Genomic DNA, 54,382 nt, shown 5'->3' on the forward strand with positions numbered 1-54,382 from the left:
ACATCCTCGCCGGTCAGGTTGATCGCCTCCAGGCTGAAGGACCAGTGGTCATCCAGCGCGTAGTTGACGCTGAGATCCCACTGCTCGTACGGCTCCACGTAGTACGGATTGCGGCTGGAACCCTGGTTGGCCAGGATCAGGTACTGGTCGCGCCAGTTCCATGCCAGGCGCACCGACCACCCGTACTTCTCGTACATCAGCATGGCGTTGGCAGTGTCGCTCAGGCCGGTGAGCGAGAACTGGTCGATACCCGGATCGCCGCCATTGTTGTAGCCGACATCACCTTTGACGACGGTGTAGTTGGCCAGCACGCCGAAGCCGGTGTCACCGAAGAAGTACTGGCCGCCCAGTTCCCAGCCATGCAGCTTGGACTTGTTCTGGTTGATCGGGCGATTGACGTTGAACTGGTAAAGCGGGTCGTTGGCCTGCCCATACAGATCGTAGGCCGCTTCGGTGGCCAGTACCTGCGCATCGGTGCCGTTGTAGGCGCCCAGGCCAGCTGGATTGTTGCGCAGCAGCGCCAGTGCGGTGAACAGCGAGGTGTCGTTGGCTGAGCAGGCGGCCGCATTGGCCGGCCCGACCTGGGCCACGCAGGCGCCGCTGGTCAGGAAGTCCAACGCCGCCCGCGCATCCGGCCCGGAGGTCGGGTCGGTGAGGCCGTACAGGCTTTCCTGGACGACCGTGTTGCCGATGAAGTTGCTGACCGACTTGTTCCAGTAGGTCAATGACACATAGCTGGCGTCGGCGAAGTACCACTCCAGCCCCAGGTCGAGGTTGTCCGATTCCAGCGGCTTCAAGCTCGGGTTCTGCGAATTGCCGCTGGCGCGCGACGAGGGATCGATCAGCACCGAGCCGAACGGCTGCTGGGCACCGGGCCCTGCATACAGATTGCCGTACGGCGCGCGGGCGATGCTCTTGCCGAACGAAACGCGGCCCTTCAGTTCCTCGGTGAGGTCAATGCTGAAATCAAGGTTGGGCAGGATGTAGCTGTACCTTGCCTTCTCGGTGAAGGGCTGCTGCTCATCGGACAGCACGATGCGGAAATCGTTGTTGGCCTGCCACTCGATGGACTCGGGAACGGCAATGACCGAGGTCGACACCACGTCGGTGGTTTCATAGCGCACGCCCAGGCGGGTATTGGTGCGCATGCCGCCCAGCTCCCCGTCCAGCTCCACCTGGAAGTACGCCGCCTTGGTCTTCTCTTCCACGAAGTTGTCGGCCGCGCGTTGCGGATCCACGCCCAGGCCGACGCCGTACTCGCGCGACGCCCATTGCGCGAGCTGCCCGGCATTGCCGCGCCAGGCCGGCCAGCTGTTGGCACTGTAGTCATCGAACAGGCCGACGATGCTGACCGGCTGCAGCAGGTCCATCAGGCCGGCGGCAGTATCCCGGTCCACGTTGGCCACGCCCCAGTCGCCCAGTGTCGAATAGGCCTCGGCGGCCTGGATGCGGTGGGTGGTGGACTTGTTCGTATCCACGCCGAACTGGAAGCGGCCGTGGTCGAAGTTCCATTCGCCGTCGACACGCGCCTGCTTGATCTTGCTGATCTGGGTCTGCGCGTTGACGCGCAGCACCTGGGTGCCGATCTCGCCTTCCTGGAAGCCCGGATTGACCACGCCATTGGTCCCGGCGATCGCATCGGCAGTACTGGGATACCAGACCTGGGTGCCGACCGGCAGGCCATTGTTGAAGTTCAACTCCTGTACCCAGGAGCCACCGCAATGCGGGCCACGGGTGCAGTTGTTGGTGCCGGCAATGCTCATGAAGATGGAGCCGCCGCCGGTCAGTGGGTCATTGGGGCGGCTTTCATTCTTCGAATTGTGCGCATCGAAGCTGAGCTTGAAACGGTCGCTGACATTCCACACCGCGTTGAAGCCCAGCGAGCCCAGCTTGTACTCCTGCATGCTGCGCTGCTGTTCCAGCCCGAAGTCCTTGGTGCCGGCGATCTCGCGGATGTAGACCGGGGTGGCGACCGCACCGGAGGTGTCGAACTGGACATTGGTGTAGTTGCTGTTCTGCAGCCACATGCCCTGCTCGCCACGATTCTCGGTGATCTCGTTGGTCGAGTAGGTGTAATCCATGGTCAGGGTCAGGCTGTCCGTCGGTGCGAACTGCAGCACTGCCTGGCCATTGACTCGCTCGCGCTCGAATTCGGAGAACGCGTAGCGCAGGTCGTTGGGCCGCGCATAGAGCTGGCCGACGGCCGGGGCGTTCACCACGGTCGGGTTGCCCGGCATCGACCCCGTCCAGGGCTGCACGTTCCAGTAGTTCTCCGTGGCCTGCACCGAGCCGCCCTTGCGCTTCTGCTGGCTCGCGCTGAGGCTGACGCCAAAGGTCTTTTCCGGATTGCTGTAACTGAAGATGCCCGACAGCTCCGGCGTCAGGTCGTTGTCGAACGGCTGGCTCTGGTCGGAGACCAGCTTTGCCCCGGCATTGGCCACGATGCCGGCGTGGTCGAGCGGGCGCGAGGTCAGGATGTTGATCGTCGCGCCGATGCCACCGCTGGGCACCTGTGCCTGGCTGGTCTTGTAGACCTCGATGCCATTGATGGCCTCGGCGGCCAGCTGCGCGAAATTGAAGGCGCGAGTGCCGCCGTCGACACCGCCGATGGCCACCTGCCCGGAGGCACCGAATGCATCGGCGCCGGGCATCTGGCGACCATTGAGCGTGACCATGTTGAACTGCGGACCAAAGCCACGCGCGGTCACCTGCGCGCCCTCGCCGTCACGGCGCTCGATGGAGATGCCGGTGATGCGCTGCAACGACTCGGCAAGATTGGTATCGGGGAACTTGCCGATGTCCTCGGCGCTGATCGCGTCGACCACGCCCGCCGAGTCGCGCTTGATGTCCATGGCCTGGCTCAGGCTGTTGCGTATGCCCGTGACCTGCACTGCATCGAGCTGGGTGGGCTGCGACTGGCTCTGCGGCTGCTGCCCGGTTGCCGTTGCTGCGTCCTGCGCAAACGCAGGATTGATGACCAGGGCGCCACCCACGAAGGTGAACATGGCCCGGGACCGGAACTTCGCCAACGCGCGGCTCATGAACCGGACCTCGGGCCCGGGATGCCACGGAAACTGCAAGTGCTCATGAAAGTCCCCTCTGACATACGATCGAATGGATGTACCGCCCCCTCCCAGGGGCACGCACGGGCGTGGCCCGCATTCCAAACCGAACAGCACGGCTGCTGGAGCACGCCGCGACTTACACTTGTTTTTCAAGCCTGCCAGGACAAACACGCGGCAAAGAAGGCAGCCCCTGGACCCTGGATCCCCGTCCGACTGGTAGCGCTACCATCGCGTTGCAGCGGAGAGTAATCACCCGGGTTCGCGCTTGTCACCATGCAGCGCAGCAAATCGGCAGCGCGCGTAGCGGCGCTGGAATCACCCAGCTACTGATGACCGGGCTGCTGCTGCATCCGGTCACCGCTCACCCGCCGCAGGAAAGATGCCCGCGCCTGCAGGTCATCCAGAAAGGAACGCACCGTGAACGCTCTCCAGCGCATCGCCGCCGCAGTCGGCTCGCCGTACTCGTTCCGTCCGGCTCCGCCGTTTTCGCGGCCAACGCCGTGATCGTGGACGGAGCAGATGAGCCGCTCACCGTGGTGCTACGCAGGGGCTACCACTCCGGTCCCAGCAGCTTCATCACTTCGACCTCCAGTTTCTGCGCGGCCTCGTCCTGGGAGGCGACCTTGATGCACAGCCCCGACTGCGCCGGCCCGGGCATCAGCTGGTATCGGTTGATGGTGCCGCCCCCGTCGCCGTCCAGCGCCACGCGCGCCACCACCGTGCGCCCATTGGCGTGGAAGGTCCAGTCCTGGTAATCAAACATGCTTCAGTATCCCGGCGGCCAAGGGGTCATCCCACCTTAGGCGGCACGACAGTGAAGAAGGCTCCAGGAAGTTGTTCAGAGCGCGTGGACATGATGATGGCAGCACCTACTGCAGTGCCCGCGCCAATTGCAGGACATCGGCGAAGAAGGACGCGTAGTCGTCCTGTGGGGCGTGGTGGCTCTCGCGCCGATGGATCAGGCGCACTGCGACGACGCGTTGTTCCGGAACGATCATCAGGTATTGGCCCAGGTAGCCGTTGGCGGCAAAGCCGACGACCGGTCCCCGTGTGATGTCGTAGAGATCGGCGAGCTTCAGGCCGCGCGCGGCGATCTGGCTGGCGTAACGCTGCGGCCCGTCCGCACCCAACCGTTCGGTGAGGAATGCGATCAACTGCCCCCGGCTGTCGAACGTGCGCCCCGCGCTGGCCTGCACGGCGCGGCGCACGTCATCGTCAACGCCGTGCCCGGCCAGCAGGTCATCCAGCCGGGGTTTGAGCTGATAGCGTTCCCACGCTGGTATCCGCCACCACAACAGGCCCACGTCAGGCGAACGGGCACTTTCAGCAGTGATCAATGCCACTGACCGTTCACTCAACAGTCGTTTGCCATCCGGCGCCACGCCTCCATCCAGCAACAGTTGCCCGATGGCGGCAAGATCGGCGGCACGCAGGGACAGGCCCGCCATTCCCAGCGGAGTGCCTGCCTCATCCTTCATCCAGGTGTGGTGGGCAATGCCCAGCGGCTTGAACAGGCGCGCATCCAGGTAGGCATCCAGCGGCTCGCCCGCCAGGCGCTCGACAATGCCGGGCAGCAGGTTGGTGGCCTTGTTGTTGTAGGAAAACACGGCGCCCGGGTCGTCACTCAGCTCGGCTGCCAGTGCCAGTTTGACCAGGTCCGGGGCCCCTTCCAGTTCGGCGCCCGCGTTGGCCACGTTCTGCAGGCCGGAGGTGTGGTCCAGCAGCATGCGCACGGTGATGCGGCTCTTCCTGCCCTGTTTCCATTCCGGATAGATCTGGCTGACCGGTACGTCGATCGAAGCCAGCTTTCCTTCGTCCAGCAGCAACGCAATGCCCAGCGCGACGACGGACTTGGTTGCCGACATCAGGTGCACGGATTCCTGCGCTGGGGCGGGCTTCAGCTCAAGCAGCGTGTCCCGGTCGTGCATCACGAGCACCGCATCGGTATGCGAAGCACGCGCGTTGCGCTCGATCGTGGCGAGGGCGTCGGCACGCGGCGTCGCATGGGTGGGCCCCGCGATGCCGATCACGAGGGCCAGGGCGCAGGACAACCAGCAGGACGTTGGCATTGCGTTCTCTTCCAGTGAGTGTGCCCGCAGTCTGACTACACATGTAGTCAAACTGCAGTGCCTGAAGTCATACCGCGCTTGATTGCCCATCCGCACTGGACGCCGGGTTCGTCACTAACCCGCCCGGCCCCCAGCAGTCGCCATGCCAGTGCGCACGGTATGATGCGGCGATCCCGGAACCTGCGATGATTGCAGCGGCCGCCCATCCGCTGATCGCGTGCGCCAGGAGCACCTGCGCCGGGGTCGCTGCCGGTGCCGCTGAAGCCCCCACTCCATGCTCGCCCCCCATTCCCCCCTCGTGATCTGGGCAGCGGTCGCCGTTGCCACCATCGGCCTGCTGTTCCGTCCCTTCCGCATCCCCGAGTATGTGTGGGCGCTGGGTGCTGCCGCCCTGTTGCCGCTGCTGGGCGCGGTATCGCTGCAGACCGCATGGGGCGCGGTAGCCGAAGGCCGCGACGTCTACCTGTTCCTGGTCGGCATGATGGTGCTGGCCGAACTGGCGCGGCGCGAAGGCCTGTTCGATTGGCTGGCGTTGTACGCGGTGCGGCATGCGGGCGGATCGGGGCGACGCCTGTTCGACCTGGTGTTCCTGGTCGGCACGCTGGTGACGGTGTTCCTGTCCAACGATGCAACGGCCGTGGTGCTGACACCGGCGGTCTACGCGGCCTGCAAGGCGGCGCGCGCCAATCCCCTGCCCTACCTGTTCGTCTGCGCCTTCATTGCCAATGCGGCCAGCTTCGTGCTGCCCATCTCCAACCCGGCCAACCTGGTGGTGTACGGCCAGCACATGCCACCACTGCTGCAGTGGCTGGCGCAGTTCGCGCTGCCGTCGGCGGCGGCGATCGGTGCCACCTACCTGGTGCTGCGCTGGGTACACCGGCGCGAAATCGCGCAGCCGCTGGTCGCCGCACCGGAACATCGCCCGCTGACCGAGGGTGGCCGACTGAGTGCATTGGGCGTGCTGTTCACCGGCAGCGTACTGCTGGTGACGTCCGCGCTGAACGGACCGCTGGGCCTGGCCACGTTCTGCGCCGGCGCGCTGAGCGTGGCGGTCGTGGTGATACGCCAGCGCCATAGCCCGCTGCCGCTGCTGCGGCATGTCGCCTGGGGCGTGCTGCCGCTGGTGGCCGGTCTGTTCGTGCTGGTGGAGGCGGTGGCGCAGACCGGCGTCATCCAGACTGCGGCAAGCGCGCTGCAGGCCATGGCGCAGGCTTCTCCCCACCAGGCCAGCTGGCTGGCCGGTGGCGCCGCTGCACTGCTGAGCAACGTAGCCAACAATCTGCCGGTCGGCCTGGCCGCCGGTTCGCTGGGCCAGATGGCTGAACTGCCCGCACAGACCCGTGCCGCACTGCTGGTCGGCGTGGACCTGGGCCCGAACCTGTCAGTGACCGGCTCGCTGGCCACGATGCTGTGGCTGGTGGCGCTGCGCCGCGAGGGCGAGCATGTCAGCGCGCTCGACTTCCTGCGCGTCGGCGCGCTGGTGATGCCGCCTGCACTCATCGCTGCGTTGTTGCTGCTGTGACCAGAATGCAGGCGGCGGCCCGGCCCTAGAAGACCAGCTGCAGACGGGTATTGAAGGTGGTGCCTTCATCCCTGCCCGCAGCACTGCCGCTGCGGTGGCGGGTCTGCCAACGCACCGCTTCGAACATCACCCGGCTGAAATCGTTGAGGTACCAGTTCGCGCCCAGTGTCCACGCGTGACCGGTACCACCACTGGGCAGTTCGGCATAGTCCACGTCCTCATAGCGGCCCTTCAGCTCCCACGCGCCACTGCCGCCGCGCGTCACCGGATCGGCCACCTTTACCTTGCCCCACGTGCCGGCCTTGCCCGAGTAGGACGGCAGCGCGCCCGCCAGGAACCAGCCGGCCGAGATCGCCCACGCTTCGTGGTCGCGATCATAGCGCCCGCTGGCATCGGCCCCGCGCAGGCTTCGCGTACCCCACTCGCCGGTTGCCCACGCCGGGCCGAAGAAGCCGGCCAGTTCCGCGCCGTAGGCGGTGCTGCGCTCGGCGCCCACCAGCGTGCCCGGTGTGATCCTGACCAGATCGTTGAAATGCCCCGCGATGGCCGAACTGCGCACCACGCCGCTGGCCCCGGCGGGAATCTTCTCGTGGAAGGCCCATGCGCCCAGATGCACCGTGGCGTCGGCGGTGTCCAGCGGATTCCAGTGGACGCGGGTGGCCCAGGTCTGGCTGTCGTTGTCGGTGCCGGCGTTGTTGAGGTCGTTGCCGGCCACCGACAGGCTGGCATGCCAGCCCCTTCCATACACCCGCTCGGTGAGCCCGACACCAAACAGGCCGCGCTGCGGCAGCAGCAGCGTGCCGACCACGTTGCGTTCCTGGAACGGCGTGTTGGACGTGCTGCTTGAGCCATCGATACCGCGATCGTTCAAGCGGTTGCCGATCGTGAGATCGGCCGGCAGGCCGAACAGCGTGTGGTCCAGCGTGGCGTAGACCGACTTCCACGCCACCGCGTTGTCGGCGAAGTCGCCCTCCACGACCCAGCCCAGGGTGCCGTAGCGCCCCTCGGCCCCCAGGCGCACCGAACGGATCTCGGTACCCGAAACGTTGCGGTCGGCGACCGCCGAACCGTCGGTGCTCGAGGCATCGACGAACAGGCGGCCACGGGGGCGGAACACCGTCGTGCCGTCGGCACTGCTGAACTCCGGTGCACCCTTGGCCCAGGAGACCTTCGGCAGCCTGGACTGGCTGGTTTCCAGTGCGGCCACCCGCGTTTCCAGCGCAGGCGCGGGCGGCGTTGACGGTGCCCTCGCACTGCCCTGCCCGCCCTCGACGGCGCGGAGGCGTGCTTCCAGTTGCTGGATCTGCAGTGCCTGCTGCTGCACCAGGCGTGACAGCTCGGCCTGGCTCAGCGGCGCGGGCAGCGACGACGTGGACTGTGCGTCGGCATGGCCACTGGCCAACAGCAGGCCGAGCGCGACCGACAGCGCTGCCCGCGGCAGCACGTTGGAATGGTTCATGGGCTCTCTCCGGCCAGCCGGCCCCCTGGCCTGGCGCTGGCCCGTTGCGGTGGTGCGGGGGAAGATCGGGGAAGGAAGCGCGCGCCGCCGGATCGGCCCGGCGGCGCGGCAGGCGGGCTCAGCCCGTCCGGGTCAGCTGGTGGCCTGTGCCTGGGCGTTGGGACGCCAGGTGATCAGCTTGTTCTCGACCACGTCCAGCAGCGCGTCGATGACCAGCACGAAGGCGGCCAGGATGATGATGCCGGCGAACACACCCACAGCGTTGAAGTTGCCTTCTGCCTGCGCGATCAGGTAGCCCAGGCCCGCCGAGGCGCCGAGGTATTCGCCGATGATCGCACCGACCACGGCAAAACCGACCGAAGTACGCAGCGAAGACAGGATCCAGCTCGCCGCTGCGGGGAAGTAGACATGGCGCAGCAGGTCACTGCGGCTCGCCCCCAGGATGCGCGCATTGGCAAGCACCACCGGATTCACCTCGCGCACGCCCTGCATGGCATTGAAGAACGTGGTGAAGAACACCAGCGTGACCGCCAGCGCCACCTTCGACCACAGCCCCAGGCCCAGCCACAGCACGAAAATCGGCGCCAGCACCACGCGCGGAATCGCGTTGAAGCCCTTGATGAAGGGATCGAGGATGCGTGCCGAGCGGCGGCTCAGGCCGAGCCAGACGCCGCCGGCCACACCCAGGCCGGTGCCGATGATGTAGCCCAGCGCGGTTTCGGTCAGCGTGATGTAGACATGCTGATAGAACGACGTATCGGACAGCCAGGTCCAGGCCTGCTGCACGATGGCGGTTGGCGATGGGAAGAAGAACGGATCGATCACGCCCAGCGCGATGCCGCCTTCCCAGCCACCGAACACGGCGACCACCAGCGCGAGCTGGATGAACTTGTCAGTCTTGGCGTGCATAGCTCTTCTCCACTTCGCCGCGCAGGCAGGCCCAGATGTCGCGGTACAGGTCGGTGAAACGGTCATCCAGCTTGATTTCGGCCACGTTCCTCGGCCGTTCCAGATCCACATCGAAACTGCGCACCACGCGGCTGGCCGGGCCGGAGGACAGCACCACCACGCGGTCGCCCAGGGCGATCGCTTCTTCCAGATCGTGGGTGATCAGGATCACCGAGCGCCGGTCTTCCTGCCACAACCTCAGCAGCTCGTTCTGCATGAGGTGGCGGGTATGGATGTCCAGCGCCGAGAACGGCTCATCCATCAGGATCACCTTCGGCTCGACGATCAACGCCTGGGCCATCTGCACGCGCTTGCGCTGGCCACCGGACAGCTGGTGCGGGTAGCGATGCTCGAAGCCGGCCAGGCCGACCTTGGCCAGCCACGCGTTGGCCTTGGCCTTGCGTTCGGCCTCGGGCACACCACGGAAGCGCAGGCCGAGTTCAACATTCTGGTACGCGGTCTTCCACGGCAGCAGCGCGTCCTGCTGGAACAGGTAGCCGACCGACTCCTGCACGCCGCTGACGGCACGGCCATCGATGCTGACCTGGCCCGACGACGGCTTCAGCAGGCCCGCCACGGAATTGAGGATGGTGCTCTTGCCGCAGCCGGTGGGTCCGACGATGGCAAGGAACTCGCCGTCACCCACCTGGATGTCGACATCGCGTACGGCGGTGAATTCGCCGAAGGACATGGTCACCTTGTTGATGGCGACCATGGTCTGTGCAGGCTCCAGCTGCGGCGCGCCATTGAACTGGCGCACGGTGGCATTGAGGGCCATGGTTTACCTCCGCTTACGGTTGGGCAGCCGGCGCCGCAGCGTTGGCACGCTCGACGAAGGCATTGGTATAGGTCCGGGACAGATCGATATCGGCCTTGGCGACATCCGTGTTGAACTCACGCAGCACCTTCAGCGGTGTTTCCAGATCGGCAGGCGTGAAGTGACCGTCCCGGGTGAAGATCGCGCGCGCGTTCTCCACCGCGCGGGCATAGGTGGCGCGGTCACCGGAGACGTAGCTGTCCGGCAGCGCGGCCACGATGTCTTCAGCACTGTTGTCGGCGATGAACTTCAAGGCCATCTGCTCGGCGCGGGCGATCTTCTCGGCCGCTTCGGGTCGCGTGTCCAGGAAGCTCTGGTTGGCGTACATCACCGAGGTCGGGTACAGGCCGCCATAGACCTGGCGGGCGCCGTCGTCGCTGCGCGCGTCGAGGATGATCCTGCCGACCTTGCGCTCGGTGATCAGGGTGGCGGCAGGATCATAGTTGACCAGCAGGTCGATCTTGCCCTGCTCGAGCGCGGCCACCGCTGCGGCGCCCGAGCCGACGCCGATCAACGAGATGCTGTCGGCCGGAATATCGTGCTGGGCGAGGAAGTGACGGACGAAGAAGTCGGACGAGGAGCCCGGCGCGGTGATCCCGACCTTCTGGCCCTTGATGGTCTCCGGGCGCGCCGGATCGAAGGTGGCATCCTCGCGGCCGGCCATCACCAGGCCGGAGTTGCGCGAGAGCAGTACGAAGGCCACCACGTCCTTGCCCTTGGCCTGCATCTGGATGGTGTGGTCGTAGAAGCCGACGGCCACGTCGGTGGAATTGGCCACCAGCGCCTGCAATACCTTGGAGCCGCCCTGGGCGAAGTTCTCGGTCTTCACCTGCAGGCCGACGTCCTTGAAGTACCCCTTGGCGTCGGCGATGAAGAACGGCAGGTTGTTGAGGTTGTAGGAGCCGACGCTGATGCGTACCGGTGCATTGTCGCCACCGCCGGCGGATGCGCCTTCGCTGCGCCCGCTGTTGCTGCATCCGGCCGCGGCCAGACCGGCCGCGCACAGCGCGGCCAAGAAGAACTGCTTGTACATCATCCCTCCCAGGAGTGAAGCATCTACGTTGTAATGGCGGGCATGCGCGTCTACGCAGGCCCGTCCGGGTTCAGATCATGCCGCTGACGTCCATTGGCGGGCTTGGGTGGCACTGGCCGTGGCGGGCGCGGGCGAAGTCGCGTACACGCGCCCCTCGAACAAGCGGCGTGCGGTGCGGACCACGCTGGCAATCACCGGCGAATCGCCCGAGCTGCGACTGAGGCCCACCTCCAGGGCCCCACTCGGATGTTCGAGGGTAATGCTGCCGGGAACGGACCGGCATCCGACCAAAGTGTGGGCCAGCGTGCCCGGCGTGACGGCGGCGGTGGCCAGGCCGACCGCACCGGTGATGGCCAGTGCGGTGTGGCATTGGTGCGGCATGAAATAGCGCACCTGTAGATCGCCGCCCTGTTGCGGCGCCGACAGCAGCACCGGCTTGGGAATGACCTTGTTGCCGGCGTCGGCGATGCCCATGCGGGCGCCCGCCTCGATGCGCAGCGCTTCCAGCCGGCGCATGAACGCCGCGTCCGCGTTCAGTTCGGCGGGCGAGGCATCACCGCGCACGCCCAGGTCTTCGGCACGCACCAGCATCATCGGCATGGCGCAGTCCACCAGGCTGGCCGGCACGCCATTGATGGTTTCCTGCGCATGCCCGCTGGGCAGCAGCTTGCCGGTGCGGGCGCCTGCCGCATCAAGGAAGGAGAGCCTGACCGGCGCGGCTGAGCCCGGCGCGCCGGCAATGCGCGTATCACCGCGGTAGGCCACAGTGCCGCCCGGCGTTTCCACCGTGGCGATGATCAGCTTGCCGGTGTTGACGTTGTGGATGCGCACCTCGGTCTGCGGATCCTGCGCCTGCACCAGCCCACGCTCGATGGCATATGGGCCGACGGCCGCCAGCATGTTGCCGCAGTTGGGCGAGGTATCCACCACCTGCTGCTCCACCCGGACCTGGGCGAACAGGTATTCCACGTCAGCGTCCGCCCGGCTCGAGCGGTCGATGATCGCCACCTTGCTGGTCAGTGCGTTGCCACCGCCGATGCCGTCGATCTGCAACGGATGGCCCGAGCCCATCACTTCCAGCAGCAGGCGATCCCGTTCGGCGGTGTCCGCCGGCAGGTCGCTGGCCAGGAAGAACGGGCCCTTGGAGGTGCCGCCGCGCATGAGCACGCAGGGAATGCTGAGCAGATCGTTGGACATACGTGTGCTAGATTGATGCGCATAGGGGATGAATGACCCCTCTGTGATTCGATACTGGCATGACCCTAATTGATCTGTGAATTGCTGATTTTTGGATGATTGATACCCAATGAGCATCAATTGCGAAATCCTGGATCTACGCGCGTTCCTGCTGGTATCGGAGACACGCAGCTTCCATCGCGCCGCTGAAATCCTGCACGTCTCCCAGCCGGCGCTCAGCCGACGGATACAGAAGCTGGAGCAGGCCGTGGGTTCGCCGCTGCTGGAGCGCACCACGCGCAGCGTCAGTACCACCGCTGTCGGCGAGAACCTGCTGCCACTGGTGCGCCGCATGCTGGAGGAATTCGATGGCTCGCTGTTCTCGCTGCGCGGCCGGGAGGACACCCGCGGCGCCACCGTGACCATCGCGTGCCTGCCGACGGCGGCGTTCTACTTCCTGCCCAGCGTGATGGCGCGTTTCCACGAAGCACACCCGAACGTGCGCTTCCGCATTCTGGATATCCCGGCCACGGAGGGTCTGCAGGCAGTGGAACGTGGTGAAGTCGAGTTCGGCATCAACTTCATGGGCGCCAACGATCCGAATCTCGACTTCGACGTGCTGGCCGAGGACCCCTTCGTCCTCGCCTGCCGGCGCGATCATCCGCTGGCCCGCAAGCGCAAAGTGGAATGGGCTGATCTGGCCGAGCACCAGCTGATCACCGTGCATCGCACCAGCGGTAACCGCACGCTGCTGGACGGCGCGCTGGCGCGCGAGAACCTCAAGTTGAGCTGGCACTACGAGGTGACGCACCTGTCGACGTCACTGGGCATGGTCGAGGCCGGCATCGGCGTGTCGGTGCTACCGAAGATGGCCACGCCGGACGGGGATCACCCCACCCTGGTGACGCGCGCGATCGGCAACCCGGTGGTGTCGCGCACGATCGGCATCGTCCGCCGACGGGGTGCCCTGCTCTCGCCCACCGCAGAGCGATTCCTTCAGATGCTGATGAGCCAGTGGCGTGGGGAGGCGTGAGCAACCGCACGGTTCACGCGCTTGTGCTGTCCTGACTCCAGGCGAATGTGCTGCTGCCACCCATCAATCGGGCCGTCTGCATCGACCATTCCTGCAGAAGCTGCCGCGCGCCTGATTCGCCACCTCGCCCGATTGCCTCCAGCATCCTGTCCAGTCTTCCGCGGATCGCGCTGGACACCGGCAGTGCGAGCAGATTCTTCAGTGCAGCGTCTGCGGCCGGGAAATCGCCCAGGCGAATGGTGGACAGGTACTTCACCCATTGGCAGTAATCGCCCTCGAAACCGGCCTCTTCAACATACATCAGAAGGTCCGCAGCTGTTCTCACCCCTTCGAGCATTGCGAGGTGAGCCTCGTGCGTGCCGCGGAAAAAGTCCTTTGGATCTTCCGGGCAAGCGACCCTCTGGCCGAGAGACATATGCAGGTGTGGCAGGCCGTCATAGACCGGAAGTGCGAAGGTCCATACATAGATGGAGGACGGCGCTGGGTCCATGGCAAACCCGGAGATCACATCGCGCGTGTACGAAACAATCAGAAAGTTGCCAACCACCCGCAACCCAGCCTTCCTGGCGTTCCGTTTCATTGTCCACAGATCAATGGATCTCATGCGTGCGCCCGACGGTTGGCGACGGCACAGGACTTTCAATGTTCAACTGGATGCCCTGCACCATCCGCCTTCCGTCGCGCAGGACAACAAGGGCTCGATCCAGATCGCGCCTTGCAATGGAAATCGATCTCAGACCAAGCGATTGAGCGACCTCGCACTGCGAAAAGAAGATGTCATAGGTCTCCATCAACTCGGCATGAAACAGCTGATTGGGGGCGTTGTCGATCACCCTGGAGAGGTCCGTCATGAAATTCCATGCATCCACGACCTCCCCGGGGTCGACCTCCCGCCCTGAATCTACAGACGAGATCAGCGAGTCGAGGTCAATGACGGACTCTCCTTCCCAGTCCAGGACTCGGCCGCGCGCGGCAACCTGACCCTCCAGCCCTTCCTTGCTGCTATCGCAGACAGGCCTTCCATTGCTGGACATCACCCGATCATGGTCACCTGATACCCAGGCAAACCAGATGATCCGCATTCCCCCTGCAACGCCGACCGGATATATCGCTTCCACTATCGATTCCTGCTCAGATGGTTCCATCCATCCCGGGCTCTCACGGGAGGTGCAGCCGCTCCGATGGTAACGCCAAACTCGATTGCCGATGACCTGCGGAGCCTCCAGCGACCGGCACTACCAGGTCAATCAACCTGCGGTTTCCAGTCCCTTCCCCGCCGCATCCATCCGCAGCGAGGCCAGGTAGCGACAGTACTTGCCCACGAAGACGCCAGTGAACCCGCCGGTCAGCAGCAGATAGGCGGCGCTGAAGCCGGCACTGGCGGTCAGCGTCGGCGACACCGCAAATGCGACCTCGAAGCCGTACTTCACCAGGAAGGTGACCAGCAGCAGCGGCAGCAGGCTGAGGTCCGCGCTGCGCCAGAGCTTGCCGGTGCTGCGGTCCAGCGTCAGCTTCAATCGACTCAACAGCAGCCAGGCAAGCGCGGCCCCCGTGGCGATGCCGGCCAGCCACTCGCTCCAGGCGATCAGCGACGCGCCGAAACGATGGCTGATCGACCACGCGCCCCAGACGGCAAACAGGCCGGGCACGATCGCCAGCTTCTGCAGCGAGGTCTGGGCCGGCTTCATGGCGGCAATGCCACGGGTGACCAGGAAGGCCAGGAGCAGCCAGACCCAGATCGGCGTCTGCGAGGCGAGTTGCTGGAGCATGTTCATGAGCGGTCCCCCTGGTGAGTGGTGGCTGAGTGGTGGCGAGGTGTCCTCGCCTTGGCGCTCACTATTCGCTTCCGCCCGGGTTGCAGCCAGTGACAGCTGTCAGCCATCGCCGGTTACGCCGTGGCGAGCACGCCCTGGCCTGACCCGGCCGGGGCGGGCCGGGCCGGGCACATGCTGTTGACGGCCCGGCCCTATGCTGGGGCACTCATTGGAGACCTGCCAGGTAAAAACCATGACGAAGCTGCACACCCTGATACTGACCGGCGCCCTGCTTGCGCTGAGCCCCCTGGCCTCGGCCGAGACCGTGAATCTGACCAACAGTGCCGAGGGTGCCAACCGCGATGTCGGCATCACTGCGGTCAAGAAGAAGCTGCAGGACGCGTGTACCGAGCGCAAGGGCTCGCCCGACACCGCCTCGTTCGAGGTGGTCTTCGAGAAGACCAACCCGAACCCGAGCGTGCCCAAGCCCTACTACGTGGACGGAAAGATGAAGTGCGACCTGCCGGGCTGAGGCGATTCAACCATCGGTGCCGGAAATGCGCCGCCGGTACTGCGCCACCCACTCCAGCGACGGCGCAATACCGCCGAACGGGAAGAAATGCGGGCTGACCTGGCCATGGGCGCGGGTCAGCCCCTTCACCAGGCAATCGACGAACACCTCCGGCCCTGCCGTGCCGAGCACCCGGCCGATCGAGATGCCATACCGGGCCAGCATCGATGCACTGGCGCCCACGCCGCACATCGCGGCGTAGCGCAGCAGGCGAGAGACGCTGGCCGGGCCCGGCACGCCGACCAGCACCGGGACGCTGATGCCACGCGCGCGCAGTGCCTCCAGCCAGGCCAGCACGGCATCGGCATCGAAGGCGAACTGGGTGACGATCAAGGCGGCCATGCCGCGCGCTTCGATGCTCTGGCATTTACGCTCAAGCGCCTGCCAGCGTTCGTCACTGCTCATTACCGGATGCCCTTCCGGGTGTCCGCCGATACCAACGACCTTGATCCCGGAGTGCTCCAGAAGACCGGTCTGGATGATCGAAGCACTGTCGGCAAACGGCCCAGCGGGCGTGGCCAGGTCGCCCGCGATCAGCAGGCAACGCGCGCCCCCGGCGTCGCCGGCCGCACGCTCCAGGAAGCGCGCAAGCGATGCGGCTGACCGGATGCGGCGGGCAGAGAGATGCGGCATCGGCTCGAATCCGAGCGCGCGCACGGTGCGCACGGCGGCCAGGCGGGCGTCGTCATCCTCGCTGGCCAGCCAGGGAATGGAGATGACCGTACCGCGCGGGATCCGATCCGCCTCGGCGCGCAGCGCAGGCATGGCCTTCGCGCTGACTTCCAGTGAAAAGGCGTTGATGAAGGCTTCCGCCCGCAGTGACAGGCCTGCCGACATCAACGCGCTCCGCCCACATTGCCGGCAAGCGGCGAGCTGTTGCGGGCCAGTTCGATGAAGGCCTGCAGGTAGTCGATACCGGTATCGGCCTCGCGCGCACCCAGGTAGATCTGCTTGGGGATGCCCTTGGCGCCCAGCCGTACGGGCACCACGTCCATGCGCGTGGCGTACTCCTCCACCAGCCAGCGCGGCATGGCAGCCACGCCGCGGCCGCTGGCCACCATCTGCATCATGATGTCGGTGGTTTCGATGGCCTTGTGGCGCCGCGGGGTGATGCCGGCCGGCAGCAGGAACTGGTTGTAGATGTCCAGGCGCTCGAACGGCACCGGGTAGCTGATCAGCACTTCCTGGCCGAGCTGGCGCGGCTTTACGTGGTCCACCTTGGCCAGGGCGTGGTTGCTGGCCACCACCAGCACCTGCTCGTAATCGAACACGGGGATGAACTTCAGGCCCGGCTTCAGCAGTGGATCGGGCGTGACCAGCAGGTCGATCTCGTAACCGAACAATGCGCCGATGCCACCGAACTGGAACTTCTGCTTGACGTCCACATCCACGTCCGGCCACGCCGCCAGGTAGGGAGAGACGATCTTCAGCAGCCACTGGTAGCACGGATGGCATTCCATGCCGATGCGCAGCGCGCCGCGCTCGCCCTGCGCGAACTGGCCCAACCGCTCCTCGGCCAGGTCCAGCTGCGGCAGTACCCGGTTGGCGACCGCCAGCAGGTACTGCCCGGCCTGGGTCAGGCGCAGGCTGCGGCCTTCGCGCAGCCAGACATCGGTGCCCAGCTGCTGCTCCAGCTTTTTCATGCTGTGGCTGAGCGCCGACTGGGTCAGGTTGAGCACGCCGGCGGCCGCGGTGAGCGAGCCCTGCTGTTCGACCTGCTGCACGATGCTGAGGTGGATCCGTTCCAGCATGACGATGAATCTCATTCATGGATTGGTGAAGTAATACCATTTTACGTCATGGAAGGGCATGGCTAGGATCGGGTCATGCCTTCGGTTGCCTGCCAGCCTGCTGACCCAGCCGGCCTGCGGGGCTGCGCACCTGCAGATGCCCGAAGGCGCTCCCCTCCCCCGCTGATAGCGAACAGATGACCCGCCCCCTCCGTATCGTCGCCGTTTCCGGCGGACTGCAACGCCCCTCCAGGGCCGCCGCCCTGGCCGAGCATCTGCTGGACCTGATCGGCGAGGACATCCACAGCGAACAGCAGCTGATCGAACTCGGTGAGCTGGCACCGCAGCTGGCCGGTGCGCTGTGGCGCTCGCAGCTGCCCGAGGCCGTGGAGCGGCAGCTGGTTGCGGTTGAACAGGCCGACGTCCTGGTGGTGGCCACGCCGGTCTACCGCGGCTCCTACACCGGCCTGTTCAAGCACTTCTTCGACTTCATCGACCAGGATGCGCTGGTCGACACCCCGATCCTGCTGGCCGCCACCGGCGGCAGCGAGCGCCATGCCCTTGTGATCGACCACCAGCTGCGCCCGCTCTTCAGCTTCTTCCAGGCCCGCACCCTGCCCCTGGGCGTCTACGCCACCGACCGCGATTTCGCCGAGGGCCGCGTGAACAACGACGCACTGATCCAGCGTGCGCGACTGGCCGTGCAGCGGGCGATGCCCCTGCTGGCGCTGTCCCATCGCGCCGCGCCTCCCGCTACCGCAGAGGCCACCGCAACGCTTTGAATGCCAGACGCCGCCGACCTGCATCTGGATGTCACCCCGCAACCCGGAACGCCGCCATGACGACCGATACCTTCACCTTCAGCATCACGCACATCCCCTTCAACGAGGATTACCAGCCGGCCGAGGGCACGCGCATCACCACCAACTTCGCCAACCTGGCCCGTGGCGCGTCGCGGCGGGAGAACCTGCGCAACACGATCAGCATGATCAACAACCGCTTCAACGACCTGGCACATTGGGACAACCCGAATGCGGACCGCTATGCGGTCGAGCTGGACATCATCTCCGTGGAGATGCACATCGACGGCGCCGACGGCAGCGATCCGTTCCCGTTGATCGAAGTGCTGCGGCCGACCATCGTCGATACGCAGACCGGCGTGCGTAGCGAGGGCATCGTTGGCAACAACTTCTCGTCCTACGTGCGCGACTACGACTTCAGCGTCGTGCTGCCGGCCAGCAACGAGGGCAAGGACACCTTCGGCATTCCGGAGGGCTTTGGCGACCTGCACGGCAAGCTGTTCCAGCACTTCCTGCGCTCGGACGCCTACCGCGCCAACTTCAGCAAGGGGCCGGTGATCTGCATCAGTGTTTCCAGCAGCAGGACCTACCACCGCACCGAGAACCATCACCCGATCCTGGGCGTGGAATACCGCCAGGGTGAGTTCTCCCCCACCGACCAGTACTTCGACAAGATGGGCCTGCAGGTGCGCTATTTCATGCCACCGGGCAGCGTCGCGCCGCTGGCGTTCTACTTCCAGGGCGACCTGCTGGGCGATTACTCGAACCTGGAACTGATCGGCACCATCAGCACCATGGAAGCCTTCCAGAAGATCTACCGCCCGGAGATCTACAACGCCAATTCCGTGGCCGGCAAGGTCTACCAGCCCAGCCTGAAGCACCAGGACTACTCCTCCACCCGCATCGTCTACGACCGCGAAGAGCGCAGCCAGCTGGCGGTCAAGCAGGGCAGGTTCACCGAAGAGCACTTCATCAAGCCGTACCGCGCCGTGCTTGAGCAGTGGGCCGCCCGCTGATCCATCGATTTACCAACCGCCCCAGGACACACGACACAATGCCGACGAAGACGCTGCTCCCCACCTCCACCGCAGGCAGCCTGCCCAAACCCTCCTGGCTGGCAGAGCCCGAAACACTCTGGTCACCCTGGAAGCTGCAGGACGAAGCGCTGCTTGAAGGCAAGCAGGACGCCCTTCGCCTGTCCCTGCAGGAACAGCAGCACGCCGGCATTGATATCGTCAGCGACGGCGAGCAGACCCGGCAGCATTTCGTCACCACCTTCATCGAGCATCTCAGCGGCGTCGACTTCGAGAAGCGCGAAACCGTGCGCATCCGCAACCGCTACGACGCCAGCGTGCCGACCGTGGTTGGCGCGGTGAGCCGCCCGAAGCCGGTGTTCGTGGAGGATGCGAAGTTCCTGCGCCGCCAGACCACGCAGCCGATCAAGTGGGCGCTGCCGGGCCCGATGACGATGATCGACACGCTGTACGACGCGCACTACAGGAGCCGCGAGAAGCTGGCCTGGGAGTTCGCGAAGATCCTCAATGAGGAAGCGAAGGAACTGGAGGCCGCCGGCGTTGACATCATCCAGTTCGATGAGCCGGCCTTCAATGTGTTCTTCGACGAGGTGAACGACTGGGGCGTGGCCGCCCTGGAGCGTGCGATCGAAGGGCTGAAGTGCGAGACGGCGGTGCACATCTGCTACGGCTACGGCATCAAGGCCAACACCGACTGGAAGCAGACGCTGGGTTCGGAATGGCGCCAGTACGAGGAGTCGTTCCCGAAGCTGCAGACCTCCAGCCTCGACATCATCTCGCTGGAATGCCACAACTCCCATGTGCCGATCGACCTGATCGAGCTGGTGCGCGGCAAGAAGGTGATGGTCGGTGCCATCGACGTGGCCTCCACCACGGTGGAAACCCCGGAGGACGTGGCCAACACCCTGCGCAGGGCGCTGCAGTTCGTGGACGCCGACAAGCTCTACCCGAGCACCAACTGTGGCATGGCGCCACTGGCGCGCGACGTGGCCAGGGGCAAGCTGCGCGCACTCAGCGCGGGAGCGAGGATCGTTCGCGAAGAACTCTCGGCATAACCCTGGCTGGGGAGGAATTGTTGTTCGAATGTCGGTTTGACGGAGCCTGGCCGGGTATCGACCAGGCTCCACCCCGCCCCTGCACTTCCGGTCGGGTCTTCATCGCGGGCTGTCGCGGCGCCAGTGCCTGCTTGATCCGTACCACCTCCCCCGCCCCGGCCTCGGCCAGGCGGCGGGCCTGCTGCCGTTGTTCCCGCGAAAGCGCGGGCGACGGCGCAGCGCCTGTTTCCGGCGCTACGTCCACCAGGCGTGCCACTGCCTCGCGCAGCCGCAGCTGTGGGCAGAGCCGCGCAGCACACCAGCGCTCGGCGTAGCGCCTGGCCTGCCGCACATTCGTGGCGGCCACCACCTTGGTCTGGGACATCCTGCGTGCATCCAGGTAGACCCGGAAGCCAAGTTCGGCATGCGGCACGATGTTGGCCACCGAGCGCCCGTTCCACCACAGGTCCCAGCGCTCGCCGCTCCGTACCCAGCCGGAGGGCCGGGTGACCGTCATGAACTCTGGAAGATCGAAGGGAGGACTCATGTCGGGAAGGATACGAGCGCCCGTCGCACCGGCTGAGATCCGCACCGTGCGCTTGTTCGAGACCATGAATCGTTAAGGCGCGCTTGCTTCCGCTACGCCTGCTCCGCACCGCCGGGCTACGGGAACAAGAACTAAAGTGACGCGTCACGCTCGATGATGCTTTCGATCCAGTCGATGTAGCGGGACACACGCACGTTGTAGACCACCTGCCCATAGAAACCCGCTTCCAGCGCATGCTCGGGTACGGCGGTGATCCAGGAACCGAGGCCCACCAGCTGCCAGGCCTCATCTTTCTCGATCACCAGCGGGCCGCCGCTGTCGCCGTTGCCGAGCACGCCTTCAAGGGGAAGGCCCTGCGGAGGCGGATCAAACCGGTACCAGAGATAGCGCGTGTTGCCGCCTGTGATCGCGTTGCAGGCCCGCCGCAGCGTTGTACGATGCGGCCCGCCGGGCATCAGGCCAGTCGCACCATTGCCGGTGGCGCCTCTCCCTATCAGGGCGGCGACCTGCGTGACCTCGTCGGCGCCCCGGTAGAGTGCGACCGGCGGCACATCGCTCACCGGTGCGGCAAGTCTGATCAACGCAATGTCATCCGATGCTGCCAGGAACGCGTGGATTTTCGACGCGCTCCCGGTTGCCATCGCTTCCTTGCCCAGCGCCTCGGGCATCTTCCGGTAGCCGGGGTGCAGGAAGACACGCTCGACGCCGTAGCCGTTCCCATTGATGGTGATGGTGGCGCCCCTCCCTTCCATCGGCGCGGCATGCGCGGCGGTCAGCACCCAGCGCGGCGCGATCAGGACGCCGTGCCCCTCGCCCGGCATGTCGGCCAGCGCGGGGAAGGCCGATGCATCGATCTGATACCGGGCGTCGTCCACATCATCACGGATGACCACGGCACCGGCAGTGAACGGGAGCGTGGCCAATGCCAGGAAAATCCAGCGGTTCATGGTTGCTTGCATCCCAGCAGTTCAATCCCAACAGCCTAGGGCATGGCCCTGCCATACGGGGAGATCGTGCGACCGATCCCCGGCGATTGCCGACGAATGCGGGGAAACGGGAGTTGAAGCCAGGCGGGCCATGCCCTACCTGCGGCCGCGATAGGGTTCGCAGCCCACGCCATCATTGTCACGATCGAGGTGCGGGCCATAGCCCGGATCACCACGCCGTACCGGCGCCGCCCCGGCGGCGCGGGCCTCCGCGCAGTTGGCAAACACCCGGGAACTGCGCGCGGGCGCGGGGGCGAAACTGCTGCGCGGAGTGTCGACGTATCGAGGTGCCGCTGGAGCGCCTCGATGACAGTGATACTCACCCGTTTTCCGGTTGGTGTGGCACCCCTGCTTGTCGAGCCCGCCCGGATGCGCGAGCGCATTGGCGGACAGTGCCAGTGCGAGCATGCCGGATGCAGTCAATACGCTGGAAACGCGGCGTCGTGTGTCCATGCCTTCCCCCTGTCAGGCACTCCTGCCAAGGGGAAGGCTAGCATGGTGTCTCGACCGCCAGGCTTGACGCTGCAGCGGCTGCCACTCAACGCAGGTAGTCCTTCAGGAACAGCCAGGTGATCAGCGTCGGCAAGATCAACAAGAAGAAGCTGCGCGTGGTGCACGACCCGGAGGCAGGCGCCGGCAGTCGCTGATCCCTGGGCGGCCACGGGCTCTGCGCCAACGCGGGGAAATCAATGCACCCGCGCTCCTGTTCCGTCGGTTCCGCCGCATACATCGTGGCTGGCGCCGATCCTCCCTCGCCCCTCGCTCCTACAGTGGATTCGCGGCGACGCACGGCCTGCACCCCCGATGGCAACGTCGCCGCCCCCACCTTTCGAGCCCACAGGAGCGAGACATGGCATGCCTTTCCCGGACTATCGATGGCACAGCGGCAATGCGCCCAGCCCCCTCCACGCAGGTTGAACGGGGGGGTGCACCATGAACCAGGTCTACGTCGCAGTCTGGGATGGAGCCCACTATCTGGTCGTCCGCAAACGGGTGCTCAACAGCTGGTGGGGCAGCAATTCCGTTGTCGTACTTTCTGCCGAGGCGATGGCCGCTGTGCTGGCCATCCGCAACGCGTCCGGCGGTGGCACAGAGCAGGACTGGGATCTGGTGAAGAAGCTGCTTTCCGGCGCCTGGCGCGCCGCAGGGTCAGTCGCCTACCGCGGCGAACGCACGCTGCCCCGCACCATGGACGCACTGGACCGGGCGCTTGAAAGCGCCGAACGCACGCATCCGCAGACCGATGACATCGCCATGGAGACGCTGGCCGCTCTGCAGAGCCTGTTCCGCGAGGACGCAAGAACCCCTCCCCCGTTCAGCGCTGCGCGAGCAACCTTGCGGGAGCTCTCCATCGCGTTGCCGCCGCCCACCCGGGGTGCGCCGAACTGGGCCGCTGCGTTGATACTGGCACAACGCCTGGTGGCGGAAGTCGGGGCGTGGTCGGATGGCCTGCCCCCGGCGCTGGTGAACCAGGCGGGGCAATGGGCCCTGCCCGGCGGCGGCCGCCTGAACAACGAACGCAAGGAGCGCGCCGCGCGCCGCGAGTTCGAGGAGGAGCTTGGCATCTGGCTTGGGCAGGGACGCGCCGCATGCGATCTGCGTGCCCGGCTGTTTCCGGATGGGGGAGGCAGCTTCTCCCTGGTTCGCTTCCGCACCACGGCCGAGGAGCTTCTGCGGATGGCGCAGGAGGCCGAGAACAACGTCCAGGCCAGTGCCAGCAGCCCTGCGCGCCCCCAGTCCTGCCTGGTGACCGACTGGGAGGTGGCGAGCATCGGACGGGTACCGGTGACCGAACTGCGCAACATCCTGGGAGCAAGGGTGGAGGTTCCGGGCGCAGGAACACCGGAGGTTGACGAGGCCCTGGCCGGCGCCAGGCCCGGTAGCCAGGAGATCGGCTGGTACCGGGAGATCGCCGCCCTGCTGTCACCCGCCTGAGCCTCCAGCGCGAACCCATGTGATCCCCTGCAACCCCAGCGAGGCCCACCATGAAAGAGAGCACGCCCGAGCGCGAGGCCCGGCGCCACATCAGCAAGCAGCTCACCGCGCAGATCAACAACGCGCAGGCGTATCCCGACGTCCGCTCGGTCGTGGTGAAGGCCCTGTCGGACATCAAGGACCAGCTGCGCAGCCTGTCCAGCAAGGTACGGCGCGACTACAGCCTGAAGCCCGACGAGCCGCTGATGTTCTTCTACGTCAAGGGCGGCAACGCACTGGACGCACTGCTTGAACGCCCGGCCCAGCCGCCACCGACGCTGTTCGATTTCGGCCGGTCCGACTGGGATACGCAGGTGGTGATCAATCCCTGGATTCCGATCCCGGCCCAGGACGCCCTGCACGGCGGCGTGGAGGACATCGTGATCGAGGTGATGCTCGGCGCCGGCCTCAACATCGCATTGGAGATCAGTGTCTTCCCACCCAACCAGAATCCGCTGGCCGGCCAAGTGGTGGATCTTGCACCGGTGGACATCCATGTGCCGCCCGGCCAGCAGTGCCTGGTGACCTGTGACACTCCGCAGGCGTTCCGGAAGGTCTACCAGCGTGACCGCGCGGGCCTGCATCTGTTCACCAGCGAACCGCTGAAGGGCATCGGCACCTCCACGGCCTTGGCCAGCCCGTCCGTGCTGCCCCCGCCGCAGCCGCCACTGCCCGTGCAGCCGCCACCTGCCCCTCCGCCGCCACCCGGCATCATCCTCAACGACGGCATCAAGCCGTTCGTACTGTACCGCATGGGCTACACCTGGCACGCGCGATGGGTGAAGGATCCGAAGGCGCCTGTCGGCGACGACCCGGTGACGCCGCGGCCGATCCTGATGGAACTGATCGATGTGACCACGCCGCGCCGCGATACCGTGGAGGCCGTGACAGTGTGGTCGGACATCATCCGCAACCATCTGGTGATTGCAGAGGATGCCGGCGCGGAAGAGCGCTGGCGGCTGCCCCTGCCCAGCATGGAGTACCACCTGTGGGAAGGACTGACCATGCTGTGCGAGATCGCCGCCTATCCGGGCTGGCCGGGTGCGGACAAGCTGGAGAAGCGTCGCCGCAATGTGCAGCGCATCCACGACTGGTACCGCGACCAGCAGGGCGACCTGGCGACGTTCGGCAGGGTGATCGATAGCATCTCGACGGCGCCGGTGTTCGCCGATGACAGGGACTGCATGCAGCAGGTCGATGCCTGCATGCGTGAGGTCAAAATGCGCATGCAGGCGTCATCTTCAGGATTCGATCACGGCGCCCTGTCGGCCACCCACACGCATCGCCTGCGGCAGGGGCGGCAGTGGGTCGCGCAGCGGGTCGCAACGCTGCTGCAACGCCTGCAGACATCTGCCGCATCCTGTGGCTACAGCGACGATCTGGCGTTGATCGGGACGCTGGCACAGAACCCCTACCTGGATGTCACCCAGGTACCGATCTCGGACGTCGACTGCGCGATGATCATCCGCACCGACCCTGCAACGCTGCGCAGGGCGACGGCGGCCAACTGCTTGAATGCGCTTGCCGAGGATCTCGGCGCGCACATGACCATCGAGGATTCCCTGCACTCGACCGTACGTGCGACGGGTATCAGTTACGAGCGAACGCTGGTGATCTTCGATGCGCCGCGTTCGCCGTCGGCGCGCGTGGCCAAGGCGATCCTGACATTCACCACGGCTGGCCCGGTCGGTTGCCCGTTCCGGGACAGCCCCGACGGTTCCGGGCAGGCCATCGCACCGTTGCTGGACATGGACAACCAGCGCAAGGTGGCAGCCTCGATCGTCCAGGGTTTCGTGCAACGGGCGAATCTGTCCAGGCAGCACGAGATGATCCGGGTGTTGTTGCCACAGGGGGAATGATCCTCCATCAGCGCAGCGCGGGCGGCGGGTTCCGATCAGGTCCGATCAGTCCCTGCCCTCCAGGATCCATGCCTCCAGCGCCTGCGTGTCCCGCATGTCCCCCGCGTAGCGGCGATCCGGTACGTAGGGCTCGTTCGAACCGCGCCCGCGACCGCGGTAGACCTTCATGGGCACCGAAATCCGGCTCAGCCCACTGGGCAATGGCTGAGGCCTGATATCCATGTAGACACTGAGGGCGCCGTCCATCTGGGAGACGAAGCCGGGATTGTGCGGGTCAACCACCCCGGAATGGCTGTCGCGCAGGGCCGCGTCAGCAGCCTCCAGATCCATCAACAGCGTGCTTGGCCAATCTGTGGCACAGCCTTGGGTGCCTGCTGCCAGTACCGCGCCGACCAGCAACGAAGCGAGCGCCATCGATTCACCTCTCGACTGGATTGCGCTCCAGTCTGGCAACTTTCAGGTCTGTCGTGCCGCGCCCGCCGCAACGGGCGCGGCGCCACGTCAATGCAGGGGCACCTTCAGCACCGAAGGCGCGTTGGCCGGTGAGCTGAAGGTCACCGCACCGCCCAGCTGGCTGATGCCCGCATAGCGCAGGTCCACGGTATCGACCACCAGGGTCAGGCGGCTGCCGGCCGGGAGGTTCCAGCTGCTGGCTTCCAGGCGGAGATCGATTGTTTTCGGCTGGCCGGGCGTGGCCCCGCGCAGGGTGTAGGGCTTGTGGCTGACCAGCTGGCCGTTGCCCAGCGCGTCTTCGGCATACAGGTAGGCATACAGCGTGGTATTGGCGCGGCTGGGCGTCACCGTCACCCGCACTTCCGGTGCGCCATCCAGGCGACGTGCGCTCCAGTAGATCGGGCCCTGCCAGACGCCGGCGGCGTTGCGGCCGACGAACGGTACATAGGCGCCGGGCGGCAGGTTGATCATCTGCAGTGCACCGGAGGCCATCACCACGCCGGAACTGGCAGCCGTCAGCAGCCCGCTGCCGATGCGGTAGCTCCAGCCGGTAGCGCCACCGTTCTCCGCCAGGCCGCCGGTGGGCAGCAGCAAACCGGAGGGTGCGGTCAGGCCGTAGCTGACGGCGCCCGCATTGGTGGCCTGCCAGTCCGGATAGCGGCTCCAGCTGCCCTTCTGCGACTTCAGCTGTACCGCTGCCTGGCGATCGATGCCATTGTCCACGCCCTTCAGGTAGTGGTCGAACCAGTCGCCTACGGCGGCATAGACCTCATTGGGAATGCCGAACGCACCGAAGGCCTCGTTGAGGGCATGGTCGCCGTGGCGCAACTGCAGCTGCTTGGGCCCCTTCAGGCGGTTGAAGAAATCGACCAGCTGGCCCGGCGGGAACAGGCTGTCATTGAAGGCATTGGCGAGGAATACCGCCGGCTGGTTGGCGTTGATCTCTTCAAGGCCGCTGGCCGGGCTGCGCTGTGCGGCCACCGGCAGCAGCGAGTCCACCGCCCCCTGGTAATTGCCGACCAGCACATTGCGGTTGATGGTGGCCAGCTCCGCGCCGGGGCGGCCGGTGGCCAGACCCGCCGCCACCAGCAGGGCGATGCCCTGGGCGCTGGGTGTGTCATGGCTGTACAGCGACGCCTGCAGGTCGGCCCAGCCACTGAGTGCGGCAACGGCCTTGATGCGGGGGTCGCGCGCCGCCGCCAGCAGGCTGGTGCCGGCGCCATAGGAGATGCCCGAGACCCCGATCCTGGCCGGATCGGCGCGGGTGTTGTCCAGCGCCCAGTCGATCAGCGCGCTGACATCCTCGACCGTGGCGGGCCCGGCGATGTCGATGCTGCCACCCGACTCCCAGAAGCCGCGCGAGCTGTAGCTGATGACCACATAGCCGCGCTGCGCCAGCGACTGTGCCACGCCCACGTACTCCACGCTGGGCACCGCCCAGCTGCTGGGCATGACCAGCAGCGGATAGCGCCCGCTGCCGGCATCCTGCGGCTCGATGATGAAGGCCCCGAGAGGCGTGCCATCCCAGCTGGGAATGATGCGATGGGTGGTCTTGACCGTGGCGGCCCAGGCGGTGGGCGCCAGGCCGGTCAGCAGGATCAACAGCAGCAAAAGCTTGCGCATCGTCGTCTCTCCCCGTCGGTGGTGGTGCAACGGGTCGGACCGTACCAGTGCGAATGGTGGCTGGCACCTTGCGACGCAGCATGGCGCAAAGCGCACCTTGGTATGCTTCGCGGCACTGCGGTCCTCCGCAGGCTCCCATCAATGCAAGGATGCCCCCCCGATGCGCAGGACGCTCTTCGTCGGCACGCTCTTGAGCGTGGCCAGTCTGTTCGCCCCTTCAGCCGTGGCGGCCCGGGACCCCGACGTCACGGATGACTGCAGCGAAATCGCGCAGTTGATGTCCAACGACGACTTTCCGGCACTGGACGCGATGGCCGCGCGCCTCCGCACGGGCGAGCTCAACGCCGCCGGCGAATCCCGGCTGGGCCGTTTCTACCTCTGCATGTCGCGTGCAATCGGCACGGCGCGGCAGGAGGTGGAGGCCTGGAACCGCTGGTCGGCCTGGGCGGCGCGCTGGGTTCAGCATGCGCCAAAGTCGCCGGCAGCCCACCTGATGACTGCACGGATTCCGCTCAACCTGGCCTGGAGCTACCGCGGAAATGGTTACGCCAACACCGTCAATGCCGAAGACTGGGCTCAGTTCCATGAGTACAACGCGGCTTCGCAGGCCTACCTGCAATCGCATGAGGGCGTTGCCGGCGGCGACCCGTTCTGGCACGAGATGAGCGTGCTGATCGCGCTGCGCGAGGGCGCGGATGACGAAGAACTACTGACGCTCGTCGACCGTGCAGCGAAGGCCTTCCCCGACTACGAGCCGCTGCACTTCATTGCCCTGCAGCACTTCACGCCGGCCTGGGGCGGCAGCGCACGGAAGATGGAAGCCTTCGCACGGCGCTCGATGGCCAGTATCCCGAAGAAAAAGCGGGCCATGCGCTACGCACGGCTGTACTGGTCAGCCACCGCGTATTCGGCCGATCACTTCCGCGCGGCGACACCCGATTGGCCGCTGATGCGCCAGGGGCTGGACGAAATCGCACAGCGCTACCCGACCATCGACAATCTGGAGACCATTACACGCTACGCCTGTTGGGCGCGTGACGGCGATGCCCTGGATCGGTGGAATCGCCTGTACTTGAGCCGAAGTGGTTTCAGCGAGGCAGTCATTGCGGACTCGAGCGAGCAAAGCAGGGCCGCCTGCCTGGCGCCGGATGCTGGGCAAGAGGCTTCCTTGTAGAGCCAATCGGTGCGGAACCGGGCCGCGGAGGATGCGCGGTCCAGCATGCACTTCACACCTGCAGGGTGCTTAGCACGTACGCATGTCAGCCACGGACCGCGTGATCTGACACATCACCAGTGCTTGCACCCGGTCACAGCTTCGCGTTCTCGTCGTTGACCAAAAGACGACAGCTTGTGACGCTTGCGACACCGCGCGGCCCTCCGGGCCCTCCTCATCGCGGCCTCGCTCTACTGCACTCCGCATCACCCGTATCCGCAACGCCTTCACATGACACAGGCCGGGCCTGGTCGTGGCGGGCAGCTGCGTCCTGAACTCTTTGCTGGAGAATCGCAATGCGCCTTGCAAGCTTCGTCTTTGCCTTCGTCCTCAGCGCCTTTGCCGGCGCAGCCCAGGCCCAGGTAGTCACCCTCAACAAGGGCGGCTTCGTGCTCACCTACGACTGCGGCATCCACAGTGCCACCCGCTACGAGTACACGCTCACCGCCGATACCGGTTCGGCCGCACGGCCGTCCAGCTTCTACAAGGACCCGGACCTGCCGGCCGGTTGCCTGGGCCAGACCAGCACCGCGTCCTACGCCAGCATCAAATCCGGCTATGACCGTGGCCATCTGGTCACGTCCAACCACATGGATTACGACGCGACCTACATCCGTCGCGCCAACTACATGACCAACATCGTGCCGCAGGTGTCCAGCTTCAACCAGGGCATCTGGGTGAAGGCCGAGAACGTGGCCGAGTGCTACCGCGACATCGCGCCGGTGGACGTCTACGGTGGCGTGGTCTACGGCGATGCCGCCAACGATTATTTCCTGGCCAGCCATGGCATTCCGACGCCGGAGTTCTTCTGGAAGACGATCATCACCCGCGACCCGAACACCGGAACCGCCAAGGCGATCAGCTGGATCATCCCCAACGAGGCCAACCTGGGCAGCCTGGACAATTACCTGGTGACGATTTCCGATCTGGAGGAACTGCTGGGCGCCAGCTACGTGGCGATCAACGCGCCGGCCTCGCTGAAGAACATGCTGCCGGCCACCACCTGGCCGCAGCCGGCCGGGTGTGACCTGGGCTGATCGGGGGGCAGAGGAACGTCACGATGCCTGTGCGCGCAGCCATCGTGACGCCAGCACTCTGGCCAGCAGGAACTGCACTGCGGCGCCGACGACGGTGGCAACGACAAGCCCGCGACCTGTCGTCGGCGCCCCAGCGGACAGCGCTCGCAGAAGATAAGCCATGCTGGCCAGGATGATCAGCAGCGCCGTGGCAAGCAGGATCAGCGACACCACCATCGTGCGCGCCGTCGATGCGGGTTCCGGCGACGGCGCGCCGGCCCATAGGCCGGCAAACGTGGCCAGCGCGCAGGCCACCAGCAGGATCAGGCTCGCAATCTGCAGCTGCGCGGCGCCGTCGGCAACGGGCATGATGAACTCGCCGGGCGAGAATCCCACCGGCAGCTGCGCCACCAGGATGGGAAGCAGGCAGCTGCCGGCCACCAGCGTCACCGCGCCGGCGATGCTGGCACTGATGAGGTGATGGTGCCCGCCCTCGGCAGGAATGCGCCGCTGCATCAGCAGCGCCGGCACCAAGGCCAGCAGCGTGAGGACCAGTGCATGCGCAAGCGGCATCAGACTGATGGCTGCGACGCTGTAGACTGGAAACGGCAACTGCGCCATCGGAATGCGCATGGCGCGATCCAGCACGACGAGCAACCCGAAAAAGGCGATCGAAGCGATCACCGGGTGGCGGATCCGCAGCGCGCCGCGACGCCCGAACAGCAGCATCGACACCAGTACCGCCGCTCCGGCGAAGAGACTCAGCCTGAAACCGAGCTCCGCCAGCGCGTAGCCGATTTCACGTGAGGCCTCGGGCGGGCCCAGACGGCGCCCGAATTCGACCAGGCGGAGGGCTACGGGCAGATACAGGCAGAGCACGTAAAGCTTGGCGGCCATCGCGAACTGGATGGGGTACGCACTGAAGAATGATCGCAATCGGTTCAAGGCGTATTCCCGTGCAGGCGCTGGGCGGGCTGACCTGGCAGTCTAGCGTTCCTGTGGCCCGCGTGCCCCGCCCGACCCGCTATGGGAAAATGGCGGGCACGTCGCCCCTTTGGCTGTTCCCGGAGTAGTAGATGTCCCGTTTCCCCTTCGATGCCGTGCTGTTCGACTGCGACGGCGTACTGGTCGATTCCGAGCCGCTGGTGGCCCGTGTGCTCTCGGAAATGCTGACCGCACGCGGCTGGCCGCTGACCCCGGCGCAGGCGGGCGAGGTCTTCCTCGGCCAGTCCGTGGCTCATCTGGCCGGGCTGATCGCAGAGCGCACCGGCAAGCCGTTCACCGAGCAATGGCTGGAGGAATTCCGCCAGCAGCGCAACCGTGCGCTGGAGCAGGACCTAGAGGCGATCCAGGGGGCGCCCGAGGCCGTGCGTGCGATTGCCGCGGCCACCGGCGGGCGGATTGCCTGCGCCTCCGGTGCCGACCTGTTCAAGGTGAAGCTGCAGCTGGGCAAGGTCGGCATCCTTGATGCCTTCGGTGCCCATGTGTTCAGTGGCCAGGACATGCCGAACACCAAGCCTCACCCGGATGTCTATCTGGCCGCCGCCGCAGCGCTGGGCGTGGACCCGAAGCGCTGCGCGGTGATCGAAGACACCGTGACCGGCGCCACCGCCGGCGTCGCGGCAGGTGCGACCGTGTTTGGTTTCAGCGAGGGCGGCCCGCACCACAGCACGCCGGAGGCCCTGCGCGCTGCGGGCGCGAAGGTGATCTTCCAGCGCATGGAGCAGCTGCCGGCAGTGCTGGCGGCCTACGCCGCCGACGCAGCCGCCTGAGGCGGCCTCAGCCCGCAGCGCCCAGTGCGGCGCCGCGGCGTTTCCCGGCGTAATGCAGCACGAACAGGTACAGGCCGGTGAACAGCTGCAGGAACAGTGGCGGCAGCGGCGAATAGGTGATCCACGCTGCAGGCTCGCCCTGCCCCAGCCCGCGAACGACGAAGTTGGCGATCACCGCCAGGGTGAAGACGATCGAGGTCCAGCGATGTACGGGCCGCGCCCAGCCACCGCGGCTCATTGACGGCGCCTCGCTTCGGAGCGCGCTTCGATCATCTTCCAGCCATTGCCGGACGGGTCGCGGAACCCCGCATCGATGGCGCCGTAGCGTTCGACCGGCTCCTGGGTGAACTCCACGCCCTGCGCCAGCCATTGCGTGTAGCGCGCCTGGCAGTCATCCACGGCCAGCACCAGCGGCGGCATTGCGCCCTTGGCCACCAGCTGCTGCAGCGCCTGCGCGGTGGCCGCATCGTGGGTGGGCGGACCGGGCACGAACAGGCCCAGCTGGAATCCGTCCTGGCCGGGGCTGCGCACCGTCAGCCAGCGGTAGCTGCCATTGCGCACGTCGGTATGCACTTCGAAGCCGAGCGTGCCGACGTAGAACGCGAGCGCCTCATCCTGGTCGCGCACATACAGGCCGACCGTGTTCACAGTGTTTGTCATGGGACCTCCCTCAGGTGGGATCCACGTTAGCAACCGCCTCGCGGCGGCGCTTCTCCAAAACTGCGATGTTCAGGTCCGGTCGCTGCGCGGCACGTGCGTGGCATTCCGGCACGCTGGCCGGCGTCGCCTCGCCGGCGCGCTCGCGCTGGCGCACATTGCCCGGGCTGTCGCCGGTGATGTCACGAAAGATGCGCCCGAAGGTGCCCAGGCTGCTCCAGCCGGTCTGCGCGGCGATCTCGGTGACCGGCAGCTCGGTGTCACGCAGCATCGCCACGGCCCGTTCGATGCGGCGGCTGAGCAGGTAGCGGTGCGGCGGCAGGCCGAATGCCTGCTTGAACGAACGCGCGAAATGCGCAGGCGATACCGCACTGACCTCGGCCAGGCGGGCCACCGGCCAGTCCTCGTGACTGGCGTGGTCCATCCGGTCCTTGGCACGCAGCAGGCGCCGCAACAGTTCCGGGCTCTGGTTCATGGCGTCACCGCGTGTGCCAGATGATGTCGCGACGCACGCCTGGCCTGCGCGGCCTGCTCGCCCAGCCAGTCACCGAATGCGATGACCTTGGCGCTGCGGCTGCGCGCCGTCGGTGCCACGAACCAGAAACCACGCCCGTCGCTGGCCACACCGGGATGTGCCTGCACCAGGCGCCCACTGTCCAGTTCGGCCTGGAACAGGATCGGCGAGCCGATGGCGATGCCCTGCCCGGCAATGGCAGCACCGACATCCAGATGCTCCATCGCAAAGGGGGTGACGAAGCTCGCCGGGTCCGGTGGCCGAACAGCACCATGTGCGGAAAACCACAGCGCCCACCAGTCAGGCCTGCCGAGCAGTGGAACCTCCAACGCCCGCCGACCGAGCCCGTCTGCCGCCGGCAGCAGCGCTGGCGCGCACAGCGGAGTGAAAATGCTGGGGAACAGGGGCGTGGCCTGCAGCCCGGGCCACGCACCATGCCCGTTGCGGATGGCGGCATCGAAACGCCCGGCGGCCAGGTCCTGCGGCTCTGCCGACAGGTCCAGTTCCAGCACGATGCTTCGATGGCGCGCGCGGAAACTGCCCAGGCGCGGCGTCAACCAGCTGGTGCCCAGCGTCGGCAGAACGGACAGGCGCAGTCGTGCTGCATCCATGTCAGCGGCGCGCATGAAACTGGCGCGCAGCGCGTCGAAGGCCCGGGTGGCCTCCACTGCGACGCTCGCACCGGCGGCGGTCAATTCCACATGCTGGGCGTGGCGCAGGAACAGGCAGGTCCCGGTCTGGGCCTCCAGCCGGCGCACGTGGTAACTCACCGATGCCGCACTGGTATCGAGCTCCTCGGCGGCGCGGGCGAAACTGCCCAGCCGTGCCGCCGCCTCGAAGGCGCGGATGGCGACAAGCGATGGCAGCTGACGTTGGGTCACCATAAGTGTGGCTTAGCCTGAGCCCCGATTTCCGCGTGGTCAATCCCCCTCGCACGCGCAACGATGGAGGCACCTCCGGCAAGGGATCACGCACATGGATCGACGGCAGTTCCTGGCCACCCTGGCCGCCACGGCAGCGTCCACCGCCCTGCCCTCCGGGTGGGCCCTGGCCAGCCCCAGCGCAGACTGGACATGGTTGCAGGGCAACTGGCAGGTCCGGCACCAACGCCTGAAGGAGCGCCTGGTGGGCGATACCCGCTGGGACGCCTTCACCGGCGCCAGCGCGGTCTGGCTCACCCTGGGCGGGCTCGGCACCATCGATGACAACGTCATGGCACTGCCTTCGGGCCCCTACAGGGGCCTCGGCGTGCGTGCCTTCGATCCGGTGTCTTCCACCTGGTCGATCTGGTGGATCGATGGGCGCACCCCTGCCCATATCGAAGCGCCCGTGCGCGGCGCCTTCGCAGGCGATGGCGGCAGCTTCCGTGGTCGCGATGATTTCAAGGGACGCCCCATCGAGGTCTGGTTCCGCTGGCATGACATCCACGGCGATGAGCCGTGGTGGGAGCAGGCGTTCTCCGACGATGCCGGTGCCCACTGGGAAGTGAACTGGCGCAACTGGTTCCGCCGCACTGCTGCGATCCCCTCGCCGCTTCCGAAGCTGCCGGATGCACCGGGCGATTTTGATTTCCTGGTGGGCCATTGGAACGTGCGCCATCGCCGCCTGCGCGCTCGGCTGGCAGGCAGCGACGCGTGGGACGCGTTCAACGGCACCCTGCACAACTGGCCGGTACTGGGCGGATTCGGCAACGTGGGCGACAACCTGATGGCCGTGCCTGGAGCACCGCTGCGCGGCATGGGGATCCGCGCCTGGAATGCGGCCGAGCGGCACTGGCTCAGCTGGTGGCTGGATGGCCGGGAGCCGACCCGGATCGGCGCGCCACTGCGTGGTGGCTTCGAGGCCGGTGTCGGGCGCTTCTTCGGCGAGGACCAGCACGAGGGACGGGCGATCCAGACGCGGGTGATCTGGTCACGCATCACCCCGCGTTCGGCGCGCTGGGAACAGGCGGCCTCCGCCGATGGTGGACGCAGTTGGGAAACCAACTGGGTCAGCGACTTCGAGCGACAGGCATGAAGGCGCTGCTGGCCGTGATGCTGCTGGCATCGGCATTGCCCGTGCCCTCCCCGCCCGTGGTGCTGCGGATCATCGGCCCCGCCGAGCGCTTCGCCCCCGGCATTGCCTCCACACAGCATGACGAGATCCGGCTGACCCTGAGTCCGGACGGCAATACCGCCCTGTGGTTCAGCCGCAACCGGCCGGGCGGGCCTGGGGGCTACGACATCTGGATCTCGCACCGCGAAGGTGACCGCTGGCGGCCGGCCACGCCAGTGCCGTTCAACACGCCGGGGCGCGACTTCGATCCCGCATTTTCCGCAGATGGGCGCGTCGTGTATTTCTGCTCGGACCGCGCAGGCGGCCAGGGCGGTGACGATCTGTATCGGGTCAGCATGGGGAGCGACGGTCGATTCGGGGAGCCAGTCAATCTTGGCCCCGCAGTGAACAGCGCGGCCGATGAGTTCGCGCCGATGCTCTCGCCCGACGGTCGTACGCTGTTGTTCTCCAGCGATCGTGCGGGCGGTGCTGGCGGCCATGACCTCTACAGCGCGGCGATGATCGGCGCCGTCGCGCAGCCGGCACGGCCGCTGGCGGGAGAGCTCAATACCGCAGCGCAGGAGTTCGATGCCACCTTCCTGGGCGACGGCCGAACGGTGGTGTTTGCCCGCGCCCAGGACTTCGGCAGTGCACCGGTGCGCCAGTTCATTGCCTACGAACGAGGAGGCCGCTATGACGCAGGCCATGCCTTGCCATCGCCCGTGAACGCGCCCAGCGGCGACAGCTACGGCGCGATGCTGGATGGCTCGCGCCGTGACACGCTGACCTACTCGGCGCGACGCGCCGGTGGTGAGGGACTGGACCTGTACCGCGTCCGCTACCGGATGATGCCGCGCTGAAGGCAGTGGGTGTCGATTTCCCACGCGCCCGTTCGTCGAGAGGTTGAGTACCCCAGGAGAAAATGCAGATGCCTTCCCAACAGTCCCTTGCCTGCGCCTGCGGCCAGGTCCGCCTGACCACCACCGGCAGCCCCATCGCCAGCGTCGAATGCTGCTGCGACAGCTGCCGCAGGGCCGGCGCCCGGATGCAGGCGATGCCCGGCGCACCGCAGGTGCTGGGGCCGCAGGGCCAGACGCATTTCGTAATGCAGCGCAAGGATCGCGTCCGCATCGAAGCCGGGCATTCCCGGCTGCACGCGTGGCGGTTGTCCAGCACGGCCGGCAGCCGCCGCGTCGTGGCGGGCTGCTGCAATACGCCGCTCTTCCTGGAGTTCAGCGGTGGCCATTGGCTGAGCCTGTATGCGCTGTTGTGGCCGGACGCGATACGCCCCGCCGTGGAGATGCGGACGATGGTCAACGATCTTCCCGACGCGTCTGTCCTTCCCGGCGATGTGCCCAACCTGAAGACCCACTCGCTGCGGTTCTATGCCCGGCTGTTGAAGGCGTGGATCTCCATGGGCTTCCGCAGCCCACGCATCGAGATCGCGGGAGACAGCCATGCCTGAGCCCGAGCGGATCGAGATCGAGAGCATCACCACGCCCGGGCACATCCAGCGCGTGGATCGCGCCAAGTACATGGCCATGCGCGCGGCCCTGCTGCGTGCCTTGCCCAGGCAACCTCCCGGGATGACGGTGGCGCAGGCGAAGCAGGCGCTGTTGCCGCACCTGCCCGCATCGCTGTTTCCGCAAGGCGCGACGGCCGGTTGGTGGCTGAAAGCCGTGCAGCTGGACCTGGAGGCCAAGGGCGTGATCGAGCGTCTTCCAGGCACGCCATTGCGCCTGTTCAAGCACGTGCCGGCCGGCTGATCAGCGCTGCGCCGGCAGCTCCAGCCGATGCTTGCGGCACAGCCGATACACGGTCACCCGCGAGATCTGCATCTGCCGCGCGCACTCGGAGACGTTGTAGCCGGTCTGCCGCAGCGTCTGCAGCAGCACATCACGTTCGGCCTGGCCGCGGGCATCGTGCAGCATCGCCCCCGGCGGCGCATGCACGGGCCCTCCCAGTTCGAGGTCACGCTCGCTGATCAGCTCGCCTTCGGCCATGATCGCCGCCCGCTGCACCCGGTTCAGCAGTTCGCGCACGTTGCCGGGCCATTCGAAACGCCGCATCGCCTGCAGCGCAGCGGGTGCAAAGCCACGTGCACGCACGCTGTGGCGCAGGCGGAAGCAGCGCAGGAAATGCTCGGCCAGCAGCTGCACATCAGCGCCGCGCTCGCGCAATGGCGGCATCAGCAGGCGCAGCACGTTGAGGCGATAGTAGAGATCGCTGCGGAACCGCCCCTGCGCCACCGCGTGCTCCAGTTCCACATGGGTGGCAGCCAGTACACGCACGTCCGCCCGCAGCGGCTGGCTGCTGCCGACCCGCTCGAACGTACCTTCCTGCAGCACGCGCAACAGGCTGGTCTGCGCTTCGGCCGGCAGGTCGCCCACCTCGTCGAGGAACACGGTGCCGCCGGATGCCGCTTCGAATACGCCGATCTGGCGCTTGTCGGCACCGGTGAACGAGCCACGCTCGTGGCCGAACAGCTCCGACTGCACCAGGTTGGCCGGGATGGCACCGCAGTTGACCGCGATGAACGGCTTGCCTGCACGGCCGGACAACGCGTGCAGTGCATGTGCAGCCAACTCCTTGCCGGTGCCGGTCTCGCCGGTGACCAGCACCGGCAGATCGACCGGCGCGAACTTGTGCAGTACGGTGCGCACCGCATGCAGCGCAGGACTCTCGCCGATCAATGCGCGCGGCCCCTGCCCGCTGCACACTTCGTCGGCAGACGTATCCTCCGCGTCGAACTGCTGGCGCATCGCCGCCACCAGGTCCTGCAGGCCGAAAGGCAGCGTGAACCGCGAGATGCAACGCTGCAACAAGGGCAGCCACGCGGCAGGCGTGGCCCCTGCGCCAGGCGGCAGCACCGCCAGCCACGTCAGATGCGCGTGCTGTTCGATCCACGGCGCCAGCAATTGCAGGGCCGGCGCATCCAGATGGCGAAGATCCAGCACGGCGAGCAGCCGGTCGCGCCCGCGCAGGCCGATGGCCATCGCCGGGTCGGGATGGATGCGACGCACGTACCAGCCTGCGGCTGCCAGCGCGCTGCGCTCGTTCGCCAGCGGCTCGCCGAACCAGAGCACGCATCGTGACGCAGAAGCCTCCGGGACCGCTGCCATGCTTCCCCCAGCATCCGGACACCGTCGGCGGACTGTCAGGCAATCACCGGCGTGCCGCCCCTCCGCCGGGACCTCTACGGCCACCGCGGCGGCCTTTGTTGCGCGGATCCTAGCGCTGCGCTAAACGGCGGCGCAATGAGCGGCGCGTCAAGAAGGCACTGGCTGAAGCGGCATCGTTACAGTCCGCGGCGGCACCTGTAACACCCATGCGACAGTCGGGCGCCTGCCTTGCCCTACGGCGCTTGGCGCTGCGCAATCCCAACATTTTTCCCACGCCGCTGTAACGACGCGGCAGCAACGCCCCACACCCGCCAGTGCCCACCCCCCTGGCTGCCAAGCCTTTCAGGGTTGGCACGGTTGATGCGTGGTTCCGCCGCACCCATCACGGGAGATCGGCATGGACGGCATCACCCCCATTCGCGGCCTGCTGGCAATGCTGGCCGTGGCCCTGCTGTCGGGCGCCGCGGGCGCCTCTGCCTCCGGTGCCCGCCAGGGCGTGAAGGCACAACCGGGCGAAATCGTCCTGTTGCGGGATGTGGCCGCGCGGCCGGCCTATCGCATGGCGCCCCCGGGCATGGCGCTGATCGCCGACCCGAAACCGCAGCGCGAGATTGCGACGGCGCTCGGTGCGGGTACCCCGGCAAACGCGATGGACGAGCTGAGCGATGAGGACTATGCCGGCATGGGGGCGGGGCACACGGCTGCGACCGCGACCCCCACGGGCACCACCGTCGAACGGGTCGCCCAGCAGGCCCTGGGCGGCACGCTGGGACGCAGCAGTGACGGCATGCTCGGCAGCAGCCTCGGTGGCGCACTGGGTGGCCCACTGGGCGCGGTCGGGAACAGCACCCGCGGCATCGGCGATACCGTGCGCGGCGCGCTCGCCCAGTTCCCGTTGCAGGGCCCGGCCCCGGCAGGTGGCAAGTGAAGCTGGCACGTTGGCTGCTGCTGGTCCTGTTTGCCACGCCGTTGATGGCGCAGGCCGACGACTACAGCGGCATGCTCGCCTACCTCGACGTGGCCCGCATCGACGGTCACGCCCTGGCGGGTGCAAACGGCGCCATCGCGGTGAACCAGGCGGCCGGTGACCTCAACCTGCAGGCCAACCTGCATGGCATCGCCACCGGCGAACGCGCCGACGTGTCGATCGGCAACCGGCAACTGCGGGCCGGCAACCGCGTGCTGAGCGCACCGGCGCACGCCACCGCCGCCATCGGCGGCAACGCACTGGCAGGCGCCAGTGGCATCGCATCCATCAACCAGGCCAGCGGCATCGCCAACACGACGCTCAACGTCGTCAGCGCGACGCTGGCCAGACAGGGCATACGCGAATCCGACGATACGGCCTTGGCCGCCGAAGGTTCCGCGTTGGCAGGGGGGCGGGACGACGCCGGTCGCGGCGTCGCGACCGGCACCCGCAGCGCCGGTGTCACCAGCACCGCGCTGCGGGGATTCGACGGGGTCCTGCAACTCAATCAGATCGCGGGCAACGGCAACGACACGGCCAATGTGCTGGGCCTGGTCGTGCAGGACCGCCCGTGACAACCACCCAACCGATGCACCACCCGATGAGAGAGAGGGCACCATGAAAGCGACCGTCAAACGGACCATGCTCGCCATGGCGATTGCCACTGCCTCGACCGCCGCTGCGGCCAATGGCTGGGACAACCAGAACGCCAACGCGAACATCAACCACAACCATACCGTCAGCGAAACCCGCAACGACACCCACAACCACACCGACAACGACGTACGCAACCGCACCGTCAACGTCAATGTGCAGAAGCACAGCACCATCCAGGCCGACGAGCGCAAGGAAAAGAACAACCACGGCGTCGACGTGAACCTGGAGAAGGACCTGCGCCTCAGCACCGACGTCAATTTCTCCGGCGACCCCACCATAACCGGCGACATCGATCTCGACTCGGCGGCCATTGCGGTGATCGACAACCGCCAGTCGATCAGCAGCAACGCCACCAGCAACAGCCTGGTCACCAACAGTGCCTCCATCGGTGACAGCGTGGGTGCCGGCGCCTCCGGCAACCTCGGCTTCAACGTGGTATCGGGGGACAACAACGCCCAGGACAATGCCGCGTCGCTTTCCGCTGCCGATGCGTCCTTCAGCTTCGGCATGGCCGACGCCGAGGTGTTCGTCAACCAGGCCAGCTTCGGCAACGCGACCATGAACTCCGGCGTCACCAATGCCGCAGGTCTAGGTGGCAATGCCTTCGGCGGTGCGTCAGGCAACATCGGTGTCAACATTGCTTCGGGCAACAACAACGAGCAGAAGAACGCGCTCGCGGCCTCGGTCGCAACCACGGCGGTGGCGCAGTCGAGCATCAGCTCCAACCAGGTCTCCACCGGCAACACGGTCAGCAATGCCGGCTTCGTGCAGTCCTACACCGATACCGTGCAGGTCGGCCTGCATGGCGGCGTCAGCGGCCTGACGTGGGGCTATGGCGCCGGCACCTACCGCGGCACCGGCAATGCCTACCAGATGGCCAACTATTACCTGGATACGTGGAACGGCGCACTGCCGCACCCGGGTGGCAACAGTACCGGCCACATCGACCTGGACAACGAGGTCCAGAATGCCACGATGAACCCCAACCGGCCGGGGGTGGGCGGCCTGGGCTTCGATACGCGTGAAAGCGGCACCAGCCAGTTCGTCGAACTGGGCGTGGCCGATCTGTACGCCAGCCTGAGCGGCACGGTCAGCACCACGCGCTGGGTGAACGTCAACGCCACCAACACGTCGGCCTTGTCCGGCAGTGCCTTCTCCGGCGCCTCCGGCAACATCGGCGTGAACGTGGCGGCGGGCACCGGCAACCTGCAGGCCAACAGCCTGGCCCTGGCCGTAGCCCAGCCCAGCACCGGCGGTGGTGGCGGCAACGGCGAGTAAGTGCACCACCCCGGCCGTCCGCCAATGGCCGGGTTCCCGGGAGCCCCTGTTCCTCCTCCCCCTTGGGGCAGGGGCTCCCTCCTGCTGCTGGAGAACGTGATGCTCGGCCCCCGTCTGTCGATATGCCTGCTGGCCTGCCTGCTGTTGCTGGGCGGTGCATCGGCGCGGGCGGGCGACGTCGGCTTCGCCGGCGTGCTGCCCAATGGCGCACTGCTGCAGCAGAAGGTGGAAAGCATGCAGGAACGGCGCTACCGCAACGTGGTGCGGCAGTACACCGATTACAGCTGCGGGGCGGCCGCACTGGCAACCATCCTGCGCCATGCCTATCACCTGCAGACCGACGAAGCGACCGTGATCGAAGGAATGATGGGGGTGTCCGATCCAGCACTGGTGGCCGAGCGTGGTTTCTCGCTGCTCGACATCAAGCGCTACGTGGAATCGCTGGGCATGCGCGGGCGCGGCTATCGTATCGATGAAACACGCCTGCGCACGCTTCGCGTTCCCGGTCTTGTGCTGATGGACGTGCGCGGCTTCCGCCACTTCGTGGTGCTCAAGCAGGTGCGCGACGGTGTGGTCGAGGTGGCTGATCCCATCCTCGGCAACCGCAGCCTGGCGCTGCCTGAATTCCTCGCTGCGTGGCCATCGCGTGCCGTCTTCGTGGTGATCGGCAGCGATTTCGATCGCAACACGGTCCTGCTGCAACCCAGCGAACGGCCCAGTGCCCGCGCACTCTACGCGCGACAGGGGCCGATCACCGATGCCGAACTGGTCGACTTCGGCTTCAGCCACGCCGACCTGTTCTGAAGGAGGTTCCGCCATGTTCCGTCACCGTCTGTTGATGGTCCTGCTGCTGGCCTGCCCCGCCCTGCCCCTGCAGGCGGCGGACGCGGCGCCCGGGCGCGGCCTGAAGGAAATCCCGGATCCCGAACTGAACCTGATGCGGGGCCGCTACACCGTGGGCGGCAATACCGTCGCCTGGTTCGGGGTGACGATGGTCTCGCAGTGGCAGGCCAGCAACGGAAGCGTGTTGCAGGGTGCGTTGACCCTGGGCATGGACTTCCGCGGCGGAGGCAGCCCGAAGATGAGCTTCCAGCCCAGCGTGCACGTGACCGCCGCAGATGCGCCGCTGCCGGACACGCAGGGTCGCCACATCGACAGCAGCGGCCTGGCCAACGCCAGCGGCGTGGTGCAGAGCGTGCAGGTGGCCGGCGATGGCAACGTCGCCCGCAATGCCACCACGCTGGTGGTACGCAATGGCGCGGTGCCGGCCCTGCCGGGTGACGGTGCCCATTCGATCAGTGCACACGCCGCAGGCGTCTCGGCCTCTGCGGTGCTCGACGGCAACCAGGCACGCCTGCTGTTGCAGGTAGATGGCCAGGGCCTGGTCCAGCAATGGATACGCAACGGCAGCGTCGGCCAGGGCATCGCCCTGGCCGGTGACGGCCAGATCGCCAGCAACCAGCTGCGGCTGGAGCTGGTGCGGAATACCGCGGGCGGCAACCTGCCGTTGAGCCAGAACGTGGCCCAGGCGATTGCGATGAACCGCGGCATGGGGCCGGGCCGGTAGTACCACGGCACGGCGTTGGGGGAAGCGTTCCACAACGCAGGACACGAACATGGACACCCTGATGAGGATCACCCCGTTGGCGCTGGCGGCGCTGGCGGGCACCGCCTTCGCCGCGCCACCCGCGGCGGATGATGGCGCCGACGTGCAGGCGCTGGCCAACCAGCTGGAGCAGCTCAAATCCAACTACGCGCAGGAAGTGCGGCGGCTGCGCGAACTGGACATGCAGGTGCAGGCGATGCAGGCGCGCCTGAGTGGGAAGGTTGGCCCGATGGCCCCGTCTACGACTGCGCCCGTCGAGCATGGCTCGACCCTACAGACGTCGCCGGGCAGCGAAGGCTATGCCAGCAGTGCCGCCGAGGCGCAGCAGGCAAAGCAGGAATCGCGGCGCAGCGTGGATGATGTGAAACAGCAGCAGTCGGCGCTGTTCTCGCGCCGCTTCACCGTCGAGAACAGCCTCACCTACGCCCGCTACGACCGCAAGCAGCTCACCCTCAATGGCTTCCTGGCGCTGGATGCGATCTTCCTCGGCAACATCGCCATCGAGAACGTCGAGTTCGATTCGCTCACCTACAATCTGGCCGCGCGCTGGGGCGTCAGCCCGAACCTGACGCTCAACCTGGACGTTCCATACCTGGCGCGGCGCACCGTCTACCAGAAGGGCGGTGCCGGCGGTGCGGCGGCCGCGATCGCGCAGGAACAAACCAATGGCAACGGCCTGGGCGATATCGGCCTGAGTGCGAACTACCGCTTGTTCGGCGAGCGCGGCTGGCGCCCGGAAGCCGTACTCACCGCCGGAGTGACCGCACCCACCGGGCGTGCACCTTACGGCCTGGACTGGAAAGTGATCGAGCGCGATGACGATGACTACATCCGCTTCGCCGTGCCCAAGGAACAACCGACCGGCAATGGCGTGTGGCAGGCCAACGTCGGGCTGTCGATGGTCAAGACAGCCGATCCGGCGATCCTGTTCGCCAACCTCGGCTACGTGCATTCGTTCCCGCGTGGTTTCAGTGACATCGACAGCAACCCCGACACGGTCAACCCGGGTGACGTGAAGCTCGGCGGCTCGGTCTACTTCGGCGCCGGCGTGGCCTTTGCGTTCAACGAGCGCACCAGTCTCAGCCTGTCCTTCAGCGACCGCATCAGCGCCCGCGCTTCCACCCGTTTCCAGGGCGGGAAGTGGATGAAAGTGATTGGCAGCGACGCCAACGTGGCGTCACTGAATCTGGGTGTGACGTATGCGCTCAACCAGCACACCACGCTGGTGACCCTGCTGGGCATCGGGCTGACCCCGGATGCACCGGACTTCACGCTGGCGTTCAAGATCCCTTACATGCTCTGACCCGCCCGATCCGGCGACGCCGTGGCCGACAGCCCCTCGCCGCCGTATGGCGCTACCCACGCGCAGGCCCTGTGTGTGCTCCAGGGCAACGCGCCAGCGCTGGCGACGACGGCGATGATCATCAGTTCCGCCGTATTCACGCCGCACCTTCACGGTGATCCCACCGCATTCTCCGTCGATTCCGCCAATCCGGCGGCGGCGCCATTTCCTACTCTGGCCCCACGGTGAAGCCCAGGCCGCTGCAGGCAACGCACCGTGACACTGGATACCACGCACTTCCACCCTTTCGCAGGAGCAGGACATGGCATTTCCAACCGCGGTAAACGACCAGATCACCGATTCGGTCACCCAGGCCAACACCAAGGTGCTGGGCGACGCGCCCGCCGTGGCAGTGGGCAATCTGTACCAGGCCACCGCACAGGCGCTGGCCAATGCCGCCCACAACGCCACCAACGCGCAGCAGCAGTCCTACGTCACCGCGCAGTCGGCCACCACCATGGGCGTGGCCACTCTGTACTCGATCGATACCGCCACCACGGCGGTAGCGAGCAAGGAAATCCTCAGCACCCGCGTCCGCGGCCTGGGCTCCTGATCTGTCGTTCCATCGCTGACCCGCCAACCTCAAGGAGATCGACATGGCATTCCCGACCGCTGTAAACGACCAGATCACCGATTCGGTCACCCAGGCCAACACCAAGGTGCTGGGCGACGCGCCCGCCGTGGCCATGGGCAATCTGTACCAGGCCACTGCGCAGGCGCTGGCCAACGCCGCCCACAACGCCACCAATGCGCAGCAGCAGTCCTATGTGACGGCGCAGGCGGCCACCACCATGGGCGTGGCCACGCTGTACTCGATCGACACCGCCACCACCGGCGTGGCCACCAAGCAGATCCTCGGCGCGTGATGCGCCGGCAGGCAAGGAGCTGAGCCATGGCATTTCCCACGGCCGTCAACGACCAGATCACCGACTCGGTCAGCCAGGCCAACCTGCAGGTGCTGGGCGTGGCGCCTGCCACGGCAATGGGCACGCTGTACCAGGCCACCGCGCAGGCGTTGGCCAATGCCGCCCACAACGCGACGCTCGCCCAGCAGCAGATGTATGTCACGGCGCAGGCCGCGACCACGATGGGCGTCGCGCTGCTCTACGCCGTCGATACCGGCGCCACCGGCGCCGCCACCCGGAAGATTCTCGGCTGATTCCATTGAGTGCCGGCAATCTCCGTTCCTGTAGTGCTGTCCACCCTAGGAGCTTCCACCATGGCATTTCCCACCGCCGTCAACAGCCAGATCACCGATTCGGTCTCGCAGGTCAACACCAAGGTGCTTGGCGATGCGCCAGCCATCGCAATGGGCAACCTGTTCGTGGCCACCAGCCAGGCGCTGTCCAACGCCGCGCACAACGCCACCAACAACCAGCAGCAGTCCTACGTGACCATGCAGGCGTCGACCACCCAGGGGGTGTCCACGCTGTATGCGATCGACACCGCCTCCAACGGCGTGGCCACCCGCGAAATCCTGGGCCTGCGCTGACGTGTCGGCCCGGCGTGACGCTAACCACCGCGCCCCCGCCCAGGGCGGCGTCACGTCGGGCCCCTGATCGATGGCCGCATCGCCCGCCACCGGCTACCTGCTGGCAACCACCAGCGCCGGATCCGGTGTGGCGATCGCCCTTGCCCCCTCGTTCGCGATGTCCGCCACCTACCTGGCGATGGCCGACAGCCTCGGCCTGGCAATGCAGAACGCGGTGGCCAACCAGCAACGCGGCCAGGTGACCGCCGGCGCAAGCCTGGCCCAGGTCCTGGCCCTGATCATCCAGAAGGGAGCCGTTCCGTCATGAGCAGTGAGAACACCGTCAACAGCCAGATCGTCGACAGCGTCAGCGCCGCCTCGACGTTGCTGGTGGCCCAGGGTCCGGCGCAGTCCTTCAGCATGCTGGACATGGTGATGCTGGAGACGCTGGGCACCGCCATGCACAACGCCGTCGCGCGCCAGCAGGGTGCAGGCATGGTCAGCAACGCAGCGGTCACCGCCACCTGCGCGAAGATGATCAACGCTCCCTGGCCGGTGCCGCCACCCGCTCCGGAACCCCCTCCGCCGCCACCACCGCAGGTCATCCCCCTGCCCGGCCCGGTGCCGGCGCCCCCTTCGCCTGCGGCGGTGATCGCCGCGGCCACCGCAGAAGGAAAGACCGCCATCAGCGTCCTGCAGGCACAGACCCACGGTGCCACTGCCGACGCTGCGGCCGCTACCAGCAGCCTGCATGCACTCCAAACGCTTGCAGGCAATGCGGCAGCGCCCGCGCCCGGTCCTGCGCCCGACCCCGCGTCCGGTCCGGATCCGGACGCAGGTCCCGCCCAGGATCCCGCGCCAGACTCCCCTTCCCCTTCCCCTTCCCCGGCAGACGACGCTGACGCCGGGGCCTGACAGACTGCAGGCCGCCTGCGGCCCCACCCGCCCATCAAGGAGCCCGTATGGACCCGAGGAACGTCAACGCCCAGATCATCGATGTGATCAACCAGGTGCAGACGGCCACCATGTCAGCGACCGTCGTGACGACCAGTGGTGCCGGCAAGGCCTACCAGTCGGTGGCCCAGTCTGCGGCGATCGCCGTACAGGATGCCGCCGACGCCCTGCGCAATGTCTCAACCATCGCGACCACCGCGGCCGGCGTGGCCATGGCCCAGTACCTGGCGACGGGGGACGAAAAGTATGCAAGGGTGCTCACGCAGGCGCAGAACATGATGCAGGGGGCCACCGCCGACTTCAACCGCGTCGGCAATGCCGCTGCGACCGTCCTCAAGGAATTTCCGGCCCAGTGAGGCCGCCAGGAGATCCACGCATGAGCATTTTCATTGCCGGTCGTTCCATCCCCCAGGCCAACCTGATCAGTCAATCCTGCAGGCAGGTCCTTCAGTTCATCGACGGCGGCGAGCACTGGTTGAAGTGGGCCATGGAATCGCACGAGCACCGCTACGCCTTCTCCGACGAGGGCACGATGCTCGATGGGGTGCAACAGGGCCTGCACGGTTCGCGCATGACATGGTTGCCGCGCACCGGGTTGCAGATCGGCCCGGTCAAGCTGCTCAGCCTTGGTGCCAGCGACCTCGGTGCCCTGCGCAACATGGAGTTTGATGACGAGACACGCCTGTCGCACAACGAGGCACAGCGAGTGCTGGAAAAACACCGGCTGCTGACCAACGCCGAGCTCGGCGCCTCGCGCGCGTTCCTGGCTTCGATCGGCGCGGCCGACGCACCCCTGCTGCAGCAGCTGGACTTTCGCGAATCGGTGGCGCTCCACCAGCTGGCCGGTGAGGTGGGCATGTCCGCCGCAGGGCGCGACGATCTGGCCGACGCTGCCGGCTTCGCGCTGCTGCACGCACGCAGGCCCATCGAGTTTGCCGACTACTTCCGCTTCTACCAGCGGGTGAGCGCAGGAGGTGGCAGCCGCGAGCATCGGCTGACGCGTGCCACCCGTGCGTTGCAGCAGGTGCTGCCGATCCTGTTCGGCTTCCTGGACGGGCCGCAGCTGCCACAGTTGCCGTCGCCAGAGCAGGTGCGCGAGGCGATCGACGCAAGCCTGGCCGCGCACCGGCAGATCGGCTATGCCCGCATCTCGCTGGCCGCCCAGCAGATGGCGGCCTGCTTCGACGACGAACCCGACCTGCTGCAGGATGACAGCCGGTTGCGCGAGGCCGCGCGGTGGCAGCTGCGCGATGCGCAGGAATTCCTCAACGAACATCCGGTTTCCCGTGGCCGGCTCGGCCAGGACGGTGCCAGCGTGCAGTTCGCGATCGATGGTTCCAGAGCGAAGGCGCTGATACAGGTGGAGGACAATGTGATCACCCTGCAGGATTACCGCCGAACCCGCCGCCACCTGGGCGATGAAGCGCGGGTGGATTATCAGAAGGATGCAGTGTGAACCCGGCTCCGGCGCCAGATGGCGATGGCGTGCAGGCAGCAACAGAGGCCTTTGCTTCGGCAGCCGGCGCGGCCGTTGCTGCCGGACGCCTGGCGGCCCGGCAACAGGCGCAGAAGATCCTGGCCGATGCCCAGGCGGCATTGCGCCACATCCTGGGGGAGCGCAGCGACGGTGTTCCCCCCTCATCCCCAGCAGGAGCACCGACGATGACCTTCCCGACCCCGCTTCCCGGCAAGCCCACTCCCGCCCATCCGGCGGGCAGAACCCCGATGGAGATCGCCCAGGAACTGGCGGACGCCGCAATGGCTGCCAGTGAAGAAGGCATCCGCACCGCGATGAAGGTTTCGCAACGCGCGGTCGAGGCCGCCGCCGAGGCCGCGCGATGCGCGGACGAAGCGGCCGAACAGGCCGTGCAGCGCGCTGCCGAAGCCAACGCGCGCTGACGCCGCATCTGCCATCCCAACGCCCCGGGCAGGCCCGCGCCTGCACCGGGGCGTTGCTTTTACTGGTGCGGGCTTCGCCGGTAGCTGCGCGGGCTGACCCCTACCGCGCGCCGGAAGCTCTTTTCGAAGTGGCTCAGGTCACCGAAGCCGACCTGCAGTGCGACATCGGTAATGCGCAGGCGCTGCCCATCCCGCAGCAGCTGCTTGGCGTGCTCGATGCGCAGTTGCTGCAGCAGCAGCTTGAAGGTCGTGCCCAGCTCGCTGCGGAACAGGAATCCCAGGTGTGACTGGCTCACATGGGCCTGACGGGCAAGGTCGCCCAGCGTGAGCGGCTCTGCGGCATGGTCCTTCAGGTAGGCCAGGGCGCGTTTCAGGCCGTCGTGCAGGCCTTCATGCGCTGCCCGCGGCGTATCCGGCTGCGCGGGCGCAGGACCGACGGTCTGCTCAACCGCGGGCAGCCGTTGCGGGGCGCGCCCGGCATCGCTGGCAACGTGGCCCGCAGCCAGATCCGGCGCGTGGCGTGCGAGATCCTCACGACGGATGCATCGGCCACCGGTCATCACCGCCAGCCGGACCACTACCCGCTCCATTTCCAGCAGATTGCCGGGCCAGTCGTGCGCGCACAGGGCTTCCAGCACATCGTCGCCCAGCACGCGGGGATTGAATCCATGCAGCTCCAGCGAACGCGCCGCCAGCGCGCCGATGTCCTCCACCCGTTCGCGCAGCGGCGGAATATCCACGGTCAGGAACTCCAGCCCGGCCAGCAGGGCGCGCGAGAACTGCTTCTCTCTCACCCGTTGTTCCAGGTCCGCGCTGGTCGACGCGATCACCCGTATCGGGCCGGCCGCCAGCGCTTCAGCTTGAGCGGCAGGCAGCCCACGCATGCGATGTGACAGCTGCCCCTGCAGCGGCACCGGCAGTTCGTCGACTTCGTGGAAGTACAGCGTCCCGCCCTGTGCGCGCGCGAACCAGTCGCTGGCTTCGCCCAGCGGGTGAACACAGTTCACTTCGACAAACGGGCCCTGCCGGGAAGGGCCGCCACTGTGCAGGGCGGCGGCCAGCTCCATCTTCTCGGTACCAAACTCGCCGCGCAGCAGGACCGGCAACGGGCTGGCCGCCGCGCGTTCCACGAATTCATCCATCTGCTTCAGCGCCTCGCCGGCGCCGACCAGCAACAGCGGCCGGCTCAATGCCTGTTCGGCCCAGGCCTTGGCTTCGTAGCGCTTGATCAGATGCGCGCAACGCTGGGCAAACTGCTCCCCCAGCGCCAGGGCACTGCCATCCAGCCGGCCCTTCTGGCCTTCCAGGTGCAGCTCACCCAACACCTCGCCGCCATAGCGGATGGGAACCCGCTGCAAGGAAACCTCTTCCCCGGACGCAGCTGGCAACCCCGCAGCCGCCCCTGCCACCGCACCACGCAACCGCACTTGGCCACCCCGCATCACCTTGTGCTGGGACAGCTCCTTCACGAACGCGCCCAGCAGCTCGGGCAATGACGGATAGGGCCGATAAGCGCGCTGCAGCATCTCACTGACTTGCCTGTGCATCGAAACTCCCCTTTGGAATGGCGACCCGATGCATCTGCAACGGGCGATCTCGCGATGCAGGCCCTCCGGCATCATCGCGGGATGCTGCGACGTCCACGCCGCATGCCGTACCCGCTGGTCGCACCGCTGGTGCCGTGCACGCTGCCCGCTCCCGCAGTGCCGGGAACTGCCATCGCTGCTGGAGGTCGGCAAGGCGGACGTCGTCCAGGCCGGGGGCGTGCGCCACAGGGCGGCGCTGCCTGTGACGCGGCGCTCCCTGTGTTCCGGCCATCGCGTCCCTGGATTATGGGAAACGAGTTTCCAGAAAATAAGCATGATAATGACGTGAATATCCGTGCCGGATATTTGTCGCCCGCGTTTCCGTGCGCCGAGCACCGCAAAGCAGGTGAAGGCAATGCGCCGGGATTCCATCCACGCTGATGATCAACGCGTCTGAGCGAACCAGGGGCGGGCACGTATTGCGCCGCCGTGACGGCTGCACCGCCTGCTCGCCCAGGCCCGCAGGCCACCGCGCCTGCCTGCCGCGCCGCCGCCCCCGATCAATGACCCATCGACCAGCAGAAGATTGCGCACCACGCACGGGTGGCATGCCTTCCGCTGCACCTGGCCTGTCGGCATACTCGCGCTCCCGACCGCAGCACGATCAAGGAGATCGACCGCATGGACCGCACCCCGCCACCCGTGCCCCCCAGGAACTACCTGATGTGGGCCATCCTGAGCATCATCGCCGGCTTCTGGCCGTTCGGCATCGTCGCCACCGTCTACGCCAACCGCAGCACGTCACTGGTCGCCAGCGGCCAGATCGGCGCGGCCACCGAGGCTTCGCGCAAGGCGCTGCGCTGGATGATCGCCTCCTTCGTCACCCTGCCACTTTGCCTGACACTGATGATCGGCTATGCCCTGATCGCGCGCGGCATGGCCTGAAAGCCTGCCGCCGCCGTCGCGCCATGATGAATGGCAGGCGCGCGCGGCGGTGGCGGCGGCCCATCCCGCTCCTCTATAGTCAGTCCAGCTCGGCAGGCATGGTGCCTGCCCTCGAATCACAGGGAGTTGGACATGGGTCTGGTACAGGCGGTGAAGGGTGCGGTGGGTGGTGTGCTGGCCGACCAGTGGAAGGACTTCTACACCGTGCCCACGGGCCTGCCCTCGACGGCGGCCCTGTTCGCGGCGGTACCGCGCGGCACCAATGCCGGCCGCGGCTCCAATACCAGCGGCTCGTCCAACATCATCACCAACGGCTCGAAGATCATCGTGCCGGAGGGCTACGGCCTGCTGCTGTTCCAGGACGGCGCGATCACCGCGTTCGTCGCCGAACCGGGTGGCTACGAGTGGCGTTCGGACGATCTGAACTCGCAGTCGATCTTCGCCGGCGACGGCCTGGTCAGCACGTTCATCAAGCAGAGCTGGGAGCGCTTCAAGTTCGGCGGCCAGCCGGGTTCGCAGCAGGCGGCGTATTTCGTGTCGCTGAAGGAACTGCCGGACAACCGCTTCGGTACCCAGTCGGAAATCTACTGGGACGACGGCTTCCTCAACACCCAGGTGGGTGCGGTCACGCGCGGCTCCTACACGCTGAAGATCGTCGACCCGATCCTGTTCGTGAAGAACTTCGTGCCGGCCAGCTACCTGCAGCCGGGCCAGGTGTTCGACTTCACCGACCTGGACAACGCCGCCGCCAGCCAGCTGTTCAATGAAGTGGTCGGTTCGCTGGCCCCGGCCTTCAGCCTGTATACGAACGACCCGGGCAAGGGCAACCGCATCACCAAGCTGCAGCAGGATTCGCTGGGCTTTGCACAGAGCCTGTCTGCCGCCGTCGAGCAGGGCTACCAGTGGAAGTCCGACCGCGGCCTGGCCATCGTCAAGACCGCCATCGTCTCGATCGAGTACGACGCCAACACCCGCGAACTGCTGAAGACCGTGCAGCGCGCCGATGCCCTGTCGGGTTCGCGCGGCAATTCCAACCTGCAGGCCAGCGTCGCCCAGGGCATCCAGTCGGCCGGCGAGAACGGCGGAGCGGCTGGCCTGGTCGGTGTCGGCATGGCCTCGGGCATGTTCGGTGTCGGCGGCATGCAGCAGCCGGTCGCCCCGGCTGCCGACGACCCGGTGGCCAAGCTGAAGAAGGCCAAGGAAATGCTGGATCTGGGCCTGATCACCCAGGGCGACTATGACGCCCTGAAGGCCAAGGCACTGGGCCTGTAACAGCAGGACGCACAACGAACATGTCCGATCCCCGAAACGGCCCGCCGCCGCTGCCCGGATCCGCGCCCGCGATGCCGCCGCCCTTGCCGGCGGCGTCGTTGGATGGGCCCGGTTCGCCGCAGGACGTCCCTCCCCTGCCCGGCAGCTTCCCGCTGGACACCTCGAAACTGCCACAGGCCATCCGTGATGAAGTGGAAGCGCCCGACCCGGTGGCCATCGATACGTCGGCCAGCGAGCTGAAGGACGGCCTCAACCGCTGCCCGAAGTGCGGTGCCACCGACATCCGGCCCAAGGCCGGCACCGACATCCTGGTCTGCCTGTACTGCCGTCACGAATGGCATGGCGCACGCGTCGAGGAAGAGTTCGGCCTGGGCGAGGCCATCGACCAGCTGCGCGGTACGGTCATTGCCTCTGGCGCACGTGACATCGACGCCGACACCTCGGCACTGATGACGTTCAAATGCACCGGGTGCGGCGCTGAAGTCACGGTCAATACCGAGAGTACGATGACGGCGCGCTGCCACTGGTGCCGCCATGTGTTCGGCGTCAACGAGCAGATCGCCAACGGCGCGGTGCCCGATGCAGTGCTGCCCTTCCATATCAGGAAGGACGATGCGGTCGCGCGCATCCGCCAGTTCGTCGATAAGCGCCGCATGTTCGCGCTGAAGGCATTCAAGGACCAGTTCACCCCGGAAAACGTGGTGGGCGTGTTCCTGCCCTACATGATCGTCGACAGCAATGTCAGCGCGGCCGTGGCCGGCAAGGGCGAGATCCAGACCCGGCAGTACACCGTGGGCAGCGAGAAGAACAAGCGCACCCTGTACGACGCAGACGTCTACCAGGTCGAGCGCCAGGTCGACTTCACGGTCGATGACCTGCCACTGGAATCCTCGGCCGAGCGCGGGAATCTCGATACCCGCGCCAATACGAACAACATCATCAACACCATCCTGCCGTTCGATACCAAGAACGCGGTGAAATGGAACGCCTCGTACCTGGCCGGCTTCACCTCCGAAAAGCGCAACCTGGATGTGGAAAAGCTGCGGCCGCGGCTGGAAGACCAGCTGCTGTCGATCGCCCGCGCACAGGTGGAAGGTTCGGTGAAGCGCTACAACCGTGGCGTACGCTGGGAACAGGAGCAGCTGGAGGTGCATGGCACCCGCTGGGTGTCGATGTACCTGCCGGTGTGGTTGTACTCCTACCACCAGCCCGGCAAGAACGGCGGCATGCTGCACTACATCGCGGTGAACGGCCGTACCGGCGAAACCATGGGCAGCGTGCCCGTGCAGCAATGGAAGATGCTGCTGGCGGCACTGGCCACCGGCACCGTCATTGAAGCCCTCGCAATTGCCTTCCTGGTGGCATCGACATGAGCGACGACAGTGGCCTCTGGCTGTTGGCGGCAGGTCCGGCCGGCGCAACCGCGCTGTACTGGGCGCTGTACCGCTATTACCGCAACACCGACAAATCGCACTCCTTCGAGCACGAGACCGCCATCGAGGCCAAGCCGGTCACCGGCTCGGACCAGCAGGTAGGCCGGGTTACCGGCACCGAGGAAAAGCGTATCCGCGGTGACAATGTGTATGAGTACCGGAAACGGGTGGTGCGGGTAAAGCCCGACCCGTAGCGCCAGGCCCCGCCTGGCTGCGGGTAGTGCCGGCCGCTGGCCGGCATTCCTTCGGTTCCTGGGTGCCAAGTGGGAGCCGGCCAGCGGCCGGCACTACCCTTCGCTGGGCTGCCGCCGCGCACACCCTCACACCGTCTCCCGCCCCACCGGTTCGATACTCGCGCGGTCCGCCCTTCCGAGGATGCTGCAATGGCTGCCGTGCTCGCCCGTACCTGCCTGTCCGCGTTGTGCTGCCTGGCCCTGCCCGCCCTGGCCCAGGACGCCTCGTTCGGCTTCGGCGAACAGACCACCCACACCGACCAGACCACGCAATCCAGCAGCACCCGGACCCAGAGCAGTGGCGCGGTGACCACCCAGACCACCACCAGCGGCAGCTCGCAGTCCGGGTCACGCAGCGAAAGCAAAGAGATCGACGTGGGCTTCGGTTTCCACGACGACAACGACGACTGGGGCCGCGACCGCCACCGTGGCGGCCGCGATGTGCGCGACAGCGATCTGTTCGGCAGCTGGACGCTGGGCCAGGAGAACGGCAACACCTGCTCCATCGAGCTGAAGAACATCGAGTGGTTCGGCGGCTACAGTGCCTACGTGCCCGCCGGCTGCCCGGATGGCTTCTTCTCGGCCAACCGTTGGGTACTGTCGGGCAACCAGCTGCTGCTCACCGACACCAGCAACACCGTGTTCGGGCGCTTCCGCGCGTCAGGCGGTGGGCGTTGGACGGGCTACCGTGAATCGGATGGGGCGCGTTTGTACCTCAATCCCAAGGGGCACTGATCGCGCCGTGCACGCAATGGGCACGCGCTGATCGGGAAGATCAGGCGTCCGCCCCGCCCCGCCGCCGAAATGTCCGCTCCCACCGGTTCCCGTCTGGTCATCTATGCCGCCCTCGCGGGCAACCTGGCCATTGCCATCGCAAAGTTCATCGCTGCCGGCATCTCCGGCAGCTCGGCCATGCTCAGCGAGGGCGTGCATTCGCTGGTCGACACATTGAATGAACTCCTTCTGCTGTACGGGCTGCGCCGT

The 54,382-nt window shown here is 66.7% G+C and carries 60 protein-coding genes and 1 pseudogene (2 of these 61 cut by a window edge); 36 read left to right on the plus strand and 25 right to left on the minus strand.

All coding sequences use genetic code 11. From position 1 onward, the window contains the following. From AC5P5W_RS17405 to AC5P5W_RS17415, 3 genes are all read right to left on the minus strand, one after another. Positions 1-3,041: the 5' portion of a TonB-dependent receptor gene (locus AC5P5W_RS17405; RefSeq protein WP_014647213.1), read on the minus strand. It extends 88 nt beyond the left edge of the window; the window shows 3,041 of its 3,129 coding nt (coding positions 1-3,041); it begins with the start codon at positions 3,039-3,041; its stop codon lies beyond the left edge, outside the window. A gap of 574 nt (positions 3,042-3,615) precedes the next feature. Then, positions 3,616-3,828: a hypothetical protein gene (locus AC5P5W_RS17410; RefSeq protein WP_032957243.1), complete on the minus strand. Its 213-nt coding sequence runs from the start codon at positions 3,826-3,828 to the stop codon at positions 3,616-3,618. 106 nt (positions 3,829-3,934) lie between these two features. Continuing rightward, positions 3,935-5,116 carry a serine hydrolase domain-containing protein gene (locus AC5P5W_RS17415; protein ID WP_111205713.1) on the minus strand — a complete coding sequence of 394 codons (1,182 nt, stop codon included), beginning with the start codon at positions 5,114-5,116 and terminating at the stop codon, positions 3,935-3,937. 292 nt (positions 5,117-5,408) lie between these two features. Between AC5P5W_RS17415 and AC5P5W_RS17420 the strand changes: the two genes are divergently transcribed. Continuing rightward, positions 5,409-6,656: an arsenic transporter gene (locus tag AC5P5W_RS17420; RefSeq protein ID WP_164165598.1), complete on the plus strand. Its 1,248-nt coding sequence runs from the start codon at positions 5,409-5,411 to the stop codon at positions 6,654-6,656. Positions 6,657-6,681: 25 nt separating this feature from the next. Here the strand turns inward: AC5P5W_RS17420 and AC5P5W_RS17425 are convergent, their stop codons facing one another. The 5 genes from AC5P5W_RS17425 to AC5P5W_RS17445 all read right to left on the minus strand — a co-directional run bounded on the left by AC5P5W_RS17425 (position 6,682) and on the right by AC5P5W_RS17445 (position 12,110). Beyond that, complete coding sequence (locus AC5P5W_RS17425) at positions 6,682-8,115, minus strand: porin (protein ID WP_197574216.1); 1,434 nt, start codon at positions 8,113-8,115, stop codon at positions 6,682-6,684. A 132-nt stretch (positions 8,116-8,247) separates the two neighbouring features. Beyond that, a complete protein-coding gene (locus AC5P5W_RS17430; protein WP_005409726.1) occupies positions 8,248-9,024 on the minus strand; it encodes an ABC transporter permease in 777 nt (258 codons plus the stop codon). Further along, entirely contained in the window at positions 9,008-9,841 is an 834-nt protein-coding gene (locus tag AC5P5W_RS17435) for an ABC transporter ATP-binding protein (protein ID WP_014647218.1), read from the minus strand. Before AC5P5W_RS17435 ends, AC5P5W_RS17430 begins: the two co-directional genes overlap by 17 nt. A gap of 13 nt (positions 9,842-9,854) precedes the next feature. Continuing rightward, positions 9,855-10,913, minus strand: a complete 1,059-nt coding sequence (locus AC5P5W_RS17440) for an ABC transporter substrate-binding protein (protein ID WP_041864185.1) — start codon at positions 10,911-10,913, stop codon at positions 9,855-9,857. 75 nt (positions 10,914-10,988) lie between these two features. Continuing rightward, the gene (locus tag AC5P5W_RS17445; RefSeq protein WP_197574225.1) at positions 10,989-12,110 is read right to left on the minus strand and encodes a 4-oxalomesaconate tautomerase; all 1,122 of its coding nucleotides are present in this window, start codon (positions 12,108-12,110) and stop codon (positions 10,989-10,991) included. A gap of 109 nt (positions 12,111-12,219) precedes the next feature. On the opposite strand from AC5P5W_RS17445, the gene AC5P5W_RS17450 reads away from it, so the two are divergent. Then, a complete protein-coding gene (locus AC5P5W_RS17450) occupies positions 12,220-13,122 on the plus strand; it encodes a LysR family transcriptional regulator (protein WP_010485668.1) in 903 nt (300 codons plus the stop codon). Between the two features lie 13 nt (positions 13,123-13,135). On the opposite strand, the gene AC5P5W_RS17455 is transcribed toward AC5P5W_RS17450, so the two are convergent. The 3 genes from AC5P5W_RS17455 to AC5P5W_RS17465 form a co-directional block, all read right to left on the minus strand. Beyond that, positions 13,136-13,702: a hypothetical protein gene (locus AC5P5W_RS17455; protein WP_032958916.1), complete on the minus strand. Its 567-nt coding sequence runs from the start codon at positions 13,700-13,702 to the stop codon at positions 13,136-13,138. Between the two features lie 10 nt (positions 13,703-13,712). Next, complete coding sequence (locus AC5P5W_RS17460) at positions 13,713-14,240, minus strand: hypothetical protein (protein ID WP_180834645.1); 528 nt, start codon at positions 14,238-14,240, stop codon at positions 13,713-13,715. A 129-nt stretch (positions 14,241-14,369) separates the two neighbouring features. Next, complete coding sequence (locus AC5P5W_RS17465) at positions 14,370-14,897, minus strand: DUF6622 family protein (protein ID WP_197574217.1); 528 nt, start codon at positions 14,895-14,897, stop codon at positions 14,370-14,372. A 232-nt stretch (positions 14,898-15,129) separates the two neighbouring features. Here AC5P5W_RS17465 and AC5P5W_RS17470 point away from each other — a divergent pair, with 232 nt between their 5' ends. Beyond that, positions 15,130-15,408, plus strand: a complete 279-nt coding sequence (locus AC5P5W_RS17470; RefSeq protein WP_046430762.1) for a hypothetical protein — start codon at positions 15,130-15,132, stop codon at positions 15,406-15,408. 6 nt (positions 15,409-15,414) lie between these two features. Here AC5P5W_RS17470 and AC5P5W_RS17475 read toward each other — a convergent pair whose 3' ends face one another. Continuing rightward, positions 15,415-16,284: a methylenetetrahydrofolate reductase gene (locus AC5P5W_RS17475; protein ID WP_495221317.1), complete on the minus strand. Its 870-nt coding sequence runs from the start codon at positions 16,282-16,284 to the stop codon at positions 15,415-15,417. Continuing rightward, on the minus strand, positions 16,284-17,198 hold the full coding sequence (locus tag AC5P5W_RS17480; protein ID WP_032958925.1) for a LysR family transcriptional regulator: 915 nt from the start codon (positions 17,196-17,198) through the stop codon (positions 16,284-16,286). The genes AC5P5W_RS17475 and AC5P5W_RS17480 overlap by 1 nt, the downstream gene beginning before the upstream one ends. A 176-nt stretch (positions 17,199-17,374) precedes the next feature. On the opposite strand from AC5P5W_RS17480, the gene msuE reads away from it, so the two are divergent. From msuE to AC5P5W_RS17495, 3 genes are read left to right on the plus strand one after another with little or no spacing between them, the layout of a single operon-like run. Further along, positions 17,375-17,959: an FMN reductase gene (gene msuE / locus AC5P5W_RS17485; protein WP_049439650.1), complete on the plus strand. Its 585-nt coding sequence runs from the start codon at positions 17,375-17,377 to the stop codon at positions 17,957-17,959. Between the two features lie 56 nt (positions 17,960-18,015). Next, positions 18,016-18,993 (plus strand): DUF1852 domain-containing protein, encoded by a 978-nt coding sequence (locus AC5P5W_RS17490; protein WP_197574219.1) that lies wholly within the window; start codon positions 18,016-18,018, stop codon positions 18,991-18,993. 38 nt (positions 18,994-19,031) lie between these two features. Further along, positions 19,032-20,066 (plus strand): methionine synthase, encoded by a 1,035-nt coding sequence (locus AC5P5W_RS17495; RefSeq protein WP_014647229.1) that lies wholly within the window; start codon positions 19,032-19,034, stop codon positions 20,064-20,066. Here AC5P5W_RS17495 and AC5P5W_RS17500 read toward each other — a convergent pair. From AC5P5W_RS17500 to AC5P5W_RS17510, 3 genes are all read right to left on the minus strand, one after another. After that, positions 20,023-20,658: a hypothetical protein gene (locus AC5P5W_RS17500; protein WP_111206846.1), complete on the minus strand. Its 636-nt coding sequence runs from the start codon at positions 20,656-20,658 to the stop codon at positions 20,023-20,025. The two genes, AC5P5W_RS17495 and AC5P5W_RS17500, sit on opposite strands and share 44 nt — an antisense overlap. 65 nt (positions 20,659-20,723) lie before the next feature. Then, entirely contained in the window at positions 20,724-21,539 is an 816-nt protein-coding gene (locus AC5P5W_RS17505; protein WP_197574220.1) for a trypsin-like serine protease, read from the minus strand. Positions 21,540-21,674: 135 nt separating this feature from the next. Then, positions 21,675-22,031, minus strand: coding sequence for an excalibur calcium-binding domain-containing protein (locus AC5P5W_RS17510; RefSeq protein ID WP_111206845.1), 357 nt, complete (start codon positions 22,029-22,031; stop codon positions 21,675-21,677). A gap of 480 nt (positions 22,032-22,511) precedes the next feature. On the opposite strand from AC5P5W_RS17510, the gene AC5P5W_RS17515 reads away from it, so the two are divergent. Further along, a complete protein-coding gene (locus tag AC5P5W_RS17515; RefSeq protein ID WP_111206843.1) occupies positions 22,512-23,513 on the plus strand; it encodes an NUDIX hydrolase in 1,002 nt (333 codons plus the stop codon). A 50-nt stretch (positions 23,514-23,563) separates the two neighbouring features. After that, positions 23,564-25,411, plus strand: coding sequence for a hypothetical protein (locus tag AC5P5W_RS17520; protein WP_197574221.1), 1,848 nt, complete (start codon positions 23,564-23,566; stop codon positions 25,409-25,411). A gap of 45 nt (positions 25,412-25,456) precedes the next feature. Here the strand turns inward: AC5P5W_RS17520 and AC5P5W_RS17525 are convergent. Both AC5P5W_RS17525 and AC5P5W_RS17530 read right to left on the minus strand, forming a co-directional pair. After that, positions 25,457-25,642 (minus strand): annotated as a pseudogene (locus AC5P5W_RS17525) (S41 family peptidase); the annotation flags it as partial. 270 nt (positions 25,643-25,912) lie between these two features. Further along, positions 25,913-27,487: a S15 peptidase family protein gene (locus AC5P5W_RS17530; protein WP_197575579.1), complete on the minus strand. Its 1,575-nt coding sequence runs from the start codon at positions 27,485-27,487 to the stop codon at positions 25,913-25,915. A gap of 160 nt (positions 27,488-27,647) precedes the next feature. Here AC5P5W_RS17530 and AC5P5W_RS17535 point away from each other — a divergent pair, with 160 nt between their 5' ends. Together AC5P5W_RS17535 and AC5P5W_RS17540 are read left to right on the plus strand one after the other, a co-directional pair. Next, positions 27,648-28,661 (plus strand): DUF4034 domain-containing protein, encoded by a 1,014-nt coding sequence (locus tag AC5P5W_RS17535; protein ID WP_134808895.1) that lies wholly within the window; start codon positions 27,648-27,650, stop codon positions 28,659-28,661. Between the two features lie 335 nt (positions 28,662-28,996). Continuing rightward, positions 28,997-29,737 carry a DNA/RNA non-specific endonuclease gene (locus AC5P5W_RS17540; protein ID WP_134808896.1) on the plus strand — a complete coding sequence of 247 codons (741 nt, stop codon included), beginning with the start codon at positions 28,997-28,999 and terminating at the stop codon, positions 29,735-29,737. Positions 29,738-29,755: 18 nt separating this feature from the next. Here AC5P5W_RS17540 and AC5P5W_RS17545 read toward each other — a convergent pair whose 3' ends face one another. After that, entirely contained in the window at positions 29,756-30,613 is an 858-nt protein-coding gene (locus tag AC5P5W_RS17545) for a hypothetical protein (protein ID WP_227863743.1), read from the minus strand. A 179-nt stretch (positions 30,614-30,792) separates the two neighbouring features. On the opposite strand from AC5P5W_RS17545, the gene AC5P5W_RS17550 reads away from it, so the two are divergent. Beyond that, positions 30,793-31,488 (plus strand): HAD family hydrolase, encoded by a 696-nt coding sequence (locus tag AC5P5W_RS17550; RefSeq protein WP_014647239.1) that lies wholly within the window; start codon positions 30,793-30,795, stop codon positions 31,486-31,488. A 7-nt stretch (positions 31,489-31,495) separates the two neighbouring features. On the opposite strand, the gene AC5P5W_RS17555 is transcribed toward AC5P5W_RS17550, so the two are convergent. Genes AC5P5W_RS17555 through AC5P5W_RS17570 form a run of 4 tightly spaced genes read right to left on the minus strand, consistent with a single transcriptional unit; the run spans position 31,496 to position 33,543 of the window. Next, positions 31,496-31,726 carry a hypothetical protein gene (locus AC5P5W_RS17555; RefSeq protein WP_032957563.1) on the minus strand — a complete coding sequence of 77 codons (231 nt, stop codon included), beginning with the start codon at positions 31,724-31,726 and terminating at the stop codon, positions 31,496-31,498. Continuing rightward, on the minus strand, positions 31,723-32,148 hold the full coding sequence (locus tag AC5P5W_RS17560; RefSeq protein WP_087922649.1) for a VOC family protein: 426 nt from the start codon (positions 32,146-32,148) through the stop codon (positions 31,723-31,725). Before AC5P5W_RS17560 ends, AC5P5W_RS17555 begins: the two co-directional genes overlap by 4 nt. A 10-nt stretch (positions 32,149-32,158) precedes the next feature. Further along, complete coding sequence (locus AC5P5W_RS17565) at positions 32,159-32,620, minus strand: helix-turn-helix domain-containing protein (RefSeq protein ID WP_014647242.1); 462 nt, start codon at positions 32,618-32,620, stop codon at positions 32,159-32,161. Continuing rightward, on the minus strand, positions 32,617-33,543 hold the full coding sequence (locus AC5P5W_RS17570; protein ID WP_197574331.1) for a LysR substrate-binding domain-containing protein: 927 nt from the start codon (positions 33,541-33,543) through the stop codon (positions 32,617-32,619). The genes AC5P5W_RS17565 and AC5P5W_RS17570 overlap by 4 nt, the downstream gene beginning before the upstream one ends. Positions 33,544-33,634: 91 nt before the next feature. Between AC5P5W_RS17570 and AC5P5W_RS17575 the strand changes: the two genes are divergently transcribed. The 4 genes from AC5P5W_RS17575 to AC5P5W_RS17590 all read left to right on the plus strand — a co-directional run bounded on the left by AC5P5W_RS17575 (position 33,635) and on the right by AC5P5W_RS17590 (position 36,459). Continuing rightward, complete coding sequence (locus AC5P5W_RS17575) at positions 33,635-34,675, plus strand: hypothetical protein (protein ID WP_197574330.1); 1,041 nt, start codon at positions 33,635-33,637, stop codon at positions 34,673-34,675. After that, the gene (locus AC5P5W_RS17580) at positions 34,672-35,553 is read left to right on the plus strand and encodes a PD40 domain-containing protein (RefSeq protein ID WP_197574329.1); all 882 of its coding nucleotides are present in this window, start codon (positions 34,672-34,674) and stop codon (positions 35,551-35,553) included. Before AC5P5W_RS17575 ends, AC5P5W_RS17580 begins: the two co-directional genes overlap by 4 nt. A gap of 68 nt (positions 35,554-35,621) precedes the next feature. Continuing rightward, entirely contained in the window at positions 35,622-36,158 is a 537-nt protein-coding gene (locus tag AC5P5W_RS17585; protein WP_495221320.1) for a GFA family protein, read from the plus strand. Continuing rightward, complete coding sequence (locus AC5P5W_RS17590) at positions 36,151-36,459, plus strand: DUF6958 family protein (RefSeq protein WP_014647247.1); 309 nt, start codon at positions 36,151-36,153, stop codon at positions 36,457-36,459. Before AC5P5W_RS17585 ends, AC5P5W_RS17590 begins: the two co-directional genes overlap by 8 nt. On the opposite strand, the gene AC5P5W_RS17595 is transcribed toward AC5P5W_RS17590, so the two are convergent. Further along, positions 36,460-37,815 (minus strand): sigma 54-interacting transcriptional regulator, encoded by a 1,356-nt coding sequence (locus AC5P5W_RS17595; protein WP_197574328.1) that lies wholly within the window; start codon positions 37,813-37,815, stop codon positions 36,460-36,462. A 397-nt stretch (positions 37,816-38,212) separates the two neighbouring features. On the opposite strand from AC5P5W_RS17595, the gene AC5P5W_RS17600 reads away from it, so the two are divergent. The 15 genes from AC5P5W_RS17600 (at position 38,213) to AC5P5W_RS17670 (ending at position 47,989) form a co-directional block, all read left to right on the plus strand. Continuing rightward, entirely contained in the window at positions 38,213-38,743 is a 531-nt protein-coding gene (locus tag AC5P5W_RS17600) for a FapA family amyloid fibril periplasmic chaperone (protein WP_032957577.1), read from the plus strand. A 44-nt stretch (positions 38,744-38,787) separates the two neighbouring features. Continuing rightward, positions 38,788-39,357, plus strand: a complete 570-nt coding sequence (locus AC5P5W_RS17605; protein WP_100450510.1) for a FapB/FapC family functional amyloid domain-containing protein — start codon at positions 38,788-38,790, stop codon at positions 39,355-39,357. Between the two features lie 43 nt (positions 39,358-39,400). Next, positions 39,401-40,717, plus strand: coding sequence for a FapB/FapC family functional amyloid domain-containing protein (locus tag AC5P5W_RS17610; protein WP_495221322.1), 1,317 nt, complete (start codon positions 39,401-39,403; stop codon positions 40,715-40,717). Between the two features lie 99 nt (positions 40,718-40,816). After that, on the plus strand, positions 40,817-41,521 hold the full coding sequence (locus AC5P5W_RS17615) for a cysteine peptidase family C39 domain-containing protein (RefSeq protein ID WP_197574326.1): 705 nt from the start codon (positions 40,817-40,819) through the stop codon (positions 41,519-41,521). Positions 41,522-41,534: 13 nt separating this feature from the next. Next, on the plus strand, positions 41,535-42,284 hold the full coding sequence (locus tag AC5P5W_RS17620) for a hypothetical protein (protein WP_495221324.1): 750 nt from the start codon (positions 41,535-41,537) through the stop codon (positions 42,282-42,284). 49 nt (positions 42,285-42,333) lie between these two features. Continuing rightward, positions 42,334-43,626 carry a transporter gene (locus tag AC5P5W_RS17625; RefSeq protein WP_495221325.1) on the plus strand — a complete coding sequence of 431 codons (1,293 nt, stop codon included), beginning with the start codon at positions 42,334-42,336 and terminating at the stop codon, positions 43,624-43,626. A 301-nt stretch (positions 43,627-43,927) separates the two neighbouring features. Continuing rightward, complete coding sequence (locus AC5P5W_RS17630) at positions 43,928-44,218, plus strand: RebB family R body protein (protein WP_005416648.1); 291 nt, start codon at positions 43,928-43,930, stop codon at positions 44,216-44,218. A gap of 43 nt (positions 44,219-44,261) precedes the next feature. Then, positions 44,262-44,531 (plus strand): RebB family R body protein, encoded by a 270-nt coding sequence (locus tag AC5P5W_RS17635; protein WP_005416649.1) that lies wholly within the window; start codon positions 44,262-44,264, stop codon positions 44,529-44,531. Positions 44,532-44,557: 26 nt separating this feature from the next. Further along, on the plus strand, positions 44,558-44,824 hold the full coding sequence (locus AC5P5W_RS17640) for a RebB family R body protein (RefSeq protein WP_006446865.1): 267 nt from the start codon (positions 44,558-44,560) through the stop codon (positions 44,822-44,824). A gap of 60 nt (positions 44,825-44,884) precedes the next feature. Then, a complete protein-coding gene (locus AC5P5W_RS17645) occupies positions 44,885-45,157 on the plus strand; it encodes a RebB family R body protein (protein ID WP_005416651.1) in 273 nt (90 codons plus the stop codon). Between the two features lie 70 nt (positions 45,158-45,227). Next, positions 45,228-45,464, plus strand: a complete 237-nt coding sequence (locus AC5P5W_RS17650) for a RebB family R body protein (RefSeq protein WP_032957589.1) — start codon at positions 45,228-45,230, stop codon at positions 45,462-45,464. Further along, complete coding sequence (locus AC5P5W_RS17655; RefSeq protein WP_014647256.1) at positions 45,461-46,051, plus strand: RebB family R body protein; 591 nt, start codon at positions 45,461-45,463, stop codon at positions 46,049-46,051. Before AC5P5W_RS17650 ends, AC5P5W_RS17655 begins: the two co-directional genes overlap by 4 nt. Before the next feature lie 47 nt (positions 46,052-46,098). Continuing rightward, a complete protein-coding gene (locus AC5P5W_RS17660; RefSeq protein WP_014647257.1) occupies positions 46,099-46,446 on the plus strand; it encodes a hypothetical protein in 348 nt (115 codons plus the stop codon). A 20-nt stretch (positions 46,447-46,466) separates the two neighbouring features. Continuing rightward, a complete protein-coding gene (locus AC5P5W_RS17665; protein WP_197574323.1) occupies positions 46,467-47,546 on the plus strand; it encodes a hypothetical protein in 1,080 nt (359 codons plus the stop codon). Next, positions 47,543-47,989 (plus strand): hypothetical protein, encoded by a 447-nt coding sequence (locus AC5P5W_RS17670; protein WP_014647259.1) that lies wholly within the window; start codon positions 47,543-47,545, stop codon positions 47,987-47,989. Before AC5P5W_RS17665 ends, AC5P5W_RS17670 begins: the two co-directional genes overlap by 4 nt. Before the next feature lie 59 nt (positions 47,990-48,048). Here the strand turns inward: AC5P5W_RS17670 and AC5P5W_RS17675 are convergent, their stop codons facing one another. Further along, the gene (locus AC5P5W_RS17675) at positions 48,049-49,536 is read right to left on the minus strand and encodes a helix-turn-helix domain-containing protein (protein ID WP_197574322.1); all 1,488 of its coding nucleotides are present in this window, start codon (positions 49,534-49,536) and stop codon (positions 48,049-48,051) included. A 660-nt stretch (positions 49,537-50,196) separates the two neighbouring features. Between AC5P5W_RS17675 and AC5P5W_RS17680 the strand changes: the two genes are divergently transcribed. From AC5P5W_RS17680 to AC5P5W_RS17705, 6 genes are all read left to right on the plus strand, one after another. Further along, positions 50,197-50,460: a CD225/dispanin family protein gene (locus tag AC5P5W_RS17680; protein WP_197574321.1), complete on the plus strand. Its 264-nt coding sequence runs from the start codon at positions 50,197-50,199 to the stop codon at positions 50,458-50,460. Positions 50,461-50,592: 132 nt separating this feature from the next. Further along, positions 50,593-51,732: an SPFH domain-containing protein gene (locus AC5P5W_RS17685; protein WP_014647262.1), complete on the plus strand. Its 1,140-nt coding sequence runs from the start codon at positions 50,593-50,595 to the stop codon at positions 51,730-51,732. 20 nt (positions 51,733-51,752) lie between these two features. Then, positions 51,753-53,105, plus strand: coding sequence for a TFIIB-type zinc ribbon-containing protein (locus tag AC5P5W_RS17690; RefSeq protein WP_164165653.1), 1,353 nt, complete (start codon positions 51,753-51,755; stop codon positions 53,103-53,105). Continuing rightward, positions 53,102-53,359, plus strand: coding sequence for a hypothetical protein (locus AC5P5W_RS17695; protein ID WP_014647264.1), 258 nt, complete (start codon positions 53,102-53,104; stop codon positions 53,357-53,359). Before AC5P5W_RS17690 ends, AC5P5W_RS17695 begins: the two co-directional genes overlap by 4 nt. A gap of 189 nt (positions 53,360-53,548) precedes the next feature. Beyond that, positions 53,549-54,133, plus strand: coding sequence for an AprI/Inh family metalloprotease inhibitor (locus AC5P5W_RS17700; protein WP_134808907.1), 585 nt, complete (start codon positions 53,549-53,551; stop codon positions 54,131-54,133). Positions 54,134-54,202: 69 nt separating this feature from the next. Further along, a protein-coding gene (locus AC5P5W_RS17705; RefSeq protein WP_197574953.1) for a cation diffusion facilitator family transporter crosses the window boundary here: on the plus strand, positions 54,203-54,382 show its beginning. Its footprint extends 780 nt past the window's final position; 180 of the gene's 960 nt are visible here — the first part of the coding sequence; the start codon lies at positions 54,203-54,205; its stop codon lies beyond the right edge, outside the window.

It is taken from the genome of Stenotrophomonas sp. YJH_SMC_123, from assembly GCF_059368215.1.

Bases quoted from the DNA above. Each gene is read 5' to 3' on its own strand.
- AC5P5W_RS17410 (WP_032957243.1), bottom strand. From the start codon at position 3,828: ATGTTTGATTACCAGGACTGGACCTTCCACGCCAATGGGCGCACGGTG.
- AC5P5W_RS17420 (WP_164165598.1), top strand. From the start codon at position 5,409: ATGCTCGCCCCCCATTCCCCCCTCGTGATCTGGGCAGCGGTCGCCGTT.
- AC5P5W_RS17425 (WP_197574216.1), bottom strand. From the start codon at position 8,115: ATGAACCATTCCAACGTGCTGCCGCGGGCAGCGCTGTCGGTCGCGCTC.
- AC5P5W_RS17430 (WP_005409726.1), bottom strand. From the start codon at position 9,024: ATGCACGCCAAGACTGACAAGTTCATCCAGCTCGCGCTGGTGGTCGCC.
- AC5P5W_RS17435 (WP_014647218.1), bottom strand. From the start codon at position 9,841: ATGGCCCTCAATGCCACCGTGCGCCAGTTCAATGGCGCGCCGCAGCTG.
- AC5P5W_RS17440 (WP_041864185.1), bottom strand. From the start codon at position 10,913: ATGTACAAGCAGTTCTTCTTGGCCGCGCTGTGCGCGGCCGGTCTGGCC.
- AC5P5W_RS17445 (WP_197574225.1), bottom strand. From the start codon at position 12,110: ATGTCCAACGATCTGCTCAGCATTCCCTGCGTGCTCATGCGCGGCGGC.
- AC5P5W_RS17450 (WP_010485668.1), top strand. From the start codon at position 12,220: ATGAGCATCAATTGCGAAATCCTGGATCTACGCGCGTTCCTGCTGGTA.
- AC5P5W_RS17455 (WP_032958916.1), bottom strand. From the start codon at position 13,702: ATGAAACGGAACGCCAGGAAGGCTGGGTTGCGGGTGGTTGGCAACTTT.
- AC5P5W_RS17465 (WP_197574217.1), bottom strand. From the start codon at position 14,897: ATGAACATGCTCCAGCAACTCGCCTCGCAGACGCCGATCTGGGTCTGG.
- AC5P5W_RS17470 (WP_046430762.1), top strand. From the start codon at position 15,130: ATGACGAAGCTGCACACCCTGATACTGACCGGCGCCCTGCTTGCGCTG.
- AC5P5W_RS17475 (WP_495221317.1), bottom strand. From the start codon at position 16,284: ATGTCGGCAGGCCTGTCACTGCGGGCGGAAGCCTTCATCAACGCCTTT.
- AC5P5W_RS17480 (WP_032958925.1), bottom strand. From the start codon at position 17,198: ATGCTGGAACGGATCCACCTCAGCATCGTGCAGCAGGTCGAACAGCAG.
- msuE (WP_049439650.1), top strand. From the start codon at position 17,375: ATGACCCGCCCCCTCCGTATCGTCGCCGTTTCCGGCGGACTGCAACGC.
- AC5P5W_RS17490 (WP_197574219.1), top strand. From the start codon at position 18,016: ATGACGACCGATACCTTCACCTTCAGCATCACGCACATCCCCTTCAAC.
- AC5P5W_RS17495 (WP_014647229.1), top strand. From the start codon at position 19,032: ATGCCGACGAAGACGCTGCTCCCCACCTCCACCGCAGGCAGCCTGCCC.
- AC5P5W_RS17500 (WP_111206846.1), bottom strand. From the start codon at position 20,658: ATGGTCTCGAACAAGCGCACGGTGCGGATCTCAGCCGGTGCGACGGGC.
- AC5P5W_RS17505 (WP_197574220.1), bottom strand. From the start codon at position 21,539: ATGAACCGCTGGATTTTCCTGGCATTGGCCACGCTCCCGTTCACTGCC.
- AC5P5W_RS17510 (WP_111206845.1), bottom strand. From the start codon at position 22,031: ATGGACACACGACGCCGCGTTTCCAGCGTATTGACTGCATCCGGCATG.
- AC5P5W_RS17515 (WP_111206843.1), top strand. From the start codon at position 22,512: ATGAACCAGGTCTACGTCGCAGTCTGGGATGGAGCCCACTATCTGGTC.
- AC5P5W_RS17520 (WP_197574221.1), top strand. From the start codon at position 23,564: ATGAAAGAGAGCACGCCCGAGCGCGAGGCCCGGCGCCACATCAGCAAG.
- AC5P5W_RS17530 (WP_197575579.1), bottom strand. From the start codon at position 27,487: ATGCGCAAGCTTTTGCTGCTGTTGATCCTGCTGACCGGCCTGGCGCCC.
- AC5P5W_RS17535 (WP_134808895.1), top strand. From the start codon at position 27,648: ATGCGCAGGACGCTCTTCGTCGGCACGCTCTTGAGCGTGGCCAGTCTG.
- AC5P5W_RS17540 (WP_134808896.1), top strand. From the start codon at position 28,997: ATGCGCCTTGCAAGCTTCGTCTTTGCCTTCGTCCTCAGCGCCTTTGCC.
- AC5P5W_RS17545 (WP_227863743.1), bottom strand. From the start codon at position 30,613: ATGGCCGCCAAGCTTTACGTGCTCTGCCTGTATCTGCCCGTAGCCCTC.
- AC5P5W_RS17550 (WP_014647239.1), top strand. From the start codon at position 30,793: ATGTCCCGTTTCCCCTTCGATGCCGTGCTGTTCGACTGCGACGGCGTA.
- AC5P5W_RS17555 (WP_032957563.1), bottom strand. From the start codon at position 31,726: ATGAGCCGCGGTGGCTGGGCGCGGCCCGTACATCGCTGGACCTCGATC.
- AC5P5W_RS17560 (WP_087922649.1), bottom strand. From the start codon at position 32,148: ATGACAAACACTGTGAACACGGTCGGCCTGTATGTGCGCGACCAGGAT.
- AC5P5W_RS17565 (WP_014647242.1), bottom strand. From the start codon at position 32,620: ATGAACCAGAGCCCGGAACTGTTGCGGCGCCTGCTGCGTGCCAAGGAC.
- AC5P5W_RS17570 (WP_197574331.1), bottom strand. From the start codon at position 33,543: ATGGTGACCCAACGTCAGCTGCCATCGCTTGTCGCCATCCGCGCCTTC.
- AC5P5W_RS17575 (WP_197574330.1), top strand. From the start codon at position 33,635: ATGGATCGACGGCAGTTCCTGGCCACCCTGGCCGCCACGGCAGCGTCC.
- AC5P5W_RS17580 (WP_197574329.1), top strand. From the start codon at position 34,672: ATGAAGGCGCTGCTGGCCGTGATGCTGCTGGCATCGGCATTGCCCGTG.
- AC5P5W_RS17585 (WP_495221320.1), top strand. From the start codon at position 35,622: ATGCCTTCCCAACAGTCCCTTGCCTGCGCCTGCGGCCAGGTCCGCCTG.
- AC5P5W_RS17590 (WP_014647247.1), top strand. From the start codon at position 36,151: ATGCCTGAGCCCGAGCGGATCGAGATCGAGAGCATCACCACGCCCGGG.
- AC5P5W_RS17595 (WP_197574328.1), bottom strand. From the start codon at position 37,815: ATGGCAGCGGTCCCGGAGGCTTCTGCGTCACGATGCGTGCTCTGGTTC.
- AC5P5W_RS17600 (WP_032957577.1), top strand. From the start codon at position 38,213: ATGGACGGCATCACCCCCATTCGCGGCCTGCTGGCAATGCTGGCCGTG.
- AC5P5W_RS17605 (WP_100450510.1), top strand. From the start codon at position 38,788: ATGGCGCAGGCCGACGACTACAGCGGCATGCTCGCCTACCTCGACGTG.
- AC5P5W_RS17610 (WP_495221322.1), top strand. From the start codon at position 39,401: ATGAAAGCGACCGTCAAACGGACCATGCTCGCCATGGCGATTGCCACT.
- AC5P5W_RS17615 (WP_197574326.1), top strand. From the start codon at position 40,817: ATGCTCGGCCCCCGTCTGTCGATATGCCTGCTGGCCTGCCTGCTGTTG.
- AC5P5W_RS17620 (WP_495221324.1), top strand. From the start codon at position 41,535: ATGTTCCGTCACCGTCTGTTGATGGTCCTGCTGCTGGCCTGCCCCGCC.
- AC5P5W_RS17625 (WP_495221325.1), top strand. From the start codon at position 42,334: ATGGACACCCTGATGAGGATCACCCCGTTGGCGCTGGCGGCGCTGGCG.
- AC5P5W_RS17630 (WP_005416648.1), top strand. From the start codon at position 43,928: ATGGCATTTCCAACCGCGGTAAACGACCAGATCACCGATTCGGTCACC.
- AC5P5W_RS17635 (WP_005416649.1), top strand. From the start codon at position 44,262: ATGGCATTCCCGACCGCTGTAAACGACCAGATCACCGATTCGGTCACC.
- AC5P5W_RS17640 (WP_006446865.1), top strand. From the start codon at position 44,558: ATGGCATTTCCCACGGCCGTCAACGACCAGATCACCGACTCGGTCAGC.
- AC5P5W_RS17645 (WP_005416651.1), top strand. From the start codon at position 44,885: ATGGCATTTCCCACCGCCGTCAACAGCCAGATCACCGATTCGGTCTCG.
- AC5P5W_RS17650 (WP_032957589.1), top strand. From the start codon at position 45,228: ATGGCCGCATCGCCCGCCACCGGCTACCTGCTGGCAACCACCAGCGCC.
- AC5P5W_RS17655 (WP_014647256.1), top strand. From the start codon at position 45,461: ATGAGCAGTGAGAACACCGTCAACAGCCAGATCGTCGACAGCGTCAGC.
- AC5P5W_RS17660 (WP_014647257.1), top strand. From the start codon at position 46,099: ATGGACCCGAGGAACGTCAACGCCCAGATCATCGATGTGATCAACCAG.
- AC5P5W_RS17665 (WP_197574323.1), top strand. From the start codon at position 46,467: ATGAGCATTTTCATTGCCGGTCGTTCCATCCCCCAGGCCAACCTGATC.
- AC5P5W_RS17675 (WP_197574322.1), bottom strand. From the start codon at position 49,536: ATGCACAGGCAAGTCAGTGAGATGCTGCAGCGCGCTTATCGGCCCTAT.
- AC5P5W_RS17680 (WP_197574321.1), top strand. From the start codon at position 50,197: ATGGACCGCACCCCGCCACCCGTGCCCCCCAGGAACTACCTGATGTGG.
- AC5P5W_RS17685 (WP_014647262.1), top strand. From the start codon at position 50,593: ATGGGTCTGGTACAGGCGGTGAAGGGTGCGGTGGGTGGTGTGCTGGCC.
- AC5P5W_RS17690 (WP_164165653.1), top strand. From the start codon at position 51,753: ATGTCCGATCCCCGAAACGGCCCGCCGCCGCTGCCCGGATCCGCGCCC.
- AC5P5W_RS17695 (WP_014647264.1), top strand. From the start codon at position 53,102: ATGAGCGACGACAGTGGCCTCTGGCTGTTGGCGGCAGGTCCGGCCGGC.
- AC5P5W_RS17700 (WP_134808907.1), top strand. From the start codon at position 53,549: ATGGCTGCCGTGCTCGCCCGTACCTGCCTGTCCGCGTTGTGCTGCCTG.